Here is a 55010-nt window from a genome sequence, read left to right as displayed (position 1 = left end):
CCTCGGCGGCGCGCTGCTGCTGTTTGCCGTGGCCACGCGCGATGCGCGCCGGCCGCTCAACGTCGTGGGCGGCGCCGGTGTCGGCGTGCTGGTGCTCGCGATGTGGTGGCTCACGGGCGATGTCGGCCACCTCGCCGAACATCCGCAGACGCTGGAGGAAAGCTGGCTGGCCACCAACTCCACGCGCGCCGAAGGCCTCAGCTTCGTCGCGCCCACGGCCTTCGCGCTCGACTGGCTGATGTTCTTCAGCGATGCGGGCAAGCGCCTCACCGTAGGCATCGTGTCGGTCGCCGGCGTGATCCTCGGTTCCGCCGCGATGGCACTGGCGCGCCGCAGCTTCCGCTGGGAAGGCTTCGCCAACACGCCCGACCTGGGCCACCACCTGGTGGGCGGCGCGCTCATGGGCATCGGTGGCGTGACGGCGCTGGGCTGCAGCATCGGCCAGGGCGTGACCGGCGCGTCGACGCTGAGCCTCACCAGCCTGCTCGCGGCCGCGGCCATGGTCGCCGGTGCGGCGGGCGGCGTGAAGTACCAGATGTGGCGCCTGGAGCGCGACGCGGGTTAGCTCCGAGGCGGCGCAGGCTTCGCGCCCTTAGCATGGTCTGGCCGCACGCGCGGCGCAGTAACCCACAAGTACCAGGAGACCTCCATGCAACGTCGCATCCTCATCGGTGCGCTCGCCGCTTCGCTCGTCGCGGCCACCGCCGTCCAGGCGCAGGACAAGTGGCCCTCCAAGGCCATCACCTACGTCGTGCCCTTCGGCCCCGGCGGCACCACCGACGTGCTCGCGCGCCTGGTGACCAGCAAGGCGGGCCGGCGCTGGGCACCACCTTCGTGATCGAGAACAAGCCGGGCGCGGGCGGCAGCATGGGATCGGACTTCACCGCCAAGGCGGCCCCGGACGGCTACACCATCCAGGGCGGCACCATCAGCTCGCACGCGATCAACGCCAGCCTGTATTCCAAGCTGCCCTACGACCCGATCAAGAACTTCCAGCCGATCACCATGATCGGCTCCATGCCCAACATCCTGGTGGTGCGCGCCGACAGCCCGTACAAGTCGGTGCAGGACGTGATCGCGGCGGCCAAGGCGAAGCCGGGCACGATCAACTACGCGTCCTCCGGCAACGGCACCTCGCAGCATCTCTCCGGCGTGTTCTTCGAACAGATGACCGGCGGCAAGCTGGTGCACGTCCCCTACAAGAGCAGCGCCGAATCGCTCAACGCCATCCTGTCGGGGCAGGGCGCCGACATCATCTTCGAGAACCTGGCGCCGGCCATGCCGCACATCAAGGCGGGCAAGCTGCGCGCGCTGGGCGTGACCTCCGAGAAGCGCTCCTCCTCGATGCCCGAAGTGCCGGCGATCGCGGAGACGCTGCCCGGCTTCGGCATCGTGTCCTGGCAGGCGATCTTCGCGCCCGCCGGCGTGCCCAAGCCCATCGTCGACCGGCTCTCGGGCGAGATGATCAAGGCGATCAACGACCCCGAGATCAAGTCCAAGCTGGTGGCCCAGGGCATCGAACCGGGTGGCATGACGCCGGCCGAACTCGGCGCCTTCCAGTAGGCGGAGCTGGAGAAGTGGGCCCGCGTGGTGAAGGCGGGGAACATCAAGGTCGATTGAGCTTGCGGGCCGGATCGCGCGCGTCGCAGCGCGCGTCCGGCCTCAGGTCCGCGCCGCCTCGCGATGCAGCCAGTCGAGGAAGGCCTCGACCGGGGGACGCTTCGAGTGGCGGGCCGGGTAGACGGCGAAGTGCGCCTTGACCTTCACCGCCTTGTCGAGCCCGAACACGGGCTGCAGCTTCCTCTCTGCCAGGTGACCGGTGGCCATCGTGGTGCTTTCGAGCGCCACGCCCAGGCCCTGCGTCGCCGCATCCAGTGACATCTGCGCGCGGTCGAAGCGCACCGCGAAGCGCTCCGGTGCGCGCTTGTCCATGAAGGCCGCGAACCAGTCCGACCACTGCACCACGCTCACGTTGCTCTGGATCAGTGGCAGCTCCGGCAGCTGCTCGGGGCGCTTGAGGCGGTGCTCGCGGATGAAGGCGGGGCTGGCGAGCGGCACGATGCGCTCCTCGAACAGCGGCTCCACCACCAGGTCCGGCCACTGCGGCACGCCGTAGCGGATGTCGATGTCCGCCTGCCCGAGCGCGAAGTCGCTGTGCGTGTGCGCGGCGGAGAGGTTCAGCGCGATCTCCGGATAGGCCTGCGCGAAGGCGCGCAGGCGCGGCATCAGCCACAGGCTGGCGAGGCTGGGCGCGCAATGCACGTACAGGCTGTTGCTCACGCCGTGGCGCAGGTCCTCGGTCGCCGAGGTGATCGCCGACAGCGCGCCGCCGACGCGCACGAGGTACTGCTCGCCCGCCGCGCTCAGCCGCACGCCGTGCGCGCTGCGCTCGAACAGGCGCACGCCGAGTTCCGATTCGAGCCGTGCCACCTGGTGGCTGATGGCCGATGCCGTGAGGTGCAGTTCCGCCGCCGCGAGCGCGAAGCTGCGCCTGCGGGCGACCGCTTCGAAGGCGAGCAGGTTGGCAACGGGTGGGATCGCGGCCATAGGGTGAACCCGGGCGTCAGATGACGATTCGTCATCTTAGCGTGATGACATATCGCTTGTCTTCAGCCTGCGTGGCACCGACCATTCGCCCCACGCCAACCACGCTGGAGATTTTCCTGATGCTTCTGAAAGACAAGGTCGCCGTCATCACCGGCGGCGCCGGCCCCAACGGACTGGGTTTCGCCACCGCCCGCCTCATGGCCGAGCAGGGCGCGAAGGTCGCCATCCTCGACCTCGCGCGCGCCGAGCCGGATGCCGCGGCGGCGCGCCTGGGCGCAGGCCATGTCGGCGTGGTCGCCGACGTCACTGACAAGGCGTCCTGCGACGCCGCCATCGCCGCCGTGCTGAAGGCCTTCGGCCGCATCGACGTGCTGGTCAACAACGCCGGCATCACGCAGCCGGTGAAGACGCTGGACATCACCGGCGCCGACTACGACCGCATCCTGGACGTGAGCCTGCGCGGCACCCTGTACATGTCGCAGGCCGTGTTGCCCGCGATGCGCGCTGCGAAGGACGGCTCCATCGTGTGCATCTCCTCCGTCTCCGCCCAGCGGGGCGGTGGCATCTTCGGCGGCCCGCACTACTCGGCCGCCAAGGCCGGGGTGCTCGGCCTGGCCCGGGCGATGGCGCGCGAGTTCGGCATCGACGGCATCCGCGTCAACTGCATCACGCCCGGCCTGATCGAGACCGACATCACGCAAGGCAAGCTGAGCGAGACCAAGAAGGCCGAGATCGCCGAGAGCATCCCGCTCGCGCGCCTGGGCCGCGCCACCGACGTGGCCGGCGCCTGCGTGTTCCTGGCCAGCGAGCTGTCCGCCTACTGCACCGGCATCACGCTCGACGTGAACGGCGGCATGTTGATCCACTGACCCCCTGCATTCATCCGAGGAGACAAACCCCATGAAGCGTTCCACCTTCACCCGCGCCCTGCTGGCGATCGCCGCTGCCGCCGCCCTGCCGCTCGCCGCGCAGGCGCAAGCCGTCAAGCTCACGCTGGGCCACGGCGCCGCGCCGGGCAATCCGCGCCACGAAGCCTCCCTGAAGTTCGCTGAGCTCGTGAAGGCCAGGACCAGCGGCCGCATCGAAGTGCAGGTCGCGCCTTCGGCGCAGCTGGGCGACGACGCGGCCATGGTCACCGCGCTGCGCACCGGCGCGCTCGACCTCTCCGCCAATTCGCAGGGCGCCGTCGCCGGTGCCGTGCCCGAGTACGCCGCCTACGGCATGCCCTTCCTGTTCTCCTCGCCGGCGCAGGCCTTCCGGCTGCTGGACGGGCCGCTCGGCAAGGAACTGGCCGACAAGTCCGCGGAGAAGGGTCTGGTGGTGCTCGGCTACTGGGACAACGGCATCCGCCAGATGACCAACAGCAAGCGCGCGATCACGTCGGTGGAGGACATGAAGGGCCTGAAGATGCGCACGCCGCCCGACGCGACCCTGGTGGACATCATGCAGGCGCTGGGTGCCGAGGCGCAGCAGATCAAGTTCGCCGAGCTCTACGTCGCGCTGCAGCAGGGCGTGGTGGACGGGCAGGAGAACCCGCTGATGAACATCCACGCCAGCAAGCTGTACGAGGTGCAGAAGCACCTCGCGCTGACCAACCACCAGTTCCAGATGACGCCCCTGCTGGTGAGCAAGCGCACCTGGGACCGCCTGAATGCCGCCGACCGCAAGGCCCTGACCGATGCCGCGGCCGAGGCGACCGCCCTGCAGCGCAAGCTCTCGCAGGAAGCCGACGACAAGCTGATCGCCGAACTGAAGGCCAAGGGCGTGCAGGTGACGACCGTCGACAAGGGCGCGTTCGCCAAGGCCACCGCCAAGGTCGACGAGAAGTGGCTGTCCGGCCCGATCGGCCCGTACGTCAAGAAAGTGATCGCGTCCGCGCGGTCGAACTGAGCGCGAGGCCGCCATGAACCTCGTCGAAAGGGCGGTGGCCAGCCTGTGCCACGCCGTCCTCTGGGCCAGCACGTCCGCGATCTTCGTGATCCTGGCCGGCAACACGGTGCTGCGGTATTCCACCGGCGCCAGCCTGCAGTGGGCCAACGAAGTGCCGGAGCTGCTGTTCCCCTGGCTCGTGACCGCGGGCGTCGTGCTCGGCGCGCTGCACGGCGCGCACATCACCACCTCCTTCCTGGTGGAGAAGCTGCCGCTGGCCGCGCGGCGCGTGGTGGGGACCGCCGGCTGGCTGGTGGTCTGCGCCATGTACGCCACGCTGTCCGTCGCCACCTGGCGCATGCTGGACATCGTGCACGACGAGAAGTCGGCCATCCTGCAGGTGCCCGGCTCCGTGACCTACGGCTGCGTGATGGGCGGCATGGCGCTGCTGTCGCTGCTGGCGCTGCAATCGGCCTGGCGCATCTGGCACGTGAAGAGCGCCGAAGAGGCATCGCTGGTGGCGCACGACCCCGTGCCGCACTGGTAAGGAGAACACCATGACTTCCCTGATCCTCCTGGTGTTCCTCGCCGGTGCCGTGATCGCGATCCCGATCGCCCACGCACTGCTGGTCGCCGCCATGGCCGCCGCTGCCACCACCGAGCGCGTACCGCTGGACCTGCTGGTGCAGCAGATGGTGGCGCAGGTGCAGAGCTTCCCGCTGATCGCCATTCCCTTCTTCATGCTCACGGGCACGGTGATGATGGGCGGCCGCCTGGGCGAGGCGCTGATCGGCGTGCTCTCCACCCTGATCGGCCGCTTCCACGGCGGGCCCGGCCAGGTGGGCGTGCTCTCGTCCACCATCTTCGGCGGCGTCTCGGGGTCCGCGGTGGCCGATGCCTCGGCGATCGGCTCGCTGCTGATCCCCTGGCAGAAGCGCCTGGGCTATCCGCCCGCGTTCTCGGCCGCCACGCTCGCCGCGGCTGCGACCATCGACATCCTGATCCCGCCCTCGATCCCGATGATCCTGTTCGCCTTGGCGAGCAACACCTCGGTGGCCTCGCTGTTCGTGGCCGGCATCCTGCCGGGCCTGCTGATGTGCGGCGGCTTCATGGCGGTGTGCTGGTGGGTGGGCAAGCGCCGCAACTTCCCGCGCGAGACGCGCAAGATGGACTGGCCGGTGTTCCGCACGCAGCTGCTGTACGCTTCGCCCGCCCTGGTGCTGCCGGTGCTGATCGTGGTGTTCCTGCGCTTCGGCATCGCCACGCCCACGGAAGTGAGCGTGCTGTCCACGCTCTATGCCGGTGTCGTGTCCGCCGTCATCTACCGCGACCTGGGCTGGAAGCGCCTGCACAAGGCGGTGACCGAAGCGGGCCTGGCCACCGGCGTGGTGCTGCTGGTGATCATGGCCTCGGCCGCGATCGGCTGGCTGCTCACCTTCGACCGCATGCCCGACGGCATCGTGCAGTGGGCCAAGGACAACCTGAGCAGCGGCTGGAGCGTGATCCTGCTGATGAACCTGCTGATGCTGGTGTGCGGCATGTTCATCGACCTGCCCGCCGCGGTGCTGCTGCTCACGCCGGTCTTCGTGCCGCTGGCCAACGCGATCGGCATGGACCTGACGCAGCTGGGAATCATGATGACCGTGAACCTGGCGATCGGTCTGTACACGCCACCGGTGGGAACGACGCTGTTCATCACCAGCGCGGTGGCCAAGGTGAAGGTCGGCGAGACGGTGCGCGAGCTGGGGCCCTTCTACTTCGTGGCCTTCCTCGTGCTGCTGCTGGTGTCGTACTTCCCGGCCGTGATCTTCAAGTAGCGCCCCCACCCCAACCCTCCCCCGGAAGGGGAGGGAGCCAATCAAGGAGAACCGAATGACTGTTTCCAACGAAGCGCTGGCCGAACTGGCGCAGTGCGCCTGGCGGATCCGCCGCTACGCCGTGCGCATGGGCGAGGTCCAGGGCCAGGGCTACATCGGCCAGGCCCTCGGCTACGCCGACGTGCTGGCCGCCGCCTACGGGCACGCCCTGCGCCTGCGCCCCGAGGAGCCCGAATGGGAAGGACGCGACCGCTTCCTGCTCTCGCACGGCCACTACGCCATCGCCTTCTATGCGGCCCTGATCGAGGCCGGCATCGTGCCCGAGTCGGAGCTGGACACCTACGGCAGCGACGACAGCCGCCTGCCCATGTCGGGCATGGCGACGTACACGCCCGGCATGGAGATCTCCGGCGGCTCGCTCGGGCAGGGCCTGGTGATCGGCGTCGGCATGGCGCTCGGGCTCAGGCAGAAGAAGAACCCCGCCTTCGTCTACAACTCGATGTCCGACGGCGAGCTCGACGAGGGTTCCACCTGGGAAGCGGCGCTGGCCGCCGCCCACCATCGCCTGGACAACCTGGTCTGCCTAGTCGACATCAACAACCAGCAGGCCGACGGCCCTTCCGGCAAGGTGCTTGGCTTCGAGCCGCTGGCCGAGAAGTGGGCCGCTTTCGGCTGGCACGTGCAGCGCGTCAACGGCAACGACCTGCCCGCGGTGGTCGAGGCCTTCGACAACGCACGCGCACTCGCGGAACCGAAGCCCCGCGTGATCCTGTTCGACACGCTCATGGGCAAGGGCGTGCCCTTCCTGGAGCAGCGCGAGAAGAACCACTTCATCCGGGTCGACCCGCCCGAGTGGCAGCAGGCCCTCGCCATCCTGGACCAGAACCAACCCACCCCCATCACCGAAGGAGTGCCGGCATGAACACCGCCGTCGCAGAGAAGAAGCCCCGCCTGACCACGTCCGCGATGATCGCGTCCATCGCGAGCGAGGGGCAGCGCGTCAAGGCTGCGCCTTTCGGCAAGGCGCTGGTGGAGTACGCCGCTTCGCATCCCGAAGTGGTCGGACTCACCGCCGACCTGGCCAAGTACACCGACCTGCACCTGTTCGCGCAGGCCTATCCGGAGCGCTTCTTCCAGATGGGAATGGCGGAGCAGTTGCTGATGGGCGCTGCCGGCGGCATGGCCAAGGAAGGGCTGGTGCCCTTCGCCACGACGTATGCGGTGTTCGGCACGCGTCGCGCCTACGATTTCATCCACCAGGTGATCGCGGAGGAGAACCTCGACGTCAAGATCTGCTGCGCGCTCCCGGGCCTGACCACGGGCTACGGCCCCAGCCACCAGGCGACCGAGGACATCGCGATGATGCGCGGCATCCCCGGGCTGACCATCGTCGATCCCTGCGACGCGCTGGACATCGAACAGGCCGTGCCGCAGATCGCAGCCCACAAGGGACCGGTCTACATGCGCCTGCTGCGCGGCAACGTGCCGCTGGTGCTGGACGAGGTGCCGGGCTACCGCTTCGAACTGGGCAAGGCCAAGATGCTGCGCGAAGGCGCCGACGTGCTGGTGATCTCCAGCGGCTTCCTGACCATGCGCGCGCTGGAAGTGGCGAAGGACCTCGCCGCCGACAAGGTCGACGTCGCGGTGCTGCACTGCCCCACCATCAAGCCGCTGGACGAGGCGGCCATCGTGGAGGCCGTGCGCTACAAGCACCGCCTGGTGGTCGTGGCGGAGAACCATTCGGTGGTGGGCGGCCTGGGCGAAGCGGTGGCCAGCGCCCTGCTGCGCCATCGCGTGCAGCCTGCCGGCTTCCAGTTGGCCGGCCTGCCCGATGCCTTCCTCGACGCGGGCGCGCTGCCCACGCTGCACGAGCGTTATGGCATCAGCCGCGAGGCGCTGGGTCGCCGCATCAAGGGTTGGTTGGGGTGAGGCCGGGCAAATGCGTCGAACGAAGGGACCCCATTTGCATATGCGCATGAGCAACTGAAAATTCGGTCGTTCCCTTTTGGCCGGGGGCTCCAGAGAATGCGTTCCACATCCACACGCATCCGGAGTCCCCATGTTTCCTCGGCGCAGCTTCCTTCATCTCTCCGCGGCCATCGCCGTCGCTGCCACCGCGAGCCTCGCCGGCCCCGTGCTGGCGCAGCAGCGCGTCGAATTGCTGAACGTCTCCTACGACCCGACGCGCGAGCTTTACGTCGAGTTCAACGTCGCCTTCGCGAAGTACTGGAAGGCGAAGTCCGGCCAGGACGTCGTCATCAAGCAGTCGCACGGCGGCTCGGGCAAGCAGGCGCGCTCGATCATCGACGGCCTGGACGCCGACGTGGCCACGCTGGCGCTGGCCGGTGACACCGACGCCCTGGTGAAGAACGGCGGCTGGCTCAGGCCCGACTGGCAGAAGCGCCTTCCGCACAACGCCTCGCCCTACACCTCCACCATCGTGCTGGTGGTGCGCGCGGGCAATCCCAAGGGCATCAAGGACTGGGACGACCTGGCCAAGCCGGGCGTGAGCGTGATCACGCCGAACCCCAAGACCTCCGGCGGCGCGCGCTGGAACTACCTGGCCGCCTGGGAGTTCGCCAAGCGCAAGTACGGCGGCGACGCCAAGGCCAGGGACTTCGTCGCGCGCCTGTACGGCAACGTGCCGGTGCTCGACACCGGCGCGCGCGGATCGACAATCACCTTCGCGCAGCGCAACCAGGGCGACGTGCTGGTGGCCTGGGAGAACGAGGCCTACCTGCTGGAAAAGGAGTTCGGCGCCAAATTCGACGTGATCGTTCCCTCGGTCAGCATCCTCGCCGAGCCGGCGGTGGCGGTGGTCGACAAGGTGGTGGACCGCAAGGGCACGCGCGCCGTCGCCGAGGAATACCTGAAGTACCTGTACTCCGAGGAAGGACAGGACATCGCCGGCAAGCACTTCTACCGCCCGGCGGTGTCGGCCAAGGCGCAGGCCAAGTATGCGAAGCAGTTCCCGAAGCTCGAGTTGTTCACCATCGACAAGGCCTTCGGCGGCTGGGAGCAGGCCACCAGGCTGCACTTCGCCGACGGCGCCAGCTTCGACCAGATCTACACCCGCAGGTGAGCAGCGTGCGTGGCCTCGCCATCGACAGCGCGGGGGACCGCCTGCACCTGAACGCGCAGCGGGTGCTGGCCCAGACCGCCAGCGCCTGGCGCGACCTCGACGTGGAGGACGCCGCGCCCGCAGCTGCCGTGCCCCTGGTCGTGCCGGGCTGGAAGGACTCCGGGCCCGGCCACTGGCAGACGCTGTGGGCGGAGCGGCTGGCGGGTGCCCGCCGCGTCGTGCAGCAGGACTGGATGAATCCCTCGCGCGATGAATGGGTGGCCACGCTCGAGCGCGAAGTGCTGCAGTCGCCCGCGCCGGTGGTGATCGTCGCGCACAGCCTGGGCTGCATCGCCGCCGTGCACCTGCCTGCGCATGCCGCGCGGCGCGTCCAGGCCGCACTGCTGGTCGCGCCGGCCGATCCCGAGCGGCGCGCGGTGCTCCACGCCTTCGCACCGGTGCCCTGCCAACGGCTGCCTTATCGCAGCATCGTCGTGGCGAGCAGCAACGATCCCTATTGCCCGGCCCGCCTGGCGGGCGCGTATGCGCGGGCCTGGGGCAGCGAGTTCCTGCGCCTGCCCGATGCCGGCCACATCAACGTGGACTCGGGGCATGGCGAGTGGCCGCTCGGGTTCGCGCTGCTGCAGTCGCTGATGGCGCCGTGCGAGTCCCGGAACTGGGCACGCGCCGCCTGAACCAGAAAAGAAAACGAAAGAAACCTTCCACATGATTCGACTGAAAGGCATCACCCAGGGCTACGGCGCGCACGAAGCCTTGCGCGGCGTCGACCTGGACGTGGCGCAAGGCGAGATCTTCGGCATCATCGGCCGCAGCGGCGCCGGCAAGAGTTCGCTGGTGCGCACCATCAACCTGCTGAACCGGCCCAAGGCCGGCACGGTGAGCGTGGCCGGACGCGAGCTCACGGCGTTGCCGCCCGCTCAGCTGCGCGCGGCGCGGCGCGACATCGGCCTGATCTTCCAGCACTTCAACCTGCTGTCCTCGCGCACTGTCGCGGGCAACGTGGCACTGCCACTGGAGCTGGCCGGCGTTCCTGCCGCGGAAACCCGCACCCGCGTGCACGAACTGCTGGAGCTGGTGGGACTGTCTGGGCTGCACGACCGCTACCCGGCGCAGATCAGCGGCGGCCAGAAGCAGCGCGTGGGCATCGCCCGCGCACTGGCCAACCGGCCCAAGGTGCTGCTGTCCGACGAAGCCACGTCGGCGCTGGACCCGGAGACGACGCGCTCCATCCTGGGGCTGCTGAAACAGATCAACCGCGAGTTCGGCCTGACCATCGTGCTGATCACGCACCAGATGCAGGTGATCAAGCAGGTGGCCGATCGCGTGGCCGTCATCGACGCCGGCCGCATCGTGGAGCAGGGGCCCGTGATCGACGTGTTCACCCGGCCGCAGCACGCCACCACGCGCAGCCTGATCGAGGAGATCGTGCCGCAGGCGCTGCCCGAGAGCGTGCTGGAGCGCATCCGCGCGCTGATGACCGCGCGGCCGGCGGAAGACGCACAGCTGCTGCGCCTGGCCTTCGCCGGCAACGGCGCCGACCGGCCGCTGCTGTCCGACGTGGTCCGCGCGCACGGCATCGACCTGAGCATCCTGCACGGCCAGGTGGACGAAGTGCAGGGCCAGCCCTTCGGCTCGCTCGCGGTGTTCGCACGTGGCGCGCGCGACAAGCTCGATGCCGCGACCGCGCAGCTGCGCGGCGCCGGCGTGTTCGTCGAGGAGGTGGCCCATGTGGGATAACTTCAGCCCCGCGATGCTGGAGCTGTTCGCCGGCTCCCTGTGGGAGACGCTGCTGATGGTGGGCATCTCCGGCGTGGCCGGCGCGCTGATCGGCATCCCGCTGGGCGTGCTGCTGCGCCTGACCGACCAGGGCGGCGTGCTGCAGCACGCCGGCGTCAACCGGGTGGCCGGCGGCATCGTCAACGCGGTGCGCTCCACGCCCTTCATCATCCTGCTGGTGGCCATCATCCCGTTCACGCGGCTGGTGACGGGCTCTTCCATCGGCACCGCCGCGGCGGTCGTGCCGCTGACGCTGGCCGCCGCGCCCTTCATCGCACGGCTGGTGGAGACCTCGCTGCGCGAGGTGGACCACGGCCTGGTCGAGGCGGCGCTGGCCATGGGCGCGACCACGCGGCAGATCGTGTTCAAGGTGCTGCTGCCCGAGGCGCTGCCCGGCATCGTCGCGGGTTTCACCATCACCCTGGTCAGCCTCACCGGCTACTCCGCGATGGCGGGCGCCATCGGCGGCGGCGGCCTGGGCGACCTGGGCATCCGCTACGGCTACCAGCGCTTCCTGCCGGAAATCATGCTGGCCGTGGTGATCGTGCTGATCGCCTTCGTGCAGGCCGTGCAGAGCGCCGGCGACTGGGCGGTGCGCCGCCTGAGCCACAAGTGAACACCCAACGTCAACGCAAGGAAAACCAAGATGAACAAGCGAACCCTCCTGAAATCCACCCTGGCCCTCGCCATCGCCGCGGCCACCGGTTCCGTCCTCGCGCAGGACAAGCCGATCAAGGTCGGCGCCACCGCCGGCCCGCACTCGCAGATCCTGGAGCAGGTGAAGAAGGTCGCCGAGCGTGACGGCCTGAAGATCCAGATCGTGGAGTTCACCGACTACATCCAGCCGAACGCGGCGCTGTCCACCGGCGACCTCGACGCCAACAGCTACCAGCACAAGCCCTTCCTCGACCAGCAGGTCAAGGACCGCGGCTACAGGATCACTTCGGTGGGCTACACGGTCAACTTCCCGATCGGCATCTACTCGAAGAAGGTCAGGAGCCTGAAGGACCTGAAGGAAGGCGCGCGCTTCGGCATCCCGAACGACCCCACCAACGGCGGCCGCGTGCTGCTGGTGCTGCAGGACCAGGGGCTGATCAAGCTCAAGCCCGGCGCCGGCCTGAAGGCCACGCCGCTGGACGTGGTCGAGAACCCGAAGAAGCTGAAGTTCGTGGAGCTGGAGGCCGCGCAGCTGCCGCGTTCGCTCGACGACCTGGACGTCTCGGCCGTCAACACCAACTACGCCATCCCCGCCGGCCTGCACCCGGGCAAGGACGCCATCGCGCAGGAGAACGCCAAGAGCCCGTACGTGAACCTGATCGCCGTGCGCGAGCAGGACAAGGACAAGCCCTGGGTTGCCAAGCTGGTGAAGGCCTACCAGTCCGAGGAAGTGCGCAGGTTCGTGCAGGCGGAGTTCAAGGGCGCGGTGATCCCCGGCTTCTGAAGACGGCAGGCTGCGCTACGGGGACCCGGCGGCCGGGCCCCGGTCGGCCAGGTAGGGATCGACCAGCGCGCGCAGCTTCTCCGGCGTCACCGGCTTGGGGATCGTGCCCAGCACCCGCACGCCCTGGCCGCGGGCAATGACCGCGGCCATTTCCAGCGATGCCTGGTCCACGCTCGCCAGCACCAGCGCCACGGGGTGGGCCGACTTCTTCAGCATGGGGATCAGCTCAATGCCGTCCACCTCCGGCATCATCAGGTCGGTGATCACGATGTCGAAGTGCGCATCGCCGGCGCGCAGCAGCTTCATCGCTTCCTTGCCGTTGGCCACGCTCGCGACCTGCGCCGCGCCCAGCGTGCGCAGCATCTGCTCGAGCAGCGTGCGCTGGAAGGCGTGGTCCTCGACCACCAGGAAACGGAGTTCGTTCAATCCCATGCTTCCCTCCAGCTTGCGTTGTTCGTTCATCCCGCGTCCCCGAATTCGGCGTCGAGCCGCGCGTACTCGGCTTCCAGCGCCTGCACTGCCGACTGCAGTTCGTCCCAGCTGGCCTCGCGGCTCGCGGCCGTGACGAGCATGCAGCTTTCGGCGATGCCCCTGGCCCCCACCATGCCGCTGGCGCCCAGCATGCGGTGCGCCAGCTCGCGCACGGCTTCCAGGTCGCGCCGTCCCACGGCCTCGTACAGGCCGGCATAGTCCTCGCGGACGCTGTTCAGGTAGGCATCGACGATGGACTGGATGGTCTTCGCGTCCGAGCCCCAGGTGGCCTTGAGCAGCTGGGTGTCCACCGCGCTGCGGGACCCGGGCATGTCCGGCTCGGTCGCGGGCTGGGGCGCGCCGGCGACGGGGCGCGCCGGCACGTGCTTCCAGCGGTCGAGCGTGTCCAGCAGCCGCGGCAGGTCGACCGGCTTGAAGACGACGTCGTCCATCCCCGCCGCCAGGCACTTCTCGCGTTCGTCCTCGAGCGCCATCGCGGTGCAGGCGATCACGGGCGTGCGCCGCGCGCCGGTGGCCGCCTCCCGCTCGCGGATCCTGCGCGTGAGCTCGTAGCCGTCCATGCGGGGCATCTGGCAGTCGGTCAGCACCAGGCCGAAGCGGCCGCTGTTCCACTGCGCCAGAGCGTCCTCGCCGTCCACCGCCGTTTCCGCGGCGTAACCCAGCGACTGCAGCTGCTGCTGCAGCAGCAGCCGGTTCACCGGATGGTCGTCCACGACCAGGACCAGGCTGCCTTCCGCCTCGGCCTCGGCGACGGTGGGTGCCATGCGCACTTGGGCGGTCTTGCGCCGCAGGTCTTCCATCCTGCGCGCCATCGGTGGCGGCAGCAGCTCGGGGAGGCCTTGCGCACATCGAGCTCCAGGCTGAGCGTCGTGCCCGCACCGGGTTCGCTGGCCATGTGCACGGCCCCGCCCATCAGCTGCGCAAGCCGGCGCGAGATGACCAGGCCCAGCCCCGTGCCGCCGGCGGTGGTCGTGCCTGCGCTGCCCTGGACGAAGGGCTCGAACAGGCGCGCCTGCTCCTCGGCCGGGATGCCCACGCCGGTGTCGCTCACGGACAGCCGCACCCGCTGCGCGTCCTCCCCGTCCGCCAGCACCTCGACCTGCATCTCGATGCGGCCCTCGTGGGTGAACTTGACGGCATTGCTGACGAAGTTGCTGAGGATCTGCCGCAGCCGCAGCGCGTCGATGCGGGCCGCCGGGGCCAGGCGCGGGTCCAGCATGACCTCGATCGGCAGGCCCTTGCTGCCGGCCAGGCTGGCGTAGATGGTCTGCACGTCGTGCACGATGCCGGCCACCGAGCCGACCTCCTCGCGCAGCTCCAGCTTGCCGGCCTCGATCTTGGAGAAGTCCAGGATGTCGTCGATGATGCGCAGCAGCGCCTGGCCCGACTCGGTCACCACGTTCAGCATGTCGCGCTGCGTGTCGTCCAGAGGGCTCAGGCTCAGGAGTTCCAGCGTCCCCAGCATGCCGTTCATGGGCGTTCGGATCTCGTGGCTCATGGTGGCCAGGAACACGGCGCGGGCGCGGCTCACGCGCTCGAGCGCCTCGGCGCGTTCGTTCAATGCCTCGTTCAGCAGCTGGATATGCCGTTCCGTCGCCCGCGCCTCGGTCACGTCCTCGGCGATGCCGAGCAGGTGGGTCGGCTGGCCGGACGCGTCCAGCAGGGGATCTTCTTGGTATGCAGCAGCCGCACGCCGTCCGGGGTGAGGATTTCCTCCTCGGAGATGTCCACGACCTCCTTGCTGGCCAGCACCGCCCGGTCCTTGGCGACGAAGAAATCGGCCTCCTCGGGCGGGAAGAAATCGTGGTCGGACTTGCCGGCGATCGCCGCCTGCGTCAGGCCCGTCAGCCGCTCGCCGGCGCGGTTGATGCGCACGAAGCGCAGGTCGCGCGCGTCCTTCACGAAGATCATGTGCGGGATGTTGTGCACCAGCGATTCCAGGAAGCGGTTCGCCGCGGTCGCCTCCGAGGAGCGCCGGCGCAGGGCGCGCTCGGCGCCGGCGCGCTTGGTGATCTCGCGCCGGATCGCCACGAACACCGCGCCCAGCACCAGGGCCGCCAGCACCAGGGCGAGCACGGTGAAGGCCACGGTGCGCTCGCGGCCGTCGCGCAGCAGCCGGGCGCTGCTTTCCTCCTCCGCGCGGCCGATCGAATCGATGTGGGCCATGGCGCCGCGCAGTTCCGCCATGGCCGCCGCATCCCGGCCCGAGCGCACAAAGGCGCGCGCGGCCTCCGCGCCCTCGCGCCCGCGCAGGTCGACGGCTTCCTGCAGCACTTCGGACAGCCCGCGCACCGCGCGGTCCAGTGCTTCGACGGCGGGGCGGGCCGCGTCCCCGAGCACGGGGTAGGACACCAGCAGGCGACGCTCGCGCTCCAGTTCCCGCCGCTGCGCTTCCCAGCGCCCGTCGTCTCCGGCCGTGTCGGACAGCACGAGCGTGCGCTGGACGAAGACGGCATCGGCGACGGTGGCGTAGAGCTCGGTCAGGTCGGCGCGCATCTGGCGGATCTGGCCCAGCCGCTGGATCTCGCGCGAGTACTCCGCCGCGGCGCCGTACACGAGTCCGCCCACGGTCGTCAGCGCCGCGATGGCGCCGATGAAGCTGCCCATGATCTTCAGCTCGATGGGATCGAGCAGCACGCGCAGGCTGCGCTGGCCGGGGGCGAAGCGGTGCGTGGCCGTCCAGATGCCCACGCCCAGCACCAGGAAGGCGGACGCCGTGGTGAAGGCGATCGGCGGCGCCCACTCGTCCGTGCGCAGGTTCACCGCGCCCCAGGCGTGGACGGTGAACAGCACGAGCCCGATGGTGGCGGCGACGGCGGCGCAGCCGCGGGTGAGCGTGCGCAGCCGCCGCACCGGCAGGGTGGCCAGCGCGATGCCGAGGAAGGACAGGGCGGCCGCGCTGTACGGCGACATGCGGCCGGGGATGCGTCCGGGCCCCACCGAATAGTCGCGCACCAGCGCCTGGTCGATGTGCAGTTCGACGTCGAACACGTACTGCGCTGCCGTGGCCAGGCCGAGCAGCGCGACGGCCAGCCCCAGCGCCTGGGCGACGCGTGGCCAGGCCCGATCGCCGGGACGCCCGTCGCGCAGGGTGAGCAGCAGCAAGGCGCTGCCCGCGAACACCAGGCCGAACGCCGTGTTCGCCTTCATTTCCACGGCGCCGGGGATGCCGCTGCGCAGCCGCGGCAGGTCGAGGGCCCACCCGAGCAGTGCCAGCAACGCGAGCAGCACCGGCACGACGCCGCAGGTCCGCACGAGCGCCGCCGACCCGCTGCGCACGAGGCGGTAGTGCCGCCAGGTTGCCGAGGCGGCGAGGCCGGTGCCGGAGGACTTCGACGCTTGCTGAGCGCTCATGGATGCTCGTGGTCACGGCCGCGGAGCCGATGGGTGAGCATACACACGGCCGCGTTCTCCATGGGTGCATGCTGCTGCCGAGCCAGCGCGGCGCGCCCCGCGGCGCATCTCTTGCCGTATCCTGATCCTCCACAGGAAAGGCACAGGCCATGAAGGAACAAGCATCCGACCCGCATCCACTGAGCGACCTCGCGTACGACTGGATCACGCTCATGCAGAACAAGGCGCAGGCCCTGCTCGCCTACGACCAGTACATCAAGGATGCCGAGGCGGCCAGCTCGCCGGAATGCGCGGCATTCTTCCGCAAGGTGCACGACGCGGACAAGGCGCAGCTGGCGGAAGCCAAGCAGCACCTGGTCGCGGTCATGCAGGGGAAGATGGGGTCGCCGACGAAGTGAAGAACGCCAGCTTGCGCGCGCGCGGCAGGCCCTTGAGCTCCAGTTCCGCGCGCAGCGCCTCGCCGCGCGAGGGGTAGGCGCGCGCCGCCAGCACGCGCAGCGGCTGGAAGGAGCGCGTGAACTTCGCGCCCACGCCCAGCAGGTGCTGGTAGAAGCGCTGCTCCACGTCCAGCGCGATGCCCGCATAGAAGCGGCCGCCGTCGCATTCGAGCAGGTAGAGCCAGTACGTCCTGTCGCCGTTCACGGGGGATTCTCGCGCATGGCTGCGCGGGCCCCCCTGCCGCTAGCCGGCCGCTTGCGCCACCGCCACGCTGTACACCAGCGTCGCCAGCTCGCACTCCGCGTTCATCGAGTTGGTGACCAGGCACATGCGCTTGGCCTTGTGCAGCACGCCGATGGCCGTGGCCTCGTTCACCGTGGGCGGAATGCCCAGGCGCGGCGAGATCTTCACGCGGGTGAAGCGGGTGATGCCGTCCACGTGTTCCAGCAGCGCGTCGACGCCGACCTCGAGGTTCTGCCACTCCAGCTTCGATGCGCGCGCGGCGGCGCGGAAGGACAGGATGTAGCAGTCCGAGATGGCGGCGGCCAGCAGGGTCTCGGGAGACCAGAAGCCTTCCGGGCCGCCGAATTCCGGCGGCGCGTGCGTCTCGAGGTCCGGCAGGCCGGCGGCGCCGACCATCACGCTGCCGGTCGCCGCGGCGACGGCCTGCACGTGGTAGCGGTGCGGCAGCGGCTGGATGGAGCCCGCCATCCTCAGGCCCGCGCCTTCATCTTGCAGGTGCTGATGCCGAAGATGGCATAGGGCGGGCACCAGCCCACCAGGCCGGTGGCCAGCGGCACGATGCCCAGCCAGCCCCACCAGCCGATCGTCCCCGTGGCCGCCAGTCCCAGCAGCACCAGCCCCGCCACGATGCGCAGCACGCGGTCCACGCCGCCGACGTTCGCTTTCATGATCTCTCCTTCGTTGGATGCAGCCGATTGCAGCACCCGGGCCGCCGCGCGTATGTGACCTAGGTTACGCAGCCTCGGCCACGCGGCGCAGCGAGGCGGAGTCGCGGATGCGGATGCGCTCGCGCGAGAGCTCGATCCAGCCTTCGCGCTCGAAGCGCCGCAGCAGGCGCGTGACCATCTCGCGCACGGTCCCGAGCACGTCGGCCAGGTCCTGGTGCGTCACCGCCAGTTCGGGCCCGTGCCCCAGGAGCGCTGCGGCCAGGCGGCGGTCCAGCCGCTGGAAGGCGACGGCGTCGATCAGCGAGGCGAGGTCCGCCATCCGTTCCGCGAACAGGCCCAGCACGAAGTCGCGGAAGGCGGGATGCGAGAGCCAGGAGCGGAACACGGCCGGCGGCACCATCAGCAGGCGCGTGGGCCGCGTGGCCACCGCCTGCGCCACCAGGGGCTGCGTGCGGAACAGGGAGGCGCTGGAGACCAGGCACATCTCGCCGGGCGCCAGCCGGTAGAGCTCCAGCGTGCGGCCGTCGGGGGAGGGGCGGGATACGCGCACCTCGCCTTCCAGCAGCAGCGGAAAGCCCTGGCAGGGAGCGCTCTCGCTGAACAGCACGGTGCCCGCGGGCACGGAGATCGCCGAGGCGGCCTGGGCCTCCAGCGAGGGCAGCAGCTCGCGCAGCTGCGGATAGAGCGATCGGACCTGTTCCAGCGTTGCCGCTGCGGGCGAGGGGAGGGCCATGCTCCATGGTGGAGCGCCCGCGCGGCCCTTCCCTTGACCCGCGTCAAGCGCGCGCGGCTTGCCGGTGCCAGGGAAGCAGGGACTGCCGGTGGCGATCGACCCAGTACGCCCACAGCACCAGCAGCCACTGCGCCTGGCCCACCCATGCGATCGCGTCCACGTCGGGCGGCGGCGGACCGGCCATGTTGGCGGCGTGCACCAGTGCGAGGAAGGCGACCAGCCCGAGCAGGCCGTAGCGGCCGACGGCGTCCAGCGCGCGCGTGCAGCGCAGGTAGAGCCACACGCCGATCACGAACATGGGCACTTCGGCCATCAGCGTGGCCGCGCGCGAATTCCACAGGCCCAGGCCGACCAGGGTCTGCGAGCCGGGCGCCAGCGGCAGGTCGGGCACGTGCACCAGCGCGTCCAGCAGCCAGTGGCTGGGCACCAGCAGGCCGACCGCCAGGCTGCCGGCGAGATGGCGGTGCCGCCACGCGTGCAGCCCGCCCAGCAGCAGGCCCCAGCCCACGGCCATCAGCAGGCTGTGCGAGATCGGATAGGACTCGAACACCAGCGGCGTCACCTCGGTGGCGCCGGGTGCGATGCGCACCGTTTCGCTGCCCACGAGCAGCAGCGTCGGCCACAGCAGGTCGAGGAACTGCGCGGCGAGGAAGGCGGTGCCCAGCGAGACCTGCGGCACAGCACGCCGCACGGCGAAGGCCAGGCCGAAGTGGCCGATGAACATGCGCAGCCAGTATGGAGCCGGCCGCTGACGGCTCGCTGTCTCGCGACTGACGCCCGGCTTCCGGGCGGCCTCACCACCAGGGCTTCTGCCCGGGCTGGGGCACGCTGTGGCAGCGCTCGCAGGTGAACATCGCGGTGAAGGCGACGGTGCCGTGGCAGGTGCCGCAGGACTCGCCCTGGAAGATGCGCGTCATGTTCGTCGGGTTGGCGCCCGCGCGCGGCACGAACAGCGCGTCGTGGCAGTTGGCGCAAGCCAGCCACTGGGTGTGCACGCCGTGCGAGAAGCGCACGTAGGGCATCTGCGCCGTGTTCTTCATGAGCACGTCGTGGTCCAGCAGCTGCATGGCGCCACTGCTGCCCACGCCGGCGCGCGGCTGGATCAGGCCTTCGCGCAGCGCCCGCACCCAGTCGGGCTTGCCGCGGCCGTCGGGCGGCAGGCCGTTGAAGGCTTCCGCCGGCGGCTGCAGCGCGCCGGCCGCGGGACTGGCGGGGTCGATCACCGGCGCCGGTGGCGGGGCTTCGGTCGGTGGCTCCGGCATGCTGCCGAACAGGTCCGCCGGCTGCTGCTCCTGCGCGAGCGCGGCGCCGAACAGCACGGCGAGCGCCGTGGCCGCTGCCGCGAAGGCGCTGCGCGCGAGGAGCGGTGGGCGGGGACGACGGTGCTCTGGCATGGGGGACGGCTTGCCGCCGATGCTAGCGCAAGGTGTTTGCGCTATGGTGGCGGGCCATGAACCTTCCTGCTTCCATCGTCCAGGCCTTCGCGCCCACCGGCCGGCTGCGCGCCTCCATCAACCTCGGCAATCCCGTCCTCGCCGGCCAGGACGCGGGTGGCGCGGCCAAGGGCGTGTCGGTCGACCTGGCGCGCGAGTTCGCGCGGCGCCTGGGGGTGGAGGCGGACCTGGTCGTGTTCGACAACGCCAGCAAGTCGGTGGACGCGGTGGCGACGCAGCAGGCCGACATCGGCTTCTTCGCCATCGATCCCAAGCGCGCCGAGCACATCGCCTTCACGCCGCCCTACGTGCTGATCGAGGGCTGCTACCTGGTGCGCGAAGACTCGTCGCTGCGCGCGAACGAGGAAGTGGACCGCAGGGGACAGCGCGTGGTGGCCGGCCGTGGCAGCGCCTACGACCTGTACCTCACGCGCGAGCTGAAGCAGGCGCAGCTGGTGCACGCGGAGTCCTCGCAGGCGGTGGTGCAACACTTCCTGGACAGCGGCGCCGAAGTGGCCGCCGGCGTGAAGCAGCAGCTGGAAGCGGACGCGCGGCGCATCGGCGGCGTGCGCCTGCTGCCCGGCCGCTTCATGGTGATCCGGCAGGCGATGGGCTGCCCCCGCAGCCGCGGTGCCGAAGCGGCCGCGGCGCTGTCGGCGTTCGTCGAGGAGATGAAGGCCAGCGGCTTCGTGGCCCAGGCGCTGGCGCGGCACGGCGTGCAGGGCGCGTCGGTGGCGCCGGCCGGGGCGTGATCCGCAGGCCTTACTCGCGCAGCGCCTGGTAGCTGCCGCGCGCCACCGTCTCCAGGTTCACGCCTTCGATGCGGACCAGGCGCGTCGGACCGGAGCGGCCCGGCGCGTGGATGTCGCCCTCGTTGTACACACGGACATCGCCGGGGCGCATCGTGTATTCGCGCAGCTTGCGCACCCGCACGCGTTCGCCTGCAGCGGCGCCATCCACGCGCTGCCAGTCGCTCATCACGGTCTCGCCCTCGGCCTGGCCGTAGATGGCCCAGGAAGGGCCGTGGTCGTGCGGCCCGCCCTGCCTGGCATCCGTGTAGCGGTGCGCCAGGATGCAGAAGCCCAGTTGCGGGTCCTGGTACACGACCTTGCGTTCGGGCGACCGGTCGTCGAAGAGCGACTGCACGAAGGCGCGGTCCTGCAGGGCATCGCGCAGGATGGCGGCCGCCTGCTCGCGGCCGGCGGGGTCGTTGCCGTGTTGCAGGGTCTCGCGGATGCGGACGGCCAAGGTCTGGAGCGTGAGGGGCATGGCGTTTCCTGTTTGACGGAGTGGCAGGGGACTTGCACCATACGAGTTCAAGTGCACTTGAAGTCAAGGGGTGGCGTGATGGACATCGCGGAAGTGGCAAGGCGCTCCGGCATCCCGGCGTCGGCGCTGAGGTACTACGAGGACAAGGGGCTGATCGCCTCCACCGGCCGCGACGGCCTGCGGCGGCGCTTCGATCCGCGCGTGCTCGACCAGCTGGCGCTGGTGCGGCTGGCGCAGGCGGCGGGCTTCACGCTGGCGGAGATCGCGACCATGTTTTCACCGGAGGGCAAGCCCAGCATCGAGCGGCGCATGCTCTCCGCCAAGGCCGACGAGATCGACGGCATGGTGCGCCGGCTGAGCGCCGTGAGCAAGGGCCTGCGCCACGCGGCCGTGTGCCCGGCCCCCAGCCATGCCGAATGCCCGACCTTCCAGAAGCTGCTGAAGGCAGCGCTGCTGCGGCCCGCTTCCGAGTTACGGCTGGGCACAACGGGCCCCCGGGCGAAGCGCCGCACCCTATAGTCCCCGGCATGCCCGCATGCCTGCAACGCTTCCTCGGCGCGGTCCTCGCCGCCTGCCTCTGCCATTCGGCCGCAGCCCAACCCGCCTCCCCTTCGCTCCTGTCGCAGCCCCTGTCGCGCGAGCAGTTCGCCAGCTGCGTGCAGAACCTCGCGCAGCAGACGCAGCTTTCCGGCCGCCCCCTGCACCGCGCGGACTTCGAGCGCATCGCGGCCGCCGCGCAGTACGACGACCGCGTGCGCCAGTCCATGCTGGTGACCACCGGCGAGCCGACCTTCTGGTGGGACGAACTGGCCGCCACCACCGATGAAGAGCGCGTGCAGCAGGGCCGCGCCGTGCTGGCGCGCGATGGGCAGACGCTGCAGCGCATCGAGGCGCAGTTCGGCGTGCCCAAGGAGATCATCGTCGCGATCTACGGCATCGAGACCAACTACGGTCCCTCGCAGGGCCGCATCCCGGTGCTCGATGCGGCGATGAGCCTGGCCTGCCTGCGGCCCTGTCCCGCATCCGCGAGCGCGGCGGGCAGCTGCATGTCGCGCGAGCGCGCCTTCGCCGCCGTGCGCGTGCTGCGCGACCGGCGCGTGCCGGCGGAGAACTGGCAGGGCTCCTGGGCCGCCGCCTTCGGCCGCACGCAGTTCGTGCCGGACAGCTTCGAGCAGCTGGCGGTGGACTTCGACGGCGACGGCGTCTCCGACATCATCAATTCCGAGCCCGATGCCTGGGCCACGACCGCCAACCACCTGAAGACGCGCGGCGGCTGGATCCTGGGCGCGCCGGTGTACATCGAAGTGGCGGTTCCGGCGGCGCAGCAGGCGGAGTTCAACACCGGCGGCGAGTCCAAGCGCTACCCGGAGCGCGCCAAGCCGCTGTCCCAATGGGCGGCGCAAGGCTGGACCGCGCTCGGGCCGGACGGCCAGCCGGTGCCGCTGCAGGTGCCCGGCGACCCCGAGGTGCATCCCTTCTTCCCCGTGGGCCTGCCGGGTCCCGCCTTCCTGGTCACGCGCAACTTCGAGACCATCCTGCGCTACAACCGCTCGGTGCGCTACGTGATGGAGGTCGCGCTGCTGGCCACCAAGATTTCGGGCGGCCGCGACTTCGCCACGCCCTGGCCGACCGACGACCCCGGCCTCACGCGCGCGCAGGTGCGGCAGTTGCAGGCCTGGCTGGCTTCGCGCGGCCACGCGCAGGTGACGGCGGACGGCGTGATCGGGCGCCTCACGCGCGATGCGATCGAGAAGGAGTTCGTGGCCAGGGGCCTGCCGCCGCAACGCCGCGTCGGCCAGCGCACGCTGCAGCTGCTGATGCAGCCCTAGGGCGGGAGCCCGGGAATCGGCGCATGGCATCCCCGAAATTCGAATGGGCGGCGTGCATCGGCCGCTTCCAGCTGTTCCACAACGCGCAGCTCGCGCTGCTGCGCGAGGCGCTGCGGCTGGCGCCGCGCTGCGCGGTGCTGGTCGGCTCCGCGCGCCAGGCCCGCTCGCCGCGCAATCCCTTCACCTTCGAGGAACGGGTGGAGGCGATCCGGCTGGCCTTGAGCGAGGAGGAACGCGCGCGCGTGGACTTCCTCGCCGTGCGCGACGTCTACGACCAGAAGCGCTGGGTGCAGCAGGTGCAGGCCACGATGGCCAAGCTGACCGGATCGGAGCGCACGCGCATCGTGCTGGTGGGCCACCGCAAGGACCCCACCGGCGAATACCTCAACGAATTTCCGGGCTGGCCGCTGCACGACGCCGGCCGGCAGGGCGAGGTGCACGGCAAGTCACTGCGCGCGGCGCTCTACTCCGCGGACTCGGTGGACGAGGCGCTGGCCGCGCTGGCCAGCCAGGTGCCGCCCGCGATGATCGGCTTCCTCCGTTCCTGGGCGCAGCTGCCTTTCCTGGCGAGGCTGCGCGAGGAATGGGCCGAGCTCGCCGAGGAACATGACAAGTGGGCGATGTCGCCCTATCCGCCGGTGTTCGTCACGGTGGATGCCGTCGTGCGCATCGCCGGCCACGTGCTGTTGATCCGGCGCGGCCGCGCGCCCGGCAAGGGCCTGCTGGCGGTGCCGGGCGGCTTCATCGAGCAGCGCGAGACGGCCTACCAGTCGGCGGTGCGCGAGCTGCAGGAGGAAACGGGCTTCCACCTGCTGGCCTCGGAAATGGAACACGCCTGCAAGGCCATGCGCATCTTCGACCACCCGGACCGCAGCCAGCGCGGCCGCGTGATCACGCACGCCTTCTACTTCGACCTGGGCGAGCGCATGCTGCCGGAGATCGCGGGCAGCGACGACGCGGCGGAAGCACGCTGGGTGCCGATCGCGGAGCTGCCGTCGCTGGAAGACCAGTTCCACGACGACCACTTCCACATCCTCGAAGCCTTCCTCACGTCACCGGCGCCGGATTGAACAGCACCAGCTGGTTGTGCAGCTTCCACTGCTCGGCCCAGGTCTTCCTGCGACCGCTGGCCACCTCGAGCATCAGCCGGAACATCTCCCAGCCCACTTCCTCGATGCTCGCCTTGCCCTCGGCGATGGTGCCGGCGTTGACGTCCATCAGGTCGTGCCAGCGCCGCGCGAGGTCGCTGCGGGTGGCGACCTTGATCACCGGCACTTCGGCCAGCCCGTAGGGCGTGCCGCGGCCGGTGGTGAACACGTGCAGGTTCATGCCCGCCGCCACCTGCAGCGTGCCGCAGATGAAGTCGCTGGCCGGCGTGGCGGCGTACACCAGGCCCTTGCCCTTGAGTTTCTCGCCCGGGGGCAGCACGGCATCGATGCGCGAGGTGCCGGACTTGACGATGGACCCCATCGCCTTCTCGACGATGTTGGACAGGCCGCCCTTCTTGTTGCCCGGCGTGGTGTTGGCGCTGCGGTCCACGCTGCCGCGCTGCAGGTAGGCGTCGTACCAGGCCATCTCGCGCACGATCGCCTGCGCCACTTCGGGTGTCGCGGCGCGAGGTCAGCAGCTGCGCCACGCCGTCGCGTACCTCGGTGGTCTCGGAGAACATGACGGTGGCGCCCGCGCGCACCAGCAGGTCGGTGCAGAAACCGACGGCGGGATTGGCCGTGACACCGGAGAAGGCATCGCTGCCGCCGCACTGCACGCCCACCACCAGTTCGCTGGCCGGCACGGTTTCGCGCCGGCGCGCGTTCAATCGCTTCAGGTGAACCTCCGCCTGCCGCAGGATCGAGTCGACCATGGACATGAAGCCGACATGCGCGTCGTCCTGCAGGCACACCACGTCCAGCTCCTGCGGCTCGCCGCGCTGGTCGGCGATCGGGATGCTGCCGGGCGGCAGCAGCCGCTCGGGCTGCAGCTTCTCGCAGCCCAGGCTCACCACCATCACCTCGCCGCCGAAGTTGGGGTTGAGGCTGATGTTGCGCAGCGTGCGGATCGGGATCACGGCGTCCGGCGCGTCGATCGCCACGCCGCAGCCGTAGCCGTGCTCCAGCGCGACCACGTCGTCGACGTTCGGGTATCGGGGCAGCAGCTGCGACTTGATGCGCTCGATGGCGAAGCGCGTGACGCCCGCCACGCACTGCACGCTCTGCGTGATGGCCAGGATGTTGCGCGTGCCCACCGAGCCGTCCGGGTTGCGGTAGCCCTCGAAGGTGTAGCCCTGCAGCGCCGGCTGCGGCTCGCGCTTCGCCGTCGCGCGAACGGCAAATCGTCCAGGCTGCGCGCCTCCGGCATGCGCAGCAGGCGCTCGTGCACCCAGCTGCCCGCCGGGATGTCCTGCAGCGCGTAGCCGATGGTCACGTCGTAGCGCCGGATCGCCGTGCCCGAGGGCAGGTCCACCAGCGCCACCTTGTGGCCTTGTGGCACCTTCTCGCGCAGCGTCAGGCCGGACGGAAACACGGTGCCGGCCGGGAGCCCACCATCGTTCGCCACGATGGCGACGTTGTCGGCCTCGTGCATGCGGATGAACAGGGGCTCCTGCGGCATCACTCGGCCTTGATGTTGGCAGCCGCCACGACCTGCGCCCAGCGCTTGCGTTCGGTGGCGAACAACTGGTCCTGCTCCTGCGGCGTCATGGTGACGACCTCGGCGCCCTGGCCGGCCAGCCGCCCGCGCACCTCGGGATTGCGGATGGCGCTCACCAGTGCGGCGTTGAGCTTCTGCACCACGGCTTCCGGCGTGCCCTTGGGCACCAGCACGCCCTGCCAGCTGCCGGACTCGAAGCCCGGCGCGCCCTGTTCGGCGATGGTCGGCACGTCGCCGATCAGGGGCATGCGCGAGCGCTTGAAAACGGCCAGCAGCTTGAGCTTGCCGCCCTGCACGTGGGGGTAGGTCGCCAGCATGCCGTTCATGAGCACCTGCGTCTGGCCGCCGATGGTGTCGGAGATGGCCTGGCTGCCGCCTTTGTAGGGCACGTACTGCCAGCGGGCGCCGACCATGCTGGCCAGCGACACGCCGGCCAGGTGCGGCGCGCCGCCGGTGCCGCTGACGGCGAAGTTCAGGTCCTTCTGCCTGGACAGCGCGACCAGTTCCTTCAGGTTGTTGGCCGGCACCGAGGGGTGCACCACCAGCAGGTGCGGGGAGTACGCCAGCATGGACACGCCGCGCAGTTCCTTGGACGGATCGAGCGGCAGCTTGGGGTACACCGAAGGCGAGATCGCCAGCGCGCCGACGTCGCACAGCAGCATCGTGTAGCCGTCCGCGGGCGACTTGGCCACGAAGTCCGCGCCCAGGTTGCCGTTGGCACCGGGCTTGTTCTCCACCACCACCGTCTGCTTGAGCGACTCGGCCATCAGGTTGCTGATGGCGCGCGCGATGATGTCCGAGGACCCGCCGGGCGGGTAGGGCACGACGATGCGCAGGGGCCTGGATGGCCAGTTGTCCTTCTGCGCCAGCGCGGCGGGCGCGGCGAGCACTGCGGCCGTGGACAGCACGGCCTGGCGGCGGGTCACGTTCATGCGGGTCTCCTTGGGGTTGTCGTTCCGTTCAGGCCTGCGTGTAGGCGGTCTTGACGGTGGTGTAGAACTCGGCGGCGTAGCGGCCCTGTTCGCGCGGGCCATAGCTGGAGCCCTTGCGGCCGCCGAACGGCACATGGTAGTCCACGCCCGCGGTGGGCAGGTTCACCATCACCATGCCAGCCTGCGAGTGGCGCTTGAAGTGCGTGGCGTGCTTGAGCGACGTGGTGGCGATGCCGGCGGCCAGGCCGAACTCGGTGTCGTTGGCCAGATGCAGCGCTTCCTCGTAATCCTTCGCGCGCAGGACGCTGACCACCGGGCCGAAGATCTCTTCGCGGTTGATGCGCATCTGCGGCGTGGTGTCGGCGAACAGCGCGGGCTTCAGGTAGTAGCCGGGTGCGCCGTCGGCGTTCTTCGCCATGGCTTCGCCGCCGGCGACCAGCCGCGCGCCTTCGCCCTTGCCGATCGCGATGTACTCGAGGTCCTGCGCCAGCTGCTTCTCGTCCACCACAGGGCCGATCTCGGTGCCGGCCTTGCGCGCGTCGTCGACCTTGAGGGCCTGGATGCGCTTGGCCATGGCGTCGACGAAGCGGTCGTGGATGCCCTGCGTGACGATCAGCCGCGAGGACGCCGTGCAGCGTTGGCCGGTGGAGAAGAAGCCGCTGTTGATGGCGGCATTGACGGCGACGTCGAGGTCGGCGTCGTCCAGCACCACCATGGGGTTCTTGCCGCCCATCTCCAGCTGGAACTTGGCCATGCGCGCGACGCAGGCCTGCGCGATGCGCTGGCCGGTGGCCACCGAGCCGGTGAAGCTGATCGCATTGACGCGCCTGTCGTCCAGCAGGACCTGCCCCACTTCGGAGCCGCGGCCCATCACCAGGTTGAACGCGCCGGCCGGCAGGCCCGCGCGGTGCAGGATGTCCGCCAGCGCCCAGGCGCTGCCCGGCACCAGGTCGGCGGGCTTGAGTACCACGGTGTTGCCGAAGGCCAGGGCCGGCGCGATCTTCCACGCGGGAATGGCGATCGGGAAGTTCCAGGGCGTGATCAGGCCGACGACGCCGACCGGCTCGCGCGTGACTTCGACGCCGACGCCGGGACGCACCGAAGGCACGACTTCGCCTCCCACGCGCAGCGCTTCGCCGGCGAAGAACTTCAAGATGTTGCCGGCGCGGGCGACTTCGCCGATGGCTTCCGGCAGTGTCTTGCCTTCTTCCCGCGCCAGCAGGTCACCCAGTTCGGCCTTGCGCGCGAGGATCTCGCTGCCGGCGGCGTCGAGGATGTCGAAGCGCTGCTGCGGCGTGGAGACGCCCCAGGCAGCCTGCGCCTTGGCGGCGGCACCGATGGCGGCACGCGCCTGCTCGGCATCCGCCTGCGCGTACTCGCCGACCAGGTCGCGCGTGTCGGAAGGGTTGATGTTGCGGGAGGCGCGGGGGCCGGAGACCCACTCGCCGGCGATGAGGTTCTTGAACATTCTGTCTCCTTGCATTCACTCCCTCCCCCTCTGGGGAAGGTTGGGATGGGGGCGCTGGACGACGCGGTGCCTCCCAGCGCCCCCACCCCCCCCCCTCCCCAGAGGGGGAGGGAGAAATTCAACTCACATCACCGGACCAGGCAAGGCCTCTTCGGATCGAACTTCCACCCCGGCACCAGGAACTGCATCGCGATCGCGTCGTCGCGCGCGCCCAGTCCGTGCTGCTGGTACAAGCGGTTGGCCTTTTCCAGTTCGCCTTCGTCGATCTCGATTCCGAGTCCGGGCTTCTTCGACACCTGCACGTAGCCGCCTTCGATCTTCAGCGGATCCCGCGTGAGGCGCTGGCCGTCCTGCCAGATCCAGTGCGTGTCGATCGCGGTCACCTTCCCGGGCGCGGCCGCACCCCACGTGCGTGAACATGGCCAGAGAGATGTCGAAGTGGTTGTTGGAGTGCGAGCCCCAGGTGAGGCCCCAGTCGCGGCAGGTCTGCGCCACGCGCACCGAGCCGGCCATGGTCCAGAAGTGCGGGTCGGCCAGCGGGATGTCCACGGACTGCAGCGCCAGCGAGTGCGCCATCTGGCGCCAGTCGGTGGCCACCATGTTGGTCGCGGTCGGCAGGCCGGTGGCGCGGCGGAATTCCGCCATCACCTCGCGGCCGGAGAAGCCATCCTCGGCGCCGCACGGGTCTTCGGCATAGGCCACGACGCCGCGCATCTTCTCGCCCAGGCGGATCGCGTCCTTCAGCAGCCAGCCGCCGTTGGGATCGAGCGTCACGCGCGCCTGCGGGAAGCGTTCGTGCAGCGCCGTCACCGCTTCGACTTCCTCGTCGCCGCGCAGCACGCCGCCCTTCAACTTGAAGTCCTGGAAGCCGTAGCGCTCCTGCGCCGCTTCCGCCAGGCGGACGATCGCGGCCGGCGTCATCGCCTCTTCGTGCCGCAGGCGCAGCCAGTCGTCCTGCGCTTGCGGTTCCGACGCGTAGGGCAGCCTGGTCTTCCTGCGGTCGCCGACGTAGAACAGGTAGCCGAGCATCTGCACCGCGTCGCGTTGCTGGCCTTCGCCGAGCAGTGCGGCCACCGGCACGCCGAGGTGCTGTCCCTGCAGGTCGAGCAGCGCCGACTCCACCGCCGTCACCGCATGGATGGTGGTGCGCAGGTCGAAGGTCTGGTTGCCGCGGCCGCCGGCATCCCGGTCGGCGAACTTCGTGCGCATCGCGTTCAGGATCGCCTGCAGGTTGCCGACGGTCTGGCCTTCGACCAGCGCGCGCGCGTCCTCCAGCGTCTGGCGGATCTTCTCGCCGCCCGGCACCTCGCCCAGGCCGGTGTGGCCCGCGTTGTCGGTGACGATGACGATGTTGCGCGTGAAAAATGGCGCATGCGCGCCCGAGAGGTTGAGCAGCATGCCGTCGCGCCCGGCGACCGGGACGACGCGCATGCTCTTGACGACGGGTGCAGCCATCTTCAGTCGGCCGTGATCTTGCGGGTTTCGATCAGCGACTTCCACTTGGCGAATTCGATCGCCTGGAAGCGGCCGAACTGCTCCGGCGTGTTGGCGACGATCTCAAAGCCCTGCGCCAGCAGCTTGTCCTTGACCGCGGGGTCGTTCAGCGAAGCGGCGATGGCGGCGTGCAGCCTGGCCTTGACGTCCGCGGGCAGGCCCTTGGGCGCCGCGACCGCCTGCCATGACTGCACTTCCGCGCCCTTGACGCCCTGTTCCTGCAGCGTCGGCACTTCCGGCAGCAGCGGCGAGCGCTTGTCCGAGGAGATCGCCAGCGCGCGCACCTTGCCCGCCTTGATGTGCTGGATGATGCTGTTGATGTTCACGAAGGCCGCTTCCACCTGGCCGCCCAGCAGGTCGTTGATGGCGGGGCCGCCGCCCTTGTACGGGACGTGCAGGCCTTCGGTGCCGGTCTGCTGCCACAGCAGCTCGGCGGAGAGGTGGTCCGAGGAGCCGTTGCCCGACGAAGCGAAGCTCACCTTGCCGGGGCTCTTCTTCAGGCCCGCCAGCAGTTCGGCGACGTTCTTGTAGGGCGAGCTGGCCGGCACGGCCAGCACGTTGGGCGCCTGCACGGCGACCGTGATCGGGTCGAAGTCCTTCAGCGCGTCGTACTGCACGCCCTTGAGCAGGTGCGGTGCGATGACGAAGGGGCCGAGCGAGGACACGAACAGCGTGTAGCCGTCCGCGGGCGCGCGCTTCACGAACGCCGCGCCGATGGTGCCGGTGGCGCCGGCCTTGTTGTCGACGACGAAGCTCTGGCCCATCTTCTCCGACAGCTTCTGCGCCAGCACGCGGGCGATGTTGTCGGTGGAACCGCCGGGCGGGAAGGGCACGACGATGGTGACGGGCTTCTCGGGATAGGCGAAGGCGACCGTGGCCGCGACGGCGACGGCCAGGCCCAGCAGGGTCTTCTTGATCATGGAGAGTCTCCTAGGGACGAGGGGATGCAGCCGGCTTATTGGGTGCCGAGCTTGCGGATGAGGGCGGCCAGTTCTTCCACTTCCTGCGGCTTGAGGTCCGACAGCGGCGGGCGCACCGGGCCGGCGCTCTTGCCGACGACGGTGGCGCCGGCCTTGACGATGGACACCGCGTAGCCTTCGCCCTTGTTGCGGATGGCCAGGTAGGGCAGGAAGAACTCGTCGATGATGCGGCTGACGGTGGTCTGGTCGCCGCTGGCGTAGGCGTTGTAGAACTGGATCGCCGTGCGCGGGATGAAGTTGAACACCGCCGACGAATAGGTGGGCACGCCCAGCGCCTTGTAGGCGTTGGCATAGACCTCGTGCGTCGGCATGCCGCCGATGTAGACGAAGCGGTCGCCCAGCTGCTGGCGGATGGACACGATGCGCTCGATGTCGCCCAGGCCGTCCTTGAAGCCGATCAGGTTGGGGCAGCGCTCGGCCAGCTTCAGCAGCGATTCCGCGGTGAGCTTGGTGGCGCCGCGGTTGTAGACGATCACGCCGATCTTCACGCTCTTGCACACGGCCTCGACGTGGCGCACCAGGCCGTCCTGGGTGGCTTCGGTCAGGTAGTGCGGCAGCAGCAGCACGCCTTCGGCGCCGTTGCGTTCGGCTTCCTGCGCGTACTTGATGGCCAGCGTGGTGCCGCCGCCGGCGCCGCCGACGATGGGCACGCGGCCCTTGCAGGTCTGCGCGGCGGTCTTGATGACGGCGGCGTATTCCTGCGGCTCCAACGAGAAGAACTCGCCGGTGCCGCCGGCGGCGAACAGCACGGTGGCGCCATAGGGCATCAGCCACTCGAGGCGGTCGGCGTAGCCCTTGGGTTCGAAGCGCAGTTCGCTGTCGAAATCGGTGAGGGGGAAGGAGAGCAGGCCGGAGGAAAGGGCCTTCTTCAGTTCATTCGGGGACATGGGGCATCCGGTCAAGAGGTAGGACATCATACAACTGCTCGGAAGCTGCCGCCACCAAATCCGACCCGGCGCCGGGGTTTAGCGCGCTTCCGCCAGCCGCCGCCGCCGCTCGCGGCTGTTCGCCAGGTGGGTGCGCATGGCCGCCCGGGCCGCCTCCGGGTCCTGCCGGCTGATCGCCTCGACGATGCTCTCGTGCTCGAATTCACCCGCCGCAGATAGGCCTCGCGATCCGGCGTCAGCGGGCCGGGCGGTTCCAGCCGCGCGCGCGGGATCATCATCCGCCCAGCGTGGCCATCAGGTCCACGAAGTGGTGGTTCTGGGTCGCGCGGGCGATCTCCAGGTGGAACTGGAAGTCGGGGCCGACGGCGTCGCGGCCTTCTTCCACCGCGCTGATGAAGGCGGCCAGCGCATTGCGCAGCGTCTTCAGGTTCTCCGGCGTGCGGCGCATGGCGGCGAGCGCGGCGCTCTCGGTCTCCACGCCGATGCGCAGTTCGAGCACGGCGATCACGTCCTGCAGCGTGCCCAGCTGGTCGGGCGAGATGCGGAAGGACGCCGCATCGCCCAGGCCGACCACGAAGGTGCCGACGCCGTGGCGGGTTTCGACCAGGCCGGCGGCCTGCAGCCGCGAGATCGCCTCCCGCACCACGGTGCGGCTGACGCCGAACTCTTCCATGATGGCCGCCTCGGTGGGCAGCTTCTCGCCGGTGGCCAGCGATCCATCGCGGATGCGGCCGGTCAGCGTGTCCACCACGTCATGGGCGAGGCTGCGGGGGCGGCGGCGGACCACTTCGTTCATCGGGAAAACCCTCTCTTGGCGACTTGCCGGTACGGGAATACTTGTACGACGACTGATAAGGGATGACAAGTGCCTGCTGTCCGGACTGTAGCAGGCCCCCCACGCAAGGACCCCATGGCGCAAACCGAATCCGCCCCTCTCCTCGGGCGCATCCTGCTCACGGGCGCCGCCGGCGGACTGGGGCGCGAACTGCGTCCCCGCCTGCGCCGGCGCTGCGCGCTGCTGCGGGTGAGCGACATCGCCGCGATGCAGGCCGCAGGCCCCGGCGAAGAGGTCGTGGAAGCGCCCCTGGAAAACCGCGCCGCGGTGGACGCGCTGCTGCAAGGCATGGACGCGGTGGTCCACCTGGGCGGCATCTCCACCGAGCAGCCTTTCGACGCGATCCTGCAGGCCAACATCGTCGGTGCGTACAACCTGTATGAGGCGGCGCGCCGCCATGGCGTCAAGCGCATCGTGTTCGCCAGTTCCAACCACGTCACCGGCTTCTACCGCCAGGATGAAGTCATCGACGCGACCATGCCGGTGCGGCCGGACGGCTACTACGGCCTGTCCAAGGCCTTCGGCGAGAACCTCGCACGCTTCTACTTCGACCGCTACGGCATCGAGACCGCCTGCCTGCGCATCGGCTCGTCCTTCCCCGAGCCCAAGGACCGCCGCATGCTCGCCACCTGGCTGAGCTACGACGACCTCGAGCGCCTGGTGGTCGCCTGCCTCACGGCCCCGGTCGTGGGCCACAGCATCGTCTACGGCATGTCCGACAACACCACGACCTGGTGGGACAACACGCCGGCGCGCCACCTCGGCTTCCGCCCGCGGGACAGCTCAGAGTCCTTCCGCGCGGCCAAGGAAGCCGCGCAGCCCACGCTGGACCGCAGCGATCCCGCAGTCATCTACCAGGGCGGCGCCTTCGTGCGCATGGGCCCCTTCGAGTGAAAACGCCACGAGGCAAATCCCCAACACCAACGGAGACCACCATGCAGAACCGACGCCACCTGATCCAGGCCACGCTGTGCGCCGCCTTCGCCTGCGCCGCCATTCCGGCCGCGGCGCAGACCGTGACGCTGAAAGCGGCCGACGTGCACCCCGCCGGCTACCCCAACGTGGTCGCCATCGAGAACCTGGGCAAGAAGCTGGAAACGGCGACCAAGGGCAAGATCAAGCTGCAGATGTTCCCCGGCGGCGTGCTGGGCAGCGAGAAGGAAGTGGTGGAGCAGACCCAGGTGGGCGCGATCCAGATCGCGCGCATCTCGCTGGGCGTGCTCGGCCCGGTGGTGCCGGACGTGAACGTGTTCAACATGCCCTTCGTGTTCCGCGACGAGGCGCACATGCGCAAGGTCATCGACGGACCGATCGGCGAGGAGATCCTCACCAAGATCACCAACAGCCCGGCGCGGCTGGTGGCGCTGGGCTACATGGACTCCGGCTCGCGCAGCCTCTACACCAAGAAGCCGGTGCGCAAGCCCGAGGACCTGAAGGGCCAGAAGATCCGCATGATGGGCAACCCGCTGTTCGTGGACACCATGAACGCCATGGGTGGCAACGGCATCTCCATGGGCCACACCGAGGTGTTCGGCGCGCTGCAGACCGGCGTGATCGACGGCGCGGAGAACAATCCGCCGACGCTGTACACCTCCAACCAGTACACCACCGTCAAGTACTACACGCAGACCAACCACCTGATCATCCCGGAGATCTTCGTGATGTCCAAGGTGACCTGGGACAAGCTGTCCAAGGACGAACAGGCGCTGGTGAAGAAGTTCTCGCGCGAGGCGCAGATGGAACAGCGCGGCCTGTGGGACAAGAGCGTGGCGGAGTACACGCAGAAGCTCAAGGCCGCCGGCATCGAGTTCATCAACACCGACACCAAGCCCTTCTACGACGCCACCGCCCCGGTGCGCGCGAAGTACGGTGCGCAGTTCGCCGACCTGATGAAGCGCATCGCCGACGTCAAGTAAGACCTCGTGGCGAACCATCCTGTCGTCCGCTGGCTGGACGGGCTCTACCTTGCCTGCATCTGGATCTCCGGCATCGCGCTCGTCGTGATGTGCCTGGTGATCCCGCTGGGCGTGTTCGCGCGCTACGTGCTCGGCTTCGGGGCGCAGTGGCCGGAGCCGATCGCGATCCTGATGATGGTGCTGTTCACCTTCTTCGGGGCCGCGGCCGCCTACCGCGCCGGCGCGCACATCGCGGTGCAGATGCTCACGGACCGCATGCCGGCCGTACTGCGGCGCGCCTGTGCCGGCTTCGTGCACCTGGCGATGCTCGCCGTCAGCGTGTTCGTGCTGGTCTACGGCTTCAAGCTGGTGCAAGGCACGATGGGGCAGACGCTCAGCGAGCTGCCCTGGCTGCCGGTGGGCATCACCTACCTGGCGCTGCCGCTGGGCAGCCTGGTCACCCTGCTGTTCGTGCTGGAGCACGTCGTGTTCGGATCGCAGCATGCGCGGCCGGTCTGCACCTTCGACCACGAGCCCGGCGTGGCCGAGGAAGCGATCTGATGGATACCTTCGTCCTGCTCGGAAGCTTCTTCGCGCTGATGATCGTCGGCGTGCCCGTGGCCTATGCGCTGGGACTGGCCGCCCTTGCCGGTGCGCTCTGGATGGAGCTGCCGCTGGACGCTGTGATGATCCAGATCGCCTCCGGCGTCAACAAGTTCTCCCTGCTCGCGATTCCCTTCTTCGTGCTGGCCGGCGCCATCATGGCCGAGGGCGGCATGTCGCGCCGGCTGGTCGCCTTCGCCGGCGTGCTGGTGGGCTTCATCCGCGGCGGGCTGTCGCTCGTGAACATCCTGGCCTCCACCTTCTTCGGCGCGATCTCCGGATCCTCGGTGGCGGACACGGCCTCGATCGGCTCGGTGCTGATCCCGGAGATGGAGCGCAAGGGCTATCCGCGCGACTTCGCCACCGCTGTGACGGTCAGCGGCTCGGTGCAGGCGATCCTGATCCCGCCCAGCCACAACGCGGTGATCTATTCGCTGGCCGCGGGTGGCGGCGTGTCGATCGGCGCGCTGTTCATGGCCGGCGTGTTCCCCGGGCTGCTGCTCGGGCTGACGCTGGCGATCCTGTGCCTGTTCATCGCGAAGAAGCGCAACTTTCCCAAGGGCGAGGTGATCCCGCTGCGGCAGGCGCTGCGCATCTGCGCGGATGCGCTGTGGGGCCTGGCCACGCTGTTCATCATCCTGGGCGGCATCCTCTCGGGCGTGTTCACCGCCACCGAGTCGGCCTCGATCGCGGTGGTGTGGGCCTTCTTCGTCACCATGTTCATCTACCGCGACTACAAGTGGAGCGAGCTGCCCAAGCTGGTCCACCGCACGGTCAAGACGGTGTCGATCGTGATGATCCTGATCGGCTTCGCGGCGAGCTTCGGCTACATCATGACGCTGATGCAGATCCCGCTGAAGGTCACCGGCTTCTTCGCGGCGCTCTCGGACAACCGCTACGTGATCCTGCTGATGATCAACGTGCTGCTGCTGGTGCTGGGCACGCTGATGGACATGGCGCCCCTGATCCTGATCCTGACGCCCATCCTGCTGCCGCTGGTGACCAAGCTGGGCGTGGACCCGGTGCACTTCGGCATGATCATGATGGTCAACCTGGGCATCGGACTGCTGACGCCGCCGGTGGGCGCCGTGCTGTTCGTGGGCAGCGCGGTCGCCAAGCTGAAGATCGAGACGGTGGTGCAGGCGCTCTATCCCTTCTTCGGCGCCATGCTGCTGGTGCTGGCGATGGTGACCTACATTCCCGCCATCTCGCTGTGGCTGCCCAACCTGATGTTCAAGTGATGCGCAAGCCGCGCGTGCTCCTGACCTTCGGCGCGACGGCGCGGCGCAACTACTATGGGGCGACGGCGCTGGCCGAGCTGCAGGGCATTGCCGACGTGCGCCTGAACGAGAGCGACGCGCCGCTGGTGGGCCAGGCGCTGGTCGACGCGGCGCGCGGCTGCGCCGTGATCATCAGCGACCGCCAGGCGGCCGCGCCGGCGACGCTGTTCGCCGCGCTGCCCGGGCTGGCCGTGTTCCAGCGCTGCGCGGTGGATGCGCGCAACATCGACCTTGCCGCGGCGAGTGCCCACGGCGTGCTCGTCACGCACGCCAGCGCCGGCTTCGGCAACGCGGTGGCGGGTGTGGGTGCTGGGCACGATGATCGCGCTGGCGCGCGACATCGGTGATTCGGTGCATGCGTTCCGCACGGGCGCGCAGCCGGCGGTGCGCATGGGCAATGAACTGCGCGGCGCCACGCTAGGCGTGATCGGCTACGGCGCGATCGGCCGCAGGCTGTGCGAGATCGCGCAGGCCCTGGGGATGCGCGTGCTGGTGGCGGATCCCTTCGCGGACGTGCCGCCGCCCTTCACCAAGCTGTCCCTGGAGCAACTGCTGCCGCAGGTGGATCACGTGGTGTGCCTGGCCCCCGCGGTCCCGCAGAACGAGAACCTGATGGACGCGAAGCGCTTCGGCGCCATGAAGCCGGGCGCCTTCTTCGTCAATGCCTCGCGTGGCGAGCTGGTGGACGAGGCCGCGCTGCTGCGCGCGCTGGACAGCGGTCGGCTCGCGGGGTGTGCAATGGACGTGGGCCGCGCACCGGACCAGATGCCTTCGCCGGCACTGGCGGCGCATCCCCGCGTGATCGCCACGCCACACACCGGCGGGCTCACGCCGCAGGCGGTGGAGCACCAGTCGCGCGAGACCGTGGCGCAGCTCGCGGAACTGCTCGCCGGCCGCATGCCGTCCGGCGCCCTGAATGCCGCGCAGGCCACGCGCCTGCACCTGCTCATGGCAGACTGAAGGCCACCATGCCCGCTGCTACGCCCCCGTCCTTCGAAGCCAGCGCCCGTTACCCCGACCCGCGCATCGAGGTGCTCGACGAGCGCTTCCTCAAGTTGCGCCTGTTCAGCGGCACGGTGGAACGGATCGCCACCGGCCTGCGCTGGGCCGAAGGCCCCGTGTGGTTCGGCGACGGCCGCTACCTGCTGGTCTCCGACATCCCCAACAACCGCATCCTGCGCTGGGACGAGGCCTCCGGCACCGTGAGCGAGTTCCGCGTGCCCTCGAACAACGCGAACGGCATGGCGCGCGACCGCCAGGGCCGGCTGCTCACCTGCGAGCACCTCACGCGGCGCGTCACGCGCACCGAGTACGACGGCAGCATCACCGTGCTGGCCGAGCGCTTCGAAGGCAAGCGCCTGAACTCGCCCAACGACATCGTGTGCGCGAAAGACGGCAGCGTCTGGTTCACCGACCCGCCTTTCGGCATCGCCGGTTACTGGGAAGGGGAGCTGGCAGAACCCGAACTGCCGCAAGCCGTGTACCGCATCGCGCCCGACGGCAAGCTGCAGCAGGTGCTGGCGGACCTGGCCGGGCCCAACGGCCTGGCCTTCTCGCCCGACGAGGCCGTGCTCTACGTGGTGGAGAGCCGCGCCACGCCGCACCGCAGGATCTGGGCGTACGACCACGGCAAGGACGGGCGCCTGTCGAACAAGCGGCTGGCGGTCGACGCGCAGGGCCACGGCGCCATCGACGGCTTCCGCGTCGACATCGCGGGCAACCTGTGGTGCGGCTGGGGCAGCACCGGCGCGCCGGGCGCCGACGCCGAGGAACTCGATGGCGTGCGCGTCTTCGCCCCCGACGGCACCGCGATCGGCCACATCCACCTGCCCGAGCGCTGCGCCAACGTCTGCTTCGGCGGCCGCCACCGCAATCGGCTGTTCATGGCGGCGAGCCACTCGGTGTACGCGCTGTATGTGAATACGCAGGGGTGCGTGTAGATGGAGAAGCACCGAAGACGCGCGAAGGAACCCCTCATGGAGCCAGCACCCGCCAGCGACAATTTCCGCTTCCTGGACAACCAGCCCATGCACCGCTTCGAGCTGCACGTCGATGGAGAGCTCGCCGCCTTCTCGGAGTACAACGTGCTGAAGACAGGCCTGCTCTTCACCCATACGGAGGTGCTGCCGGCCTTCGAGGGTCGCGGCATCGGCTCCGCCATCGCGGCGAAGGCGCTGGATGAGGTGCGCCGTCGCTCGCTGATGGCGATCCCCGTGTGTCCGTTCATCGCGGCTTTCCTACGCAAGCATCCGGAGTACCAGGACGTCGTGTCGCCCGAAAGCCGCAGGGCGTACAGGATCTGACTTCCGACTCTGCCGCCGCGTCCGCGGCGGGCCGGGCCCGAGGGTTCGGCAGGCTCCCGGGTTTGCCCGGGTGTCCGGCCGGGGGTGCCGCGCAGAATGGTCCGCCCAAGGAGACCTGCCCGATGAAAGCTTCCCGTCGCAGCCTCATCCTCTCCGCGGCCCTGGCCGCCGCCGCGCTGGTGCCCGCGGGCAGCAGCTGGGCGCAGGCCAACGTCCTGCGGATCGTGCCGCACTCCAACCTCGCGATCCTGGACCCGATCTGGACCACCGCGTACATGAGCCGGAACCACGGCTACATGATCTACGACACGCTGTTCGGCACCGACGCGGACGCGCGCATCAAGCCGCAGATGGTGGAGAGCTGGACGGAAAGCCCGGACAAGCGCCTGTGGACCTTCAAGCTGCGCAAGGGGCTGGAGTTCCACGACGGCAAGCCGGTCACCGGCGAGGACGTCATCGCCAGCCTGCAGCGCTGGGGCAAGCGCGACGCGATGGGTTCGGCGCTGATGCAGTTCGTGCAGCGCATGGACTCGCCGCAACCGGACACCTTCCGCATCTTCCTGAACGAGGCCAACGGCTTCATGCTGGAGGCGCTGGGCAAGCCGAGTTCGAACGTGCCCTTCATCATGCCCAAGCGCATCGCCGAGACCGATGCCTTCAAGCAGATCGAGGAGCACATCGGCTCCGGCCCCTACATCTTCAGGAAGGACGAGTTCAAGCCGGGCGACAAGGCGGTGTACGTCAAGAACCCGAAGTACGTGCCGCGCAGCGAGCCGCCCTCGGGCACCACCGGCGGCAAGCGCGTGTACGTGGACCGGGTCGAATGGAACCTCGCGCTGCGCGACGCGCAGGCGCAGGTGAGCGCGCTGAAGAAGGGCGAGGTCGACATCATCGAGAACCTGCCCTTCGACCACTACGAGGCGGTCAAGGCGGATCCCGCCCTGCAGATCCCCGCGATCTCCACGCGCGGCCTGCAGTACATGGCCCGCTTCAACCACCTGCACAAGCCCTTCGACAATCCCAGGGTGCGCCAGGCCGCCATCGCCGCCATGACGCAGGAGCCCTTCCTCAAGGCGCAGGTCGGCGTCAAGTCGCTGTACAAGACCTGCGCCAGCATGTTCATCTGCGGCACGCCCTATGGCAGCACCGCCGGCAGCGACATCCAGGCCAAGAGCAACATGAAGAAGGCGCAGGAGCTCCTGAAGGCGAGCGGCTACGACGGCACGCCCATCGTGATCCTCAAGCCGACCGACCTGGCCTCGATCCAGAAGCTGCCGGACGTGGCCGCCCAGCAGCTGCGGCAGGCGGGCTTCAAGGTCGACCTGCAGGCGATGGACTGGCAGACGCTGGTGGGCCGCCGCGCCAAGAAGGAAGCGCCGGACAAGGGCGGCTGGCACATGTTCCTCACCGCCTGGCAGGCGTTCGACGTGTGGAGCCCGATCGCCAACCCCACCATGGACACGCGCGGCGACAAGTCCGGCTGGTTCGGCTGGGCCAACGACGAGAAGATGCAGGCGATCCGCAACGAGTTCATGCGCGCCACCGACGACGCCACCAAGAAGAAGCTGGCCGACCAGCTGCACGCGCGGGCGTTCGAGGTCGGCACGCACGCTCCCCTGGGCGAGTACGACCAGCCCACGGCCGCCACCAAGAACATCTCGGGCTGGTTCGTCACCAACGGCAACCTCTACTGGAACCTGAAGAAGAACGGGCCCCAGTAAGCGCGCATGCTGCAGTTCCTGGCCCGCCGACTGCTTGCGACCCTGCCGGTCCTGCTGGTCGTCTCGGTCCTGGTGTTCCTGATGCTGCGCCTGACGCCGGGCGACCCGGCGGCGGTGCTGGCCGGCGACGCCGCGTCGACGGAGCAGATCGCGCGCATCCGCGCCAACCTGGGCCTGGACCGCTCGGTGCCGGAGCAGTACGCCATCTGGTTCGGGCACGTCGTGACGGGCGACCTGGGCCAGAGCTACTACTACAAGACGCCGGTCACCACCCTCATCGCGCAGCGGCTGGAACCCACGCTCTCGCTGGCCACGCTGACCATCGTGGTCGCGGTCCTCGTCGCGGTGCCGCTCGGCGTGCTGGCCGCATGGCGCTTCGGCGGCTGGCTGGACCGGGGCTTGATGGGGTTTTCGGTGCTCGGCTTCTCGGTGCCGGTGTTCGTGCTCGCCTACCTCCTGATCTGGCTGGTGTCCCTGAAGCTGGGCCTGCTGCCCGTCCAGGGCTACCGGCGCCTGGCTGACGGTGCTGGGCCCTGGCTGCGTCACCTGGCCCTGCCGGCGTTCACGCTCAGCATCATCTACATCGCGCTCATCGCGCGGGTCACCCGCGCCTCGGTGCTGGAAGCGCTGGGCGAGGATTACGTGCGCACGGCCCGCGCCAAGGGCCTGCGGGAGAGCAAGGTGCTCGTGCGGCACGCGCTGGCCAACGCCGCGGTGCCCATCGTCACCGTCATCGGGATCGGCATCGCCCTGCTGATCGGCGGCGTGGTGGTGACCGAATCGGTCTACGCCATCCCGGGCCTGGGCCGGCTGACCGTGGACGCCGTGCTCGCGCGCGACTTCCCGACCATCCAGGGCGTGATCCTGTTCTTCTCCGTCGCCTACGTGCTGGTCAACCTGCTGATCGACATCAGCTACGTGTTCCTCGACCCGCGCATCCGCTACTGAACGCACGATGTCGCAAGCCGCCGATACCGCCGAACTGCCCGAGATCGCCGCCTTGCCCGCGGCGAACCTTCCCGGCGCCTGGAGGCGGGCCGCGCGCAACGTGTCGGTGCGCATCGGCGGCATCGTGCTCGTCCTGCTCGCGGCCATCGCGCTGGCCGCGCCCTGGCTCGGGACCGTGGACCCCAGCCTGTTCGACCCGGCCAGCCGCGACCTGCTGCCGGGCGCGCGCGGCGAGATCACCACGCTGGAAGGCGAGTCGCTGCGGCACCGCTTCGCCTTCGGCAGCGACAGCTTCGGCCGCGACATCTACAGCCGCGTGATCTACGGCACCCGCGTGTCGCTGATCGTGGGCATCGCCACCGCCGTGGTGGCGCTGGCCGTCGGCATCGTGTTTGGCCTGCTGGCCGGCTACCTGCGCGCGGTCGACGGCGTGCTGATGCGCGTGATGGACGGGCTGATGGCCATCCCCGCCATCCTGATCGCCATCGCGCTGGTCGCGATGTGGAGGGGCAGCATCCTGACCGTGGTGGTGGCGATCGCGATCCCCGAGATCCCGCGCGTGACGCGGCTCGTCCGCTCGCTGGTGCTCACCATCCGCGAGGAGCCCTATGTCGAGGCCGCCATCGCCATGGGCACCAGCACGCCGGCCATCATGCGCCGGCACGTGCTGCCCAACACGGTGGCGCCGCTGATCGTGCAGGGCACCTTCATCTGCGCGTCCGGCATCCTGACGGAGGCGATCCTCTCCTTCCTCGGAGTCGGGCTGCCGCCGGACATTCCGACCTGGGGCAACGTGATGGCCGAGGGCCGCGCGCAGTTCAACGAGTTCCCGCACAACATCCTGTTCCCGGGCGTCTTCCTGGCGGTGACCGTGCTGGCCGTCAACATCCTCGGCGACGGCCTGCGCGACACGCTCGACCCGAAGATGGCGCACCGGGTGTGAGCCGATGAGCGACACCCCCGTGCTGGCCATCGAGGACGTGACCATCGGCCTGCCCGCCGGCGCGGAGCGCCCCGCCGCGGTGCGCAAGGTCTCCTTCACGGTCGGGCGCGGCGAGGTCGTGTGCCTGGTCGGCGAATCGGGATCGGGCAAGAGCGTGCTGGCGCAGGCGGTGATGGGTCTGCTGCCGCGCCAGCTGCCGGTGCAATCGGGCCGCATCGTGCTGGAAGGCGAGGACATCACCCACGCCTCCCCCGCGCGGCTGCGGGAACTGCGTGCCACCCGCATGGGCATGATCTTCCAGGAGCCGATGACGGCCCTGAACCCGGTGATGACCTGCGGCGAGCAGATCGACGAGGTGCTGAGCGAGCACACCACGCTCAGGCCGGAGCAGCGCCGCGCCAAGGTCCTGGACATCGTGCGCGAGGTGATGCTGCCGGAGCCCGAGCGCGTCGTCGCGAGCTACCCGCACCAGCTCTCCGGGGGCAGCGCCAGCGGATCGTGATCGCGATGGCGCTGGTGCTGGACCCCGTGCTGCTGATCGCCGACGAGCCGACCACGGCCCTGGACGTCACCACGCAGGCGCAGATCCTCAAGCTGGTGCTGGAGCTGCAGGCGCGGCGCGGGACCGGCGTGCTGTTCATCACCCACGATTTCGGCGTGGTCTCGGAGGTCGCGCACCGGGTCGCGGTGCTGCGCCTGGGCGAGCTGGTGGAGATCGGCGAGAAGAAGAGGGTGCTGCAGCGTCCCGCCCATCCCTACACGCAGATGCTGATCGCGGCGGTGCCTACCCTCAACGTGCAGCAGCGCGCCGTGGACAGCGAGGCGCCGGTCGTGCTGTCCGTGCGGGGCCTGGCCAAGACCTACGAGAGCCGCAGCTGGTTCGGCCGCCGCCGCCAGGTGCACGCGGCGCAGGACGTCGCCTTCGAGATCCGCCGCGGGCAGACGCTGGGCATCGTCGGCGAGTCCGGCTCCGGCAAGAGCACCGTCGCCCGCTGCATCGTGCGGCTGATCGACCCGAGCGGCGGCAGCGTGCTGCTGGGCCGCCCCAATGAGCCTGCCGCGCACGACGACATCGCGACGCTGTCGCAGCGGGCGCTGCGGCCGCTGCGCAAGCGCGTGCAGATCGTGTTCCAGGATCCCTACCGCAGCCTGAACCCGCGCCGCTCGGTGGCCGAGGCCATGGTCGAGGGGCCGATGAACTACGGCATGTCCCGCGAGGCCGCCCTGCGGCGCGCGCGCGAGCTGCTGGCGCTGGTGCGCCTGGACGCCGCGGCGATGGACCGCTACCCGCACCAGTTCTCCGGCGGCCAGCGGCAGCGCATCTGCATCGCCCGGGCGCTGATGATGGATCCCGAACTGCTGGTGGCCGACGAAGCCGTGAGCGCGCTCGACGTGTCGGTGCAGGCGCAGGTGCTGGACCTGCTGGCGGAGATCCGCGACCGGCTGGACCTGGCGATGCTGTTCATCACCCACGACCTGCGCGTGGCCTCGCAGGTGTGCGACCAGCTGGTGGTGATGAGCCAGGGCCGCATCGTCGAATCGGGCCCCGCCCACCGCGTGTTCGCCGACCCGCGGCACGAATACACGCGCGCGCTGTTTGCCGCCGCGCCCGGGCGCGACTTCGCGTTCGGCGCACAACCTTCCATGGAAGCCGCATGCCCCGTTTCCTGATCGCCGGTTACCAGCACGAGACCAACACCTTCGCGCCCAGCCTGGCGGACTGGGAGGCGTTCAACCGGGGGATTCCTTCCCCGCGTTCGTGCGCGGCCCGGCGATGGTGGAGCGGCTGCAGGGCGTCAACATCCCGGTGGCGGGTTTCATCGATGCGGCCCGCGCCTTCGGCTGGGAGTGCGTGCCTTCCTGCTGGGCGGGGGCGATTCCTTCGAGCCATGTCACGCAGGATGCCTTCGAGCGGATCGCCGGCGCGATCCTTGAAGACGTGCAGGCCGCCTGCGCGCAGCCCGGCGGCCTGGACGGCATCTACCTGGACCTGCACGGCGCCGCCGTCGCCGAACACGTGCCCGACACCGAAGGCGAACTGATCGCGCGCCTGCGCGCGCTGGTCGGCCCCGCGGTGCCCATCGTGGCCAGCCTCGACCTGCACGCGAACGTCACCCGAAGGATGCTGGCCGAGGCCGACGCGCTGGTGGGCTACCGCACCTATCCGCACGTGGACATGGCCGAGACGGGCGCGCGCGCCGCGGAGCTCCTGAAGCGCCGCTTGCGTGCCGGCCAGCGCGAGCCCATGCATGCGAAGCGCCTGCCCTTCCTGATCCCGCTCAACGCGCAAAGCACCTGGATGCAGCCGGCGCAGGCGATTTACGAGGAGCTGGCCGCGCTCGACCGCCGGCACGGCACCGTGCTGAGTTTCTGCATGGGCTTCCCGGCCTCGGACTTCGCCGAGTGCGCGCCGATGGTGTGGGGGCATGGCGGCGACGAGGCCCGCACGCGCGCGGCCGTGGAGGCGCTGTTCGATCGCGCGGCGGACCCGGGCCAGTGGCGACAGGACATCCTGCCGGCCCGCGAAGCGGTGGTGCAGGCGATGGCGCTCGCCGAAGGTGCCGAGCGGCCGGTGGTCGTCGCCGACACCCAGGACAACCCCGGCGCGGGCGGCGACAGCAACACCACGGGCATGTTGCACGCGCTGCTGGCGCAAGGCGCCGGCCGGCGCTTCCCGGGTCAGGTGGCGCTGGGCCTCATGTTCGACGCCGAAGCGGGACGCGCCGCGTGCGCGGCGGGCGTGGGCGCGACGCTCGACCTGGCGCTGGGCCGGGCCGTTCCCACCTTCACCGGGAAGGCGAGCGACCCGCCGCTGCGCGGGCGCTTCACGGTGCGCGCGGTCAGCGACGGGCGCGTCACGCTCAAGGGCCCGATGATGACGGGGCTGACCGTGTCTCTCGGCCCCAGCGCCTGCCTGGAGATCGAAGGCGTGCGGATCGCCGTCGTCGGCGGCAAGAAGCAGCTGATGGACCGCGAGCTGCTGCGCATGGTCGGCATCCAGCCGGAGCAGCAGCGGATCATCGTCGTGAAAAGCAGCAACCACTTCCGCGCGGACTTCACGCCGATCGCGAGCAGGATCCTGGTGGCGAAGGCGGCCGGGCCGATGGCCGCGGAGCCGGCGGACCTGCCGTGGAAGCATCTGCCGGCGGACATCCGGCGCACGCCCTAGGGGCGCGCCTTGATCGAGAAGCTCGCACGGCGCCTGCCGTTCTTCTACGGATGGCTCGTGGTCGGCGTCGTCTTCGTGACGATGGCCATCTGCGTCAACGCACGCACCGCCTTTTCGCTGTTCTTCCCGCCGATCCTCGACGAGTTCGGATGGGAGCGCGGCGTGACCGCCGGCGCGTTCTCGTTCGGTTTCGTGGTGGCCGCCGTGCTCAGCCCGCTGCTGGGCCGGATGATGGACAGGCATGGCCCGCGCGTGGTGATGGAGATCGGCGTCGTGGCCACGGCCGCCGGCCTGCTGCTGGCGACCTTCGTGGGCCAGCCCTGGCATGTGTACGCCACGCTGGGCATGCTGGTGGGCGCGGGCACGACCTTCACCGGCTACAGCGGCCAGGCCCTGTTCCTGCCGAACTGGTTCGTGCGGCGCCGCGGCCTGGCGATGAGCATCGCCTTCGCGGGCGTCGGATTCGGCTCGATCGTGATGCTTCCCGCGCTGCAGGCCTTCGTGGAACGGAACGGCTGGCGTGCGGGGAGCACCTTGCTGGGCGTGACGGTGCTGGTCGTCCTCGTACCGCTCAACCTGCTGCTCCGGCGACGCCCGCAGGAGATCGGCCTCGCACCGGACGGAGACGCCGACACGCCCGCGGCCGCGAAGGCCCGCGTGGCGAACGTGGTCGATGCCGCCTGGGCCTGCATCGACTGGACGCTCGCACGCGCGATGCGCACGGCACGCTTCTGGTGGATCGCGGTGGCGTACTTCGGCGCGCTCTTCTCGTGGTACGCGGTGCAGGTGCACCAGACGCGGTATATCACCGAGATCGGGTTCAGCGCGCAGCAGGCGGCATTGGCGCTGGGCGTGGTGAGCCTGGCGGGCGTGCCGGGGCAGATCGCGCTGGGCTGGCTCTCGGACCGGATCGGACGCGAGATCGTCTGGGCGATCGGCAACCTGGGGTTCTGCATGACCTATGTGGGGCTGCTCCTGCTGCCCTCGTTTCCCAATGTCGGACTGCTCTACGCCATGGTGATCGCGCAAGGCGCGATCGGCTACGGCCTGACGTCCGTGTTCGGCGCCATTCCCGCGGAGATTTTCGAGGGAAAGCAGTACGGGATCATTTTCGGGACGCTGAGCCTCAGCGCGCTGGCGGGCGGCGCGCTGGGGCCGTGGTTCATGGGGTTCGTGCACGATCGCGCCGGGAGCTACACGATCGCCTTCTGGGTGGCGATCGGGTGCTCGGTGCTGTCGGCGTTTGCGATCTGGCGGGCGAAGCCGAGTGGGGTGCGGGTGGTGGCGGGAAGGGTGAGGGTGGTGCAGGCCTAGGGTGGGGCGGCGGGTCGGCGCCAGGCATCACCGCCGCCGCGTGGCCAGCTCGATGGCCTGCCGCATGGCTTCCACCATGCTCCCGTCGTCGGCGATCCCCTTGCCGGCGATGTCGAAGGCCGTGCCGTGGTCGACCGAAGTGCGGATCACGTCCAGCCCCACGGTGACGTTCACGCCCGCCTCCAGGCCCAGTACCTTCACCGGCCCGTGGCCCTGGTCGTGGTACATCGCCACCACCAGGTCGAAGTCACCGCGGCCGGCGCGGAAGAACAGCGTGTCCGCGGGGAGCGGGCCGGTGACGTCCATCCCGCGCTCCTGCAGCAACTTCACGGCCGGAATGATCTTTTCCTCTTCCTCGCCGTAGCCGAACAGGCCGTTCTCGCCCGCATGCGGATTGATGCCGCAGACGCCAATGCGCGGATGTGCGATGCCCGCCTTCACCAGCGTCGCATGGCCGCGTTCGATGGTCCGTTGCACCAGGCCGGGCTCGATCTTCCGGATCGCGTCGAGGATGCCGATGTGCGTGGTGACGTGGATGACGCGCAACCTGGGTGCCACGAGCATCATCGAGACCTCGTCGACGCCCGTCAGGTGCGCCAGCATCTCGGTGTGCCCGGGGTACTTGTGGCCGCCCGCGTGCAGCGCTTCCTTGTTCAGCGGCGCCGTGCAGATCGCGTCGATCTCGCCCGCCTGCGCCAGGGCCGCGGCGCGCTCGATGCAGCGGAAGGCGGCATCGCCGGCGACCGGCGAGATCTGGCCGAAAGGCAGGTCCGCCGGGATCAGCTTCAGGTCGATGCAGTCGATGGTGCCGGGCTCGTACCGCGCCTGCGACGCGTCGGCGATGCTGCGGACCTTCACGTCGCCCTTCACGAGGCGGTTCGCGAGTTCGAGCCGCCTGGCGTCGCCGATCACGAGCGGGCGGCATTCGTCGTACAGCGACCTGCGCGACAGGGTCTTGACGACGACCTCGGGGCCGACGCCCGCGGCATCGCCCATGGTGATTCCGACGACGGGAAGGTAATTGCTCATTGGGGAGTCCGTGACCGGGGAGAACGCAGGCGGGTCCAAGCGTCGTACAGAGTCTCGTCGCTGCCGAAGCCTCCCGCCTTGGTGACTATATAGGGACGATGCGCGTGGCCGCGGGAGGGCATGCCCGCGGCCACGCCGGTCTGGAGTTCGGCCAGCAATTCGACGCTGGCTATGCCCGCCTCGACCAGCATGGCGCGCGCGGTCTCGCCGCCAGTGGCGATGAGCGCGCCGACGCGGGCGAAGTGCGGTCCCACCAGCCTGGCCAGCGCAGTGGCGAACAGCGCGCCTTCGGAGGGGTCGAGCGCCTGCTCGCGGCCGATGCGCAGCAGCAGGTCGGCGCCGGCGACCAACACCTCGCCGATGCGCGCGTGCAGCGATGGCCAGTCGGGATGCGACCGGCCTTGCCGGAGCAGCGACGGCGGCACGACCAGTTCCTGGAAAGCCCCGGACGCACGCAGCACGCGGCACTGCCGATCCGTGACGGCCGACAGGCTCCCGACGAGCACCAGCGTGGGCCCGGAAGCAGGCGCGAGCTCAGGCGCGGCGCGCGCGGGACGCAGCCCCGCGATCTCGCGCGCCAGCCCCGCGGATCCCACCCAGAAGAAGGGCGCCTTGCTGTCAGCGGTGACCTGGGCCAGCGTGCGCAAGGTCTGCTCGAACTGCGCGTCGACGATCAACGCGCCGATCTCGTCGGAGGCAGCAGCCGTGATGCGGGCCGACATCTCTTCGGGTCGGTCGCGCAGCGCATCGGCCTCGAGCCTCGCCGTCTGCAGTCCCGCCTCCTGCAACTGCGCGTCGATCGCCGCTGGCCGATGCGCGTGTTCCAGCTTCCACAGCTCGGTGTCCGCCAGGGCGCGCCCGTCGACATGCACCTGCGCGTCGCGCACCGTGCGGCCCATGGCCGGATACGCCGGAGCCACGATGGCCAGGCCCGCGGGCTGCCGCAGGGCGGCCACCTCCGCGGCCCAGTTGCCGCGCAGCGTGGAGTCGATCTTCTTGTACAGCCTCTGGCCGCGTCGCCGGGCGGCTTCGTAGACCTCGCGCGTTCGCCGTGCCGCCTCGGCGGCCGGCAGGCGCCGCGTGTCCGTATCGAAGGCCAGGATGACGTCGGCTTCCGGGGTCGAAGGCTGCAGCGCCACCACCGTGCGCTGCCCGGTGCGCGCGAACGCGACCGCGCAGTCGGCCGCGCCTGAAAGGTCGTCGGCGATGATCAGGATGTCCATGGGCCCGCCATGCCCCGACTGTAGCTCGCGGGGCATGCCTGATTTCGGCTAACAGCGGCCCTGGGTGCTCTCCTCGGAACCCCGCGAAGAAACGCTGCCTATTGCCGCGCCACCGCGTCGACGAGGCAACATCGCTGATTGCCGTGCTCGGTTCCAGACACTCGGCCGCTGCTGTTGAGGCAGCACGATCCACAGGAACTCAGCCGCGGCGCATCGCTTACCCTGCGCAGTCGACCCGTGACTCCCCGCCGCAGCAGCCGTGCGGACATCACGGGCTCTGCAACCCCATTGAATCGCGAGGTTCCCCCATGAAGATCCTGATGGTTCTCACGTCGCACGACCGGCTCGGCGACACCGGGAAGAAGACCGGCTTCTGGCTCGAGGAGCTGGCCGCGCCCTACTACGTGTTCCAGGATGCCGGCGCCGACATCACGCTCGCCTCGCCGCGGGGCGGCCAGCCTCCCCTCGATCCCAAGAGCGACGAACCCGATGCCCAGACCGACGCGACCCGCCGTTTCCGGAACGACAAGGCGGCGATGCAGGCGCTGGCCTCCACCCGTACGCTGGCGTCGATGCGCGCCGACGACTTTGACGCGGTGTTCTACCCGGGCGGCCACGGCCCCCTGTGGGACCTCGCCGAAAGCCGCGATTCCGCCGCCCTGATCGAAGGTACGCTGGCCGCCGGCAAGCCGGTGGCGGTGGTGTGCCATGCGCCCGGCGTCCTGCGCGATGTCAAGGCGCCCGACGGCGGGCCACTGGTGAGGGGCAAGCGCGTCACGGGCTTCTCCAACACCGAGGAAGCGGCGGTCGGCCTGACCAAGGTGGTGCCGTTCCTGGTGGAGGACATGCTCAAGGCCGCAGGCGGCCTCTACAGCAAGAGCGGCGACTGGCAGTCCCATGTCGTCACCGACGGGCTGCTGGTCACTGGCCAGAACCCGGCCTCGTCGGCGGCGGGCGCCCAGGCGCTGTTGCAGGTCCTGCAGGCGACCCCGGCTCACGCCGCGCGGTAGGCGCGCCGCGGCCTGCGGCAACTCATTGCCGCAGGTTCAGTGCCCCAGGATCTTCGACAGGAAGTCCCGGCTGCGCTCGCTCTGCGGGTTGTTGAAGAAGTCGTGCGGCTTGTTGCGTTCGACGATCTGGCCCTGGTCCATGAAGATGACCGAGTCCGCGACGGCCTTGGCGAAACCCATCTCGTGCGTCACGCACAGCATGGTCATGCCCTGCTCCGCCAGCTCGATCATCACGTCGAGCACTTCCTTGATCATCTCGGGGTCGAGCGCGGAGGTGGGCTCGTCGAACAGCATGATCCTGGGCGTGAGGCACAGCGCCCGCGCGATCGCCACGCGCTGCTGCTGGCCGCCGGACAGCTGCAGCGGGTACTTGGCCGCCTGTTCGGCGATGCGCACGCGTTCGAGCTGCTGCATCGCCTTCTCCTCGGCCTGCTTCTTCGGCAGCTTGCCCACCCACATGGGCGACAGCGTCAGGTTCTCCATGACCGTGAGGTGCGGAAAGAGGTTGAACTGCTGGAACACCATGCCGACCTTGCGGCGCACCTGGTCGATGGCCTTCACGTCGTCGCCCAGCTCGATGCCGTCCACCACGAGGCGCCCCTCCTGGTATTCCTCCAGCGCGTTCACGCAGCGGATCAGCGTGGACTTGCCGGAGCCCGAGGGTCCGCAGATCACGATGCGCTCTCCCTGCGCCACGCTCAGGTCGATGTCGCGCAGGACGTGGAAGTCGTTGCCGTACCACTTGTTGACTTTTTCGAAGCTGATGATGGGATCGGGCATGGGGCTTGCGCGTCAGCGCTGCTTGCTCTGGTTCAGGCGCGCCTCCACCCAGCGGCTGTAGCGCGACATCGCGAAGCACAGGGCGAAGTAGATCAGCGCGATGAAGAAGTAGGCCTGGAGCTTGAACGGCTTCCAGTTGGCATCGCTGTTGAGGGCGATGTCCATCGAGCCCGTCAGCTCGTACAGGCTGACGATGCTGACCAGCGAGGTGTCCTTCAGGATCGAGATGAAGCTGTTCATGATGCTGGGCACCACCATGGCCAGCGCCTGCGGCAGGACGATCTTGCGCTGCGTCTGCCAGTACGACAGCCCGATCGTGGCGGCGGCCTCCACCTGCCCCCTGGGCACGGCCTGCAGGCCGCCGCGGATCACTTCGGCCAGGTAGGCGGCGGCGAAGAGCGTGATGCCCACCAGCACGCGGATCAGCACGTCGATCGTCAGGCCTTGCGGCAGGAACAGCGGGAACATGAACGACGCCATGAACAGCACCGAGATCAGCGGCACGCCGCGGACCAGTTCCACGTAGAGGGTGCACAGGGCGCGGATCGCCGGCAGGTTGGAGCGGCGCCCGAGCGCCACCAGCAGCGCCAGCGGGAACGCCAGGGCGATGGAAAGCGTCGACAGCAGGATCGTCAGCGGCAGGCCGCCCCAGCGGTCGGTGGTCACCTTGCTCATGCCCGCCACGTTGCCGTACATCAGCACGAGGAAGGCCATCAGCACCAGCGCCCACAGGACGGCGAGCCACGGTTTCCAGAACGTGCGCATGCAACTGGCCACCACCAGGCCCATGAGCAGCAGCGTGGCGACCAGGGGGCGCCACTGTTCCTCGTAGGGGAAGCGGCCGAACAGGATCAGGCGGTACTTCTCGGCGATCACCCCCAGCAGGCGCCTTCGCCCTGCGCGGCGCGGCACGCCGCGAGGTCCGGCCGCCACACCGCGCTGAACAGGGTCCAGTCCAGCGCCTGCGGCACCACCCACAGCAGCAGCCCTCCCAGCAGCACGGTGGCCAGCCCGGTGCGCCAGTCGCCGAACAGCTGCCGCCGCAGCCAATCGATGGTGCCCGCGTGGCTGCGCGGCGCCGGGCGCGGGGCGATGGGCTGGAATTGCGCTGCGCTCATGCCACGCGCCTCACCTTTCCTTGATCGCCACGCGGGCGTTGTACCAGTTCATGAGCGCGGAGGTGCCGAGCGACAGCGTGAGGTACACCACCATGATGATGGCGATGCACTCCACGGCCCGGCCCGTCTGGTTCATGGACGTGTTCGCGATGGACACCACGTCGGGATAGCCGATGGCGACGGCCAGCGACGAGTTCTTGGTGAGGTTGAGGTACTGGTTGGTCAGCGGCGGGATGATCACGCGCAGCGCCTGCGGCACCAGCACCAGCCGGATCTCCATGCGGTGGTCCAGCCCCAGGGCCGCGGCGGCTTCGGATTGCCCCTGCGGAACGGCCGCGATGCCGGAGCGCACCACTTCCGCGATGAACGCCGCGGTGTACAGCGACAGCCCCAGCCACAAGGCCAGGAATTCCGGCGTGAGCGCGCCCCCGTTCTCCACCGCGAACTCGCCCTTGCGCGGCACGTCCAGGGCGGTGGGCGCGCCGCCGAGCGTCCACCCGACCAGCGTGGCGAGCACCACGATGGCGAGCGGCGTCCAGAACATGCTGCGGGGCTTGCCCGTGTCTTCGAAGCGCCGCCTGGCCCAGCGCCGATAGCCCCATGCCAGCAGCAGGCCCACGCCCAGGCCCGCGACGCTCCAGGCCTGTCCGGGACTCCACACCGGAACGGGAAAGTTGAGGCCGCCCTTGCTCAGGAAGAAGGGGCCCGCCTTCCATTCCTCGCCCACGCCGGGCAGGAATTCGGTGAGCACCAGGTACCACACCAGCAGTTGCAGCAGCACGGGGATGTTGCGGAAGCACTCGACGTACCCCGCGCACAGGGAGCGCACCAGCAGGTTGCGCGAGAAGCGGCCCACGCCGACCAGCGTGCCGATCACCGTGGCCAGCACGATGCCGGCCACGGCAACCCGCAAGGTGTTGCTCAGGCCGACGGCGAAGCCTTTGAGGTACGACTCGGCGGAGTCGAAGGGAAAGAGGCTTTCGCCGATCGTGAAGCCGGCCTGCTGCCCCAGGAAGTCGAAGCCGCTCTGGATGCCCCGCACGCGCATGTTGTGCAGCGTGTTGGACCAGAGGAACCACGCCAGCGCGGCGATGGCGGCCGCGGCCACCACCTGGTAGACCAGCCCGCGAAAGGCGCGGCTGCGCCAGGACCAGGCGTTCCTCGCGCGCGGGCGTTTCGCCGCCATCAGCCGCTTGCAGGCAGGGTGCTCAGCGCATCGGCAGGGCGTACATCAGCCCGCCCTTGTTCCACTGGCTGTTGACGCCGCGCGGCAGTCCCAGGGCGGACTTCGGGCCGACGTTGCGCTCGAAGATCTCGCCGTAGTTGCCCACCGCCTTGACGGCGCGCGCCATCCAGTCCTTGTCCAGGCCCAGCAGCTTGCCCATGTCCTCGCCGGTGCCGAGCATGCGCTTGACGACCGGGTCCTGGCTGCTGGCCTTGAGCTGGTCGACGTTGGCCTGGGTGACGCCGTATTCCTCGGCCTCGATGAGGCCGTAGATCACCCACTTCACGATCGCGAGCCACTCGTCGTCACCGCGGCGCACCATCGGGCCCAGCGGCTCCTTGGACACCAGGTCCGGCAGGATGACGTGGTCGGCCGGGGTGGTCGCCACCTTGTTGCGGATCGAGGCCAGCCCCGAAGCGTCGGTGGTGTACGAGATGCAGCGGCCGGCGAAGTAGGCGGCGGTCGCCGCTTCCTCCTTCTCGAACACCACCGTCTTGATGTTGAGGTTGTTGGCCTTGGAGAAGTCGGTCAGGTTCTTCTCGGTCGTGGTCCCCGACTGCACGCAGACCGTCTGGTTCTTCAGCTGCTTGGGACTCTTGATGTTGCTCTTCTTGGGGACGATGAAGCCCTGCCCGTCGTAGTAGGTGACCACGGTGCCCTGCAGGCCGAGCGAGGCGTCCCGCGTGAGGGTGAGCGTGGTGTTGCGCGACAGCAGGTCGATCTCGCCCGACTGCAGGGCAGTGAAGCGCTGCTGGGCCGTGAGCGGCACGTACTTCACCTTCTCGGGGTCGCCCAGCACCGCGGCCGCGACGGCCCGGCACATGTCGACGTCCAGGCCCGTCCACTTGCCGGTGGAGTCCGCCGCCGAGAAACCGGCCAGGCCGGTGTGCACGCCGCAGACCACCTGGCCGCGCGACTTGATCCCGTCCAGCGTCTTGCCGGCCCATGCGGGCGATGCACTTATGAGGCCTCCGAGCGCGAGCGTCCAGGCCAGGCATCGGGTGCTGAGTCTCTTCATGGCTTGTCTCCTTGGTTTGATGTTCTCGCGGCGTCGCGCCGCGCCTGCGTGCGCAAGGCCCGGTGCAGAATAACCCAGCTCCAAGCTAGGGAAAACGCTATGACGGACCAGCATCTCGCTCCAGGCCTGTTGCGGCAGGCTGCGCAGGCCATCGCGGCAGCGCGAACCAGCCTGACGCCGCTACCTGCCCTGCCGGAGGGCCTCATGCCGAGGAGCATCGCGGACGGCTACCGGGTCCAGTCGGAAGTCCATCGGCTCCTGGCGAAGGAACTGGGTCCGCCGGTCGGCTACAAGATCGGCTGCACCAGCGATGTCATGCAGAAGTACCTTGCCATTCCGCATCCGTGCGCAGGCGGCGTCCATGCACGCGGAGTGCATCGAAGCGGGGTCGTGCTGGATGCGGCGGGTTTCGTTCGCGTCGGTGTCGAGTGCGAGATCGCGGTCCGCCTGGGCAAGGATCTCGGTCCGGAAGGCGCCCCCTTCACCAGGGATTCCGTGGCGGACAGCATCGAGTGCTACCTGCCGGCGATCGAAATCGTGGACGACCGCTATGCGAAGTGGGAAACGCTGGGCGCGCCGACGCTGATCGCCGACGACTTCTTCGCCGCAGGCATCGTTCTCGGGGAACCGGTCGCGCGCGCCGCGGTCGCGGACCTGGTCGACGTGGAAGGCCGGGCCCTGGTCAATGGCCGGGAGACGGGCCGAGGCACGGGCGCCGATGTCCTCGGCCATCCGCACAATGCATTGGCCTGGCTGGCCAACCACCTGGCGAGTCAAGGCGCCGGGTTGCGTGCAGGCGAGATCGTGATGACCGGCAGCCTGGTCAAGACCCTCTGGCTCCAGGCCGGCGATGAGGCGACGATGGAGTTCTCCGGGCTCGGAAACGTACAGGTCTCGTTCACCTGACCGGCAAGCGTCCACATCTTGATCGATCGTCCGTTCAGAGATCGTCGAGCGGATAGATCGGCCGCCGCACCTTGCGGAACTCCAGTTTCCCGTAATCCGACGTGCACACGCCCGTGCCCGCGCATTCCACCACGGCATGCGCCAGCGAGCGCAGCCCCGCGCGCCAGTGGATCCGGCTCTTGAGCATCAGGAACCGCAGCGTCTCCGGCGCGATGCCCACCGCGGTGAAGGGCGCGATGTCGTGCGGCTCCACGTGGTCGCTGATCACCACCACCTGGATGCCGCCGACCTC

Annotated in this window: 55 protein-coding genes and 6 pseudogenes (2 of these 61 only partly in view); 34 read left to right on the top strand and 27 right to left on the bottom strand. The window is 69.5% G+C overall.

Annotation, left to right across the window (positions count from 1 at the left end):
- The 3 genes from HK415_RS23305 to HK415_RS23300 all read left to right on the top strand — a co-directional run.
- Positions 1–565, top strand: the 3' portion of a protein-coding gene (locus HK415_RS23305; protein WP_171563763.1) for a YeeE/YedE family protein. 554 nt of this gene lie to the left of the window's left edge; the window shows 565 of its 1119 coding nt (coding positions 555–1119); the start codon falls outside the window, past its left edge; the stop codon is at positions 563–565.
- A gap of 84 nt (positions 566–649) precedes the next feature.
- The gene (locus tag HK415_RS27495) at positions 650–838 is read left to right on the top strand and encodes a hypothetical protein (RefSeq protein WP_444965414.1); all 189 of its coding nucleotides are present in this window, start codon (positions 650–652) and stop codon (positions 836–838) included.
- Positions 835–1563, top strand: a complete 729-nt coding sequence (locus tag HK415_RS23300; protein WP_444965413.1) for a tripartite tricarboxylate transporter substrate-binding protein — start codon at positions 835–837, stop codon at positions 1561–1563. Before HK415_RS27495 ends, HK415_RS23300 begins: the two co-directional genes overlap by 4 nt.
- 99 nt (positions 1564–1662) lie before the next feature.
- Here the strand turns inward: HK415_RS23300 and HK415_RS23295 are convergent, their stop codons facing one another.
- Positions 1663–2547, bottom strand: a complete 885-nt coding sequence (locus HK415_RS23295; RefSeq protein WP_171563762.1) for a LysR substrate-binding domain-containing protein — start codon at positions 2545–2547, stop codon at positions 1663–1665.
- Positions 2548–2666: 119 nt separating this feature from the next.
- Between HK415_RS23295 and HK415_RS23290 the strand changes: the two genes are divergently transcribed.
- The 11 genes from HK415_RS23290 (at position 2667) to HK415_RS23240 (ending at position 12532) form a co-directional block, all read left to right on the top strand.
- Positions 2667–3416 carry an SDR family NAD(P)-dependent oxidoreductase gene (locus HK415_RS23290; protein ID WP_171563761.1) on the top strand — a complete coding sequence of 250 codons (750 nt, stop codon included), beginning with the start codon at positions 2667–2669 and terminating at the stop codon, positions 3414–3416.
- Between the two features lie 31 nt (positions 3417–3447).
- Positions 3448–4437 carry a TRAP transporter substrate-binding protein gene (locus tag HK415_RS23285; RefSeq protein WP_171563760.1) on the top strand — a complete coding sequence of 330 codons (990 nt, stop codon included), beginning with the start codon at positions 3448–3450 and terminating at the stop codon, positions 4435–4437.
- 13 nt (positions 4438–4450) lie between these two features.
- Entirely contained in the window at positions 4451–4963 is a 513-nt protein-coding gene (locus HK415_RS23280; RefSeq protein WP_171563759.1) for a TRAP transporter small permease, read from the top strand.
- A 10-nt stretch (positions 4964–4973) separates the two neighbouring features.
- Entirely contained in the window at positions 4974–6233 is a 1260-nt protein-coding gene (locus HK415_RS23275; RefSeq protein ID WP_171563758.1) for a TRAP transporter large permease, read from the top strand.
- Between the two features lie 55 nt (positions 6234–6288).
- Positions 6289–7155 (top strand): transketolase, encoded by an 867-nt coding sequence (locus HK415_RS23270; protein ID WP_171563757.1) that lies wholly within the window; start codon positions 6289–6291, stop codon positions 7153–7155.
- Positions 7152–8162: a transketolase family protein gene (locus HK415_RS23265; protein WP_171563756.1), complete on the top strand. Its 1011-nt coding sequence runs from the start codon at positions 7152–7154 to the stop codon at positions 8160–8162. The genes HK415_RS23270 and HK415_RS23265 overlap by 4 nt, the downstream gene beginning before the upstream one ends.
- Positions 8163–8292: 130 nt before the next feature.
- Positions 8293–9315 carry a sulfate ABC transporter substrate-binding protein gene (locus tag HK415_RS23260; protein WP_171563755.1) on the top strand — a complete coding sequence of 341 codons (1023 nt, stop codon included), beginning with the start codon at positions 8293–8295 and terminating at the stop codon, positions 9313–9315.
- Between the two features lie 128 nt (positions 9316–9443).
- Positions 9444–9989 (top strand): RBBP9/YdeN family alpha/beta hydrolase, encoded by a 546-nt coding sequence (locus HK415_RS23255; protein WP_309246888.1) that lies wholly within the window; start codon positions 9444–9446, stop codon positions 9987–9989.
- A 31-nt stretch (positions 9990–10020) separates the two neighbouring features.
- Complete coding sequence (locus tag HK415_RS23250; protein WP_171563754.1) at positions 10021–11052, top strand: methionine ABC transporter ATP-binding protein; 1032 nt, start codon at positions 10021–10023, stop codon at positions 11050–11052.
- Positions 11042–11707 carry a methionine ABC transporter permease gene (locus HK415_RS23245; protein ID WP_171563753.1) on the top strand — a complete coding sequence of 222 codons (666 nt, stop codon included), beginning with the start codon at positions 11042–11044 and terminating at the stop codon, positions 11705–11707. The genes HK415_RS23250 and HK415_RS23245 overlap by 11 nt, the downstream gene beginning before the upstream one ends.
- 30 nt (positions 11708–11737) lie before the next feature.
- Positions 11738–12532, top strand: coding sequence for a MetQ/NlpA family ABC transporter substrate-binding protein (locus HK415_RS23240; RefSeq protein ID WP_171563752.1), 795 nt, complete (start codon positions 11738–11740; stop codon positions 12530–12532).
- Between the two features lie 15 nt (positions 12533–12547).
- Here HK415_RS23240 and HK415_RS23235 read toward each other — a convergent pair whose 3' ends face one another.
- Genes HK415_RS23235 through HK415_RS23220 form a run of 4 tightly spaced genes read right to left on the bottom strand, consistent with a single transcriptional unit; the run spans position 12548 to position 16378 of the window.
- Entirely contained in the window at positions 12548–12994 is a 447-nt protein-coding gene (locus HK415_RS23235; protein WP_171563751.1) for a response regulator, read from the bottom strand.
- Positions 12991–13788: a response regulator gene (locus HK415_RS23230; RefSeq protein WP_171563750.1), complete on the bottom strand. Its 798-nt coding sequence runs from the start codon at positions 13786–13788 to the stop codon at positions 12991–12993. Before HK415_RS23230 ends, HK415_RS23235 begins: the two co-directional genes overlap by 4 nt.
- Positions 13719–14636 carry an ATP-binding protein gene (locus tag HK415_RS23225; RefSeq protein ID WP_171563749.1) on the bottom strand — a complete coding sequence of 306 codons (918 nt, stop codon included), beginning with the start codon at positions 14634–14636 and terminating at the stop codon, positions 13719–13721. Before HK415_RS23225 ends, HK415_RS23230 begins: the two co-directional genes overlap by 70 nt.
- A complete protein-coding gene (locus HK415_RS23220; protein WP_171563748.1) occupies positions 14633–16378 on the bottom strand; it encodes a PAS domain-containing protein in 1746 nt (581 codons plus the stop codon). Before HK415_RS23220 ends, HK415_RS23225 begins: the two co-directional genes overlap by 4 nt.
- Positions 16379–16527: 149 nt before the next feature.
- Between HK415_RS23220 and HK415_RS23215 the strand changes: the two genes are divergently transcribed.
- Entirely contained in the window at positions 16528–16776 is a 249-nt protein-coding gene (locus HK415_RS23215; RefSeq protein ID WP_171563747.1) for a hypothetical protein, read from the top strand.
- On the opposite strand, the gene HK415_RS23210 is transcribed toward HK415_RS23215, so the two are convergent.
- From HK415_RS23210 to HK415_RS23185, 6 genes are all read right to left on the bottom strand, one after another.
- The gene (locus HK415_RS23210; protein ID WP_171563746.1) at positions 16742–17020 is read right to left on the bottom strand and encodes a GIY-YIG nuclease family protein; all 279 of its coding nucleotides are present in this window, start codon (positions 17018–17020) and stop codon (positions 16742–16744) included. The two genes, HK415_RS23215 and HK415_RS23210, sit on opposite strands and share 35 nt — an antisense overlap.
- A 39-nt stretch (positions 17021–17059) precedes the next feature.
- On the bottom strand, positions 17060–17527 hold the full coding sequence (locus HK415_RS23205; RefSeq protein WP_216370085.1) for an OsmC family protein: 468 nt from the start codon (positions 17525–17527) through the stop codon (positions 17060–17062).
- Positions 17528–17529: 2 nt separating this feature from the next.
- Entirely contained in the window at positions 17530–17727 is a 198-nt protein-coding gene (locus HK415_RS23200; protein WP_171563745.1) for a YgaP family membrane protein, read from the bottom strand.
- 64 nt (positions 17728–17791) lie between these two features.
- The gene (locus tag HK415_RS23195) at positions 17792–18460 is read right to left on the bottom strand and encodes a Crp/Fnr family transcriptional regulator (protein WP_171563744.1); all 669 of its coding nucleotides are present in this window, start codon (positions 18458–18460) and stop codon (positions 17792–17794) included.
- Positions 18461–18503: 43 nt separating this feature from the next.
- Positions 18504–19184, bottom strand: coding sequence for a hypothetical protein (locus HK415_RS23190; RefSeq protein ID WP_171563743.1), 681 nt, complete (start codon positions 19182–19184; stop codon positions 18504–18506).
- Between the two features lie 70 nt (positions 19185–19254).
- Entirely contained in the window at positions 19255–19854 is a 600-nt protein-coding gene (locus HK415_RS23185; protein ID WP_171563742.1) for a c(7)-type cytochrome triheme domain-containing protein, read from the bottom strand.
- Between the two features lie 56 nt (positions 19855–19910).
- Between HK415_RS23185 and HK415_RS23180 the strand changes: the two genes are divergently transcribed.
- A complete protein-coding gene (locus HK415_RS23180) occupies positions 19911–20645 on the top strand; it encodes an ABC transporter substrate-binding protein (RefSeq protein WP_171563741.1) in 735 nt (244 codons plus the stop codon).
- Between the two features lie 10 nt (positions 20646–20655).
- Here the strand turns inward: HK415_RS23180 and HK415_RS23175 are convergent, their stop codons facing one another.
- Positions 20656–21162 carry a cupin domain-containing protein gene (locus HK415_RS23175; RefSeq protein WP_171563740.1) on the bottom strand — a complete coding sequence of 169 codons (507 nt, stop codon included), beginning with the start codon at positions 21160–21162 and terminating at the stop codon, positions 20656–20658.
- Between the two features lie 78 nt (positions 21163–21240).
- On the opposite strand from HK415_RS23175, the gene HK415_RS23170 reads away from it, so the two are divergent.
- The 3 genes from HK415_RS23170 to HK415_RS23160 are packed head-to-tail and all read left to right on the top strand — an operon-like array spanning position 21241 to position 24061.
- Positions 21241–21681 (top strand): helix-turn-helix domain-containing protein, encoded by a 441-nt coding sequence (locus tag HK415_RS23170; protein ID WP_171563739.1) that lies wholly within the window; start codon positions 21241–21243, stop codon positions 21679–21681.
- A gap of 8 nt (positions 21682–21689) precedes the next feature.
- Positions 21690–22991 carry a lytic murein transglycosylase gene (locus HK415_RS23165; protein WP_171563738.1) on the top strand — a complete coding sequence of 434 codons (1302 nt, stop codon included), beginning with the start codon at positions 21690–21692 and terminating at the stop codon, positions 22989–22991.
- Between the two features lie 23 nt (positions 22992–23014).
- Positions 23015–24061, top strand: a complete 1047-nt coding sequence (locus tag HK415_RS23160; RefSeq protein WP_171563737.1) for an NUDIX domain-containing protein — start codon at positions 23015–23017, stop codon at positions 24059–24061.
- Here HK415_RS23160 and garD read toward each other — a convergent pair.
- The 7 genes and pseudogenes from garD to HK415_RS23125 all read right to left on the bottom strand — a co-directional run bounded on the left by garD (position 24039) and on the right by HK415_RS23125 (position 32194).
- Positions 24039–25598, bottom strand: a pseudogene (gene garD, locus HK415_RS23155) (galactarate dehydratase). The gene HK415_RS23160 and the pseudogene garD sit on opposite strands and share 23 nt — an antisense overlap.
- The gene (locus HK415_RS23150; RefSeq protein WP_171563736.1) at positions 25598–26569 is read right to left on the bottom strand and encodes a Bug family tripartite tricarboxylate transporter substrate binding protein; all 972 of its coding nucleotides are present in this window, start codon (positions 26567–26569) and stop codon (positions 25598–25600) included. Before HK415_RS23150 ends, garD begins: the two are co-directional and overlap by 1 nt.
- A gap of 28 nt (positions 26570–26597) precedes the next feature.
- Complete coding sequence (locus HK415_RS23145; RefSeq protein WP_171563735.1) at positions 26598–28037, bottom strand: aldehyde dehydrogenase family protein; 1440 nt, start codon at positions 28035–28037, stop codon at positions 26598–26600.
- A gap of 128 nt (positions 28038–28165) precedes the next feature.
- Positions 28166–29492, bottom strand: a pseudogene (gene gudD / locus HK415_RS23140) (glucarate dehydratase).
- 2 nt (positions 29493–29494) lie between these two features.
- Complete coding sequence (locus tag HK415_RS23135) at positions 29495–30448, bottom strand: Bug family tripartite tricarboxylate transporter substrate binding protein (RefSeq protein ID WP_373684675.1); 954 nt, start codon at positions 30446–30448, stop codon at positions 29495–29497.
- Between the two features lie 38 nt (positions 30449–30486).
- Entirely contained in the window at positions 30487–31398 is a 912-nt protein-coding gene (gene kdgD, locus HK415_RS23130; RefSeq protein ID WP_171563733.1) for a 5-dehydro-4-deoxyglucarate dehydratase, read from the bottom strand.
- Between the two features lie 78 nt (positions 31399–31476).
- Positions 31477–32194, bottom strand: a pseudogene (locus tag HK415_RS23125) (FadR/GntR family transcriptional regulator).
- A gap of 114 nt (positions 32195–32308) precedes the next feature.
- On the opposite strand from HK415_RS23125, the gene HK415_RS23120 reads away from it, so the two are divergent.
- The 13 genes and pseudogenes from HK415_RS23120 to HK415_RS23060 all read left to right on the top strand — a co-directional run bounded on the left by HK415_RS23120 (position 32309) and on the right by HK415_RS23060 (position 46409).
- A complete protein-coding gene (locus HK415_RS23120; protein WP_171563732.1) occupies positions 32309–33127 on the top strand; it encodes an NAD-dependent epimerase/dehydratase family protein in 819 nt (272 codons plus the stop codon).
- Between the two features lie 41 nt (positions 33128–33168).
- Positions 33169–34149, top strand: coding sequence for a TRAP transporter substrate-binding protein (locus HK415_RS23115; RefSeq protein ID WP_171563731.1), 981 nt, complete (start codon positions 33169–33171; stop codon positions 34147–34149).
- A gap of 6 nt (positions 34150–34155) precedes the next feature.
- A complete protein-coding gene (locus HK415_RS23110; RefSeq protein WP_309246883.1) occupies positions 34156–34689 on the top strand; it encodes a TRAP transporter small permease in 534 nt (177 codons plus the stop codon).
- On the top strand, positions 34689–35972 hold the full coding sequence (locus HK415_RS23105; protein WP_171563730.1) for a TRAP transporter large permease: 1284 nt from the start codon (positions 34689–34691) through the stop codon (positions 35970–35972). The genes HK415_RS23110 and HK415_RS23105 overlap by 1 nt, the downstream gene beginning before the upstream one ends.
- A pseudogene (locus HK415_RS23100) lies at positions 35972–36971 on the top strand (NAD(P)-dependent oxidoreductase). Before HK415_RS23105 ends, HK415_RS23100 begins: the two are co-directional and overlap by 1 nt.
- 8 nt (positions 36972–36979) lie before the next feature.
- A complete protein-coding gene (locus tag HK415_RS23095) occupies positions 36980–37951 on the top strand; it encodes an SMP-30/gluconolactonase/LRE family protein (RefSeq protein WP_171563729.1) in 972 nt (323 codons plus the stop codon).
- Positions 37952–38314 carry a GNAT family N-acetyltransferase gene (locus tag HK415_RS23090; protein ID WP_253262384.1) on the top strand — a complete coding sequence of 121 codons (363 nt, stop codon included), beginning with the start codon at positions 37952–37954 and terminating at the stop codon, positions 38312–38314.
- Positions 38315–38436: 122 nt separating this feature from the next.
- Entirely contained in the window at positions 38437–40035 is a 1599-nt protein-coding gene (locus HK415_RS23085; protein ID WP_171563728.1) for an ABC transporter substrate-binding protein, read from the top strand.
- 6 nt (positions 40036–40041) lie between these two features.
- Positions 40042–40983, top strand: coding sequence for an ABC transporter permease (locus tag HK415_RS23080; RefSeq protein WP_171563727.1), 942 nt, complete (start codon positions 40042–40044; stop codon positions 40981–40983).
- Positions 40984–40990: 7 nt separating this feature from the next.
- Entirely contained in the window at positions 40991–41926 is a 936-nt protein-coding gene (locus tag HK415_RS23075) for an ABC transporter permease (protein ID WP_171563726.1), read from the top strand.
- Positions 41927–41930: 4 nt separating this feature from the next.
- A pseudogene (locus HK415_RS23070) lies at positions 41931–43597 on the top strand (ABC transporter ATP-binding protein).
- Positions 43582–45095: pseudogene (locus HK415_RS23065) on the top strand (M81 family metallopeptidase). Before HK415_RS23070 ends, HK415_RS23065 begins: the two co-directional pseudogenes overlap by 16 nt.
- A gap of 9 nt (positions 45096–45104) precedes the next feature.
- Positions 45105–46409 (top strand): MFS transporter, encoded by a 1305-nt coding sequence (locus tag HK415_RS23060; RefSeq protein ID WP_216370084.1) that lies wholly within the window; start codon positions 45105–45107, stop codon positions 46407–46409.
- Positions 46410–46436: 27 nt separating this feature from the next.
- Here HK415_RS23060 and pdxA read toward each other — a convergent pair whose 3' ends face one another.
- Both pdxA and HK415_RS23050 read right to left on the bottom strand, forming a co-directional pair.
- Complete coding sequence (gene pdxA / locus HK415_RS23055) at positions 46437–47438, bottom strand: 4-hydroxythreonine-4-phosphate dehydrogenase PdxA (protein ID WP_171563725.1); 1002 nt, start codon at positions 47436–47438, stop codon at positions 46437–46439.
- The gene (locus tag HK415_RS23050) at positions 47435–48661 is read right to left on the bottom strand and encodes a four-carbon acid sugar kinase family protein (protein ID WP_171563724.1); all 1227 of its coding nucleotides are present in this window, start codon (positions 48659–48661) and stop codon (positions 47435–47437) included. Before HK415_RS23050 ends, pdxA begins: the two co-directional genes overlap by 4 nt.
- 308 nt (positions 48662–48969) lie before the next feature.
- Here HK415_RS23050 and HK415_RS23045 point away from each other — a divergent pair, with 308 nt between their 5' ends.
- The gene (locus tag HK415_RS23045) at positions 48970–49671 is read left to right on the top strand and encodes a type 1 glutamine amidotransferase domain-containing protein (protein ID WP_171563723.1); all 702 of its coding nucleotides are present in this window, start codon (positions 48970–48972) and stop codon (positions 49669–49671) included.
- 36 nt (positions 49672–49707) lie between these two features.
- On the opposite strand, the gene HK415_RS23040 is transcribed toward HK415_RS23045, so the two are convergent.
- The 5 genes from HK415_RS23040 to HK415_RS23025 are packed head-to-tail and all read right to left on the bottom strand — an operon-like array spanning position 49708 to position 53812.
- Positions 49708–50451 (bottom strand): amino acid ABC transporter ATP-binding protein, encoded by a 744-nt coding sequence (locus HK415_RS23040; protein WP_171563722.1) that lies wholly within the window; start codon positions 50449–50451, stop codon positions 49708–49710.
- A 12-nt stretch (positions 50452–50463) separates the two neighbouring features.
- Positions 50464–51327, bottom strand: coding sequence for an amino acid ABC transporter permease (locus tag HK415_RS23035; RefSeq protein WP_309246881.1), 864 nt, complete (start codon positions 51325–51327; stop codon positions 50464–50466).
- On the bottom strand, positions 51324–51569 hold the full coding sequence (locus tag HK415_RS26725) for a hypothetical protein (RefSeq protein ID WP_309246880.1): 246 nt from the start codon (positions 51567–51569) through the stop codon (positions 51324–51326). Before HK415_RS26725 ends, HK415_RS23035 begins: the two co-directional genes overlap by 4 nt.
- 10 nt (positions 51570–51579) lie before the next feature.
- Complete coding sequence (locus tag HK415_RS23030; protein ID WP_171563721.1) at positions 51580–52755, bottom strand: amino acid ABC transporter permease; 1176 nt, start codon at positions 52753–52755, stop codon at positions 51580–51582.
- A gap of 22 nt (positions 52756–52777) precedes the next feature.
- The gene (locus HK415_RS23025) at positions 52778–53812 is read right to left on the bottom strand and encodes an amino acid ABC transporter substrate-binding protein (protein ID WP_171563720.1); all 1035 of its coding nucleotides are present in this window, start codon (positions 53810–53812) and stop codon (positions 52778–52780) included.
- Positions 53813–53911: 99 nt separating this feature from the next.
- Here HK415_RS23025 and HK415_RS23020 point away from each other — a divergent pair, with 99 nt between their 5' ends.
- Entirely contained in the window at positions 53912–54718 is an 807-nt protein-coding gene (locus HK415_RS23020; RefSeq protein ID WP_171563719.1) for a 2-keto-4-pentenoate hydratase, read from the top strand.
- A 34-nt stretch (positions 54719–54752) separates the two neighbouring features.
- Here the strand turns inward: HK415_RS23020 and HK415_RS23015 are convergent, their stop codons facing one another.
- On the bottom strand, positions 54753–55010 hold the final stretch of the coding sequence (locus HK415_RS23015) for a M81 family metallopeptidase (protein WP_171563718.1). The gene runs 1233 nt beyond the window's last position; only the last 258 of its 1491 coding nucleotides appear in the window; its start codon lies off the right edge, out of view — the gene reads right to left on this strand; the stop codon is at positions 54753–54755.

Source organism: Ramlibacter montanisoli (assembly GCF_013087525.1).
Lineage (GTDB): Bacteria > Pseudomonadota > Gammaproteobacteria > Burkholderiales > Burkholderiaceae_C > Ramlibacter > Ramlibacter montanisoli.
This window is presented reverse-complemented; position numbering and strand designations above follow the sequence as displayed.

Coding starts and splice junctions, on each gene's coding strand:
- HK415_RS23240 (WP_171563752.1), top strand. CDS start 11,738: ATGAACAAGCGAACCCTCCTGAAATCCACCCTGGCCCTCGCCATCGCC.
- HK415_RS23205 (WP_216370085.1), bottom strand. CDS start 17,527: ATGGCGGGCTCCATCCAGCCGCTGCCGCACCGCTACCACGTGCAGGCC.
- HK415_RS23160 (WP_171563737.1), top strand. CDS start 23,015: ATGGCATCCCCGAAATTCGAATGGGCGGCGTGCATCGGCCGCTTCCAG.
- HK415_RS23115 (WP_171563731.1), top strand. CDS start 33,169: ATGCAGAACCGACGCCACCTGATCCAGGCCACGCTGTGCGCCGCCTTC.
- HK415_RS23230 (WP_171563750.1), bottom strand. CDS start 13,788: ATGGCACCCACCGTCGCCGAGGCCGAGGCGGAAGGCAGCCTGGTCCTG.
- HK415_RS23290 (WP_171563761.1), top strand. CDS start 2,667: ATGCTTCTGAAAGACAAGGTCGCCGTCATCACCGGCGGCGCCGGCCCC.
- HK415_RS23095 (WP_171563729.1), top strand. CDS start 36,980: ATGCCCGCTGCTACGCCCCCGTCCTTCGAAGCCAGCGCCCGTTACCCC.
- HK415_RS23170 (WP_171563739.1), top strand. CDS start 21,241: ATGGACATCGCGGAAGTGGCAAGGCGCTCCGGCATCCCGGCGTCGGCG.
- HK415_RS23235 (WP_171563751.1), bottom strand. CDS start 12,994: ATGAACGAACAACGCAAGCTGGAGGGAAGCATGGGATTGAACGAACTC.
- HK415_RS23285 (WP_171563760.1), top strand. CDS start 3,448: ATGAAGCGTTCCACCTTCACCCGCGCCCTGCTGGCGATCGCCGCTGCC.
- HK415_RS23050 (WP_171563724.1), bottom strand. CDS start 48,661: ATGGACATCCTGATCATCGCCGACGACCTTTCAGGCGCGGCCGACTGC.
- HK415_RS23085 (WP_171563728.1), top strand. CDS start 38,437: ATGAAAGCTTCCCGTCGCAGCCTCATCCTCTCCGCGGCCCTGGCCGCC.
- HK415_RS23165 (WP_171563738.1), top strand. CDS start 21,690: ATGCCCGCATGCCTGCAACGCTTCCTCGGCGCGGTCCTCGCCGCCTGC.
- HK415_RS23195 (WP_171563744.1), bottom strand. CDS start 18,460: ATGGCCCTCCCCTCGCCCGCAGCGGCAACGCTGGAACAGGTCCGATCG.
- HK415_RS23265 (WP_171563756.1), top strand. CDS start 7,152: ATGAACACCGCCGTCGCAGAGAAGAAGCCCCGCCTGACCACGTCCGCG.
- HK415_RS23080 (WP_171563727.1), top strand. CDS start 40,042: ATGCTGCAGTTCCTGGCCCGCCGACTGCTTGCGACCCTGCCGGTCCTG.
- HK415_RS23250 (WP_171563754.1), top strand. CDS start 10,021: ATGATTCGACTGAAAGGCATCACCCAGGGCTACGGCGCGCACGAAGCC.
- HK415_RS23215 (WP_171563747.1), top strand. CDS start 16,528: ATGAAGGAACAAGCATCCGACCCGCATCCACTGAGCGACCTCGCGTAC.
- HK415_RS23090 (WP_253262384.1), top strand. CDS start 37,952: ATGGAGAAGCACCGAAGACGCGCGAAGGAACCCCTCATGGAGCCAGCA.
- HK415_RS23280 (WP_171563759.1), top strand. CDS start 4,451: ATGAACCTCGTCGAAAGGGCGGTGGCCAGCCTGTGCCACGCCGTCCTC.
- pdxA (WP_171563725.1), bottom strand. CDS start 47,438: ATGAGCAATTACCTTCCCGTCGTCGGAATCACCATGGGCGATGCCGCG.
- HK415_RS23275 (WP_171563758.1), top strand. CDS start 4,974: ATGACTTCCCTGATCCTCCTGGTGTTCCTCGCCGGTGCCGTGATCGCG.
- HK415_RS23120 (WP_171563732.1), top strand. CDS start 32,309: ATGGCGCAAACCGAATCCGCCCCTCTCCTCGGGCGCATCCTGCTCACG.
- HK415_RS23075 (WP_171563726.1), top strand. CDS start 40,991: ATGTCGCAAGCCGCCGATACCGCCGAACTGCCCGAGATCGCCGCCTTG.
- HK415_RS23190 (WP_171563743.1), bottom strand. CDS start 19,184: ATGTTCATCGGCCACTTCGGCCTGGCCTTCGCCGTGCGGCGTGCTGTG.
- HK415_RS23105 (WP_171563730.1), top strand. CDS start 34,689: ATGGATACCTTCGTCCTGCTCGGAAGCTTCTTCGCGCTGATGATCGTC.
- HK415_RS23175 (WP_171563740.1), bottom strand. CDS start 21,162: ATGCCCCTCACGCTCCAGACCTTGGCCGTCCGCATCCGCGAGACCCTG.
- HK415_RS23145 (WP_171563735.1), bottom strand. CDS start 28,037: ATGTTCAAGAACCTCATCGCCGGCGAGTGGGTCTCCGGCCCCCGCGCC.
- HK415_RS23185 (WP_171563742.1), bottom strand. CDS start 19,854: ATGCCAGAGCACCGTCGTCCCCGCCCACCGCTCCTCGCGCGCAGCGCC.
- HK415_RS23200 (WP_171563745.1), bottom strand. CDS start 17,727: ATGAAAGCGAACGTCGGCGGCGTGGACCGCGTGCTGCGCATCGTGGCG.
- HK415_RS23040 (WP_171563722.1), bottom strand. CDS start 50,451: ATGCCCGATCCCATCATCAGCTTCGAAAAAGTCAACAAGTGGTACGGC.
- HK415_RS23025 (WP_171563720.1), bottom strand. CDS start 53,812: ATGAAGAGACTCAGCACCCGATGCCTGGCCTGGACGCTCGCGCTCGGA.
- HK415_RS23150 (WP_171563736.1), bottom strand. CDS start 26,569: ATGAACGTGACCCGCCGCCAGGCCGTGCTGTCCACGGCCGCAGTGCTC.
- HK415_RS23220 (WP_171563748.1), bottom strand. CDS start 16,378: ATGAGCGCTCAGCAAGCGTCGAAGTCCTCCGGCACCGGCCTCGCCGCC.
- HK415_RS23270 (WP_171563757.1), top strand. CDS start 6,289: ATGACTGTTTCCAACGAAGCGCTGGCCGAACTGGCGCAGTGCGCCTGG.
- HK415_RS26725 (WP_309246880.1), bottom strand. CDS start 51,569: ATGAGCGCAGCGCAATTCCAGCCCATCGCCCCGCGCCCGGCGCCGCGC.
- HK415_RS23020 (WP_171563719.1), top strand. CDS start 53,912: ATGACGGACCAGCATCTCGCTCCAGGCCTGTTGCGGCAGGCTGCGCAG.
- HK415_RS23180 (WP_171563741.1), top strand. CDS start 19,911: ATGAACCTTCCTGCTTCCATCGTCCAGGCCTTCGCGCCCACCGGCCGG.
- HK415_RS23045 (WP_171563723.1), top strand. CDS start 48,970: ATGAAGATCCTGATGGTTCTCACGTCGCACGACCGGCTCGGCGACACC.
- kdgD (WP_171563733.1), bottom strand. CDS start 31,398: ATGTCCCCGAATGAACTGAAGAAGGCCCTTTCCTCCGGCCTGCTCTCC.
- HK415_RS23030 (WP_171563721.1), bottom strand. CDS start 52,755: ATGGCGGCGAAACGCCCGCGCGCGAGGAACGCCTGGTCCTGGCGCAGC.
- HK415_RS27495 (WP_444965414.1), top strand. CDS start 650: ATGCAACGTCGCATCCTCATCGGTGCGCTCGCCGCTTCGCTCGTCGCG.
- HK415_RS23260 (WP_171563755.1), top strand. CDS start 8,293: ATGTTTCCTCGGCGCAGCTTCCTTCATCTCTCCGCGGCCATCGCCGTC.
- HK415_RS23245 (WP_171563753.1), top strand. CDS start 11,042: ATGTGGGATAACTTCAGCCCCGCGATGCTGGAGCTGTTCGCCGGCTCC.
- HK415_RS23295 (WP_171563762.1), bottom strand. CDS start 2,547: ATGGCCGCGATCCCACCCGTTGCCAACCTGCTCGCCTTCGAAGCGGTC.